Origin of the sequence: Pedobacter sp. SG908 (assembly GCF_011759615.1) — a bacterium.
GTDB classification, from domain to species: domain Bacteria; phylum Bacteroidota; class Bacteroidia; order Sphingobacteriales; family Sphingobacteriaceae; genus Pedobacter; species Pedobacter riviphilus.
In genome coordinates this window covers 1-57,671 of record NZ_JAAOYY010000002.1, presented here as the reverse complement: position 1 = coordinate 57,671, position 57,671 = coordinate 1, and the positions used below count along the sequence as shown (strand labels likewise).

The window sequence follows — 57,671 nt, the reverse complement described above, 5'->3', positions numbered from 1 at the left end:
AAAATAGAAAAGACATTTATCCAGGCTTGGAAGTCGGAATCATATTGAAGAAAGATCAGCGATCTGGAAACATCACTTATGGCGTGGTGAAAGATCTGCTTACTTCATCAGCATTTCATTCCAGAGGGATAAAAGTGAGGCTCGAAGATGGTCAGGTTGGCCGCGTAGCTGAAATAGTTGAAGATTAATAGGGATATAAAACCTTTTTGGCTTATTTACGTATTATATTGTAATCAAATTGCAATTAAAGGCAGAAAAAGTAACAAAATAAATTTTATGACGTCTATATTTGTAACAACAGTAATTTAAAGAATGGCATTAGTAAAATTCATTTTCATCACAATATTGGTACTTTGGCTGATCAGAATGTTGATTAGGTTAATTCTGCCAATGCTGTTTAATAACCTGGCCAGCAAAATGCAAAGTCAGGCTACAGGACAGCAACAACAAAGACGGTCAAAACCTGAAGGCTCTATTTCGATAGATTATATGCCTCCAAAACCCGATCAAAGTAAAACAGATAAACTCGGCGACTTCGTAGACTACGAAGAAGTGAAATAAAACTGAACCCTGAACTTGTTTCAGGGTTTTTTTATTAAAATCAAAAAAGATGCAGTTAGTTTATAAGACATATTACCTTTCAGCTTGAAGTTTGATTACCTTATTTCTTTTCTCAATGAGCTTTAACATATAATTTTTAAGAAATATTTTTTCTACAAGCCAGCCTAATAAGCCAAATGGTGCCTGAAACTCGAAAATATCGGTCATTTCTGTCTGAGAACCCATTATTTTAAACTGGTGTTGATGATGGAGTTTTTTAAAGGGACCTTTAATCATCTCGTCTACAAAAAATGTTGGATATTCCATTTTACTGATCTTATTTGTCATTTCGAACGGAATACCAAAATGCCTGGCCCGCCAGGTAACTGATTCATGTAAATTGATCAAACCAGTCTTTTTTCCAGCTATTGCATTTTCTCCAGATGCTTTCATAGATTGTAAGTGGAGATCGATATTTCTAGATAGATCGAAGCAATGCTCGATTGGCGCATTAATCAATGTTTTTAATATGATTATTGGCATATGTTTATTCCTTTTAGTCTTTTTGCTATCTGACCCTGCTCACCGCATCTTGCCCTTTGCTTTCGTCTTTTTGCTTCGCACTTAGCGCGCTCATCGCCTCATCAATTTTTCCGTATTTAAAATCAAATCCACTATTTAGGAGTACTGCTGGTTTAACCCACCTGCTTTTTAAAATCAGTTCGGTTTCGGTTCCGATTATTTTTGCGCCTATGGCCAGTAGCCAGGCTGGAGCAGGCAAACCAAAGCTGATGCCATGGGCTTTTCTGATGCTGTGCATAAACAGGTGGTTTTTAATTGGCTCGGGTGCGGTACAGTTTATTATGCCTTCAATCTCATTGTGGTTCAGTAACCATTCAATACTGCCTGCGGCATCTAACTCGTGCACCCAGCTTACATACTGTTCGCCATTGCCCTGTTTACCACCCATGCCCAGTTTGACCAGGTTAAGTAAGCGAGGAAACGCACCATCTTTAATACCTAAAACAATACCCATTCTAAGGGCTATTTTTCGGGTATTGGGCGTATTGGTTTCAAAAAAGTTATTTTCCCAGGCTTTGCAAACTTCAATAGAAAAACCCTCACCGATTTCGCCTGTTAACTCATCTTGAGAATGGTCTTCTGCATGACGATATATAGTGGCAGAAGTAATATTGATCCAAAGTTTTGGTGGATTTTCCATTTCCTCAATCGCTTTGCCCAGTAAATGCGTGGGGATCAATCTTGAATCAAAAATTTCTTTTTTGTTTTTTTCGGTGTACCTGCAGTTTACATTTTTACCGCAAAGGTTAACCAAGAGATCAGCACCTTTCAAGCTTTGGCTCCACTCATCTATGGTTTTACCATCCCATACCAACGTTTTAATATTGCCCGTTTTGGCTTGTGGTTTTCTGGCCAGAATGATCACCTCATCAGCCAGACTGCTAAAATATTGCGCCAATACACCGCCCAAATAACCATTTCCTCCGGCCAGTATAATTTTTCCGTATTTCATGATCATTATAAAATTAAGATTAAACCCAAAACAATTAAGCGGTAAAGCGCCCAGGTAATACTCATCAACCAACCTAGCTTTAATAATTTACTTCTACGGATATGCGCTAAAAACATCAGTCCCGCAACCATTAGAAAATACAGCAGAAAAAATAAAGGCAGAAAGCCGACGTATTTTGCCAGAATTATAATAGGCAAGAGCAAAAGTGAACCTGCGAAAGAAATGGTCATCATATTCCCCAAGTAATCCCAAAGCTTTTCTTTTCTATAAAAGCTAATAATTGCGCCTTGGAAAAATAGCTGGCCGCCACAAATTAAGTATTCGCGGTATCTACTACCTAGCGGTACAAAATCGGTAAGCAGATGGGCATAATCTGTTAGTATATAAGCAGTAATAGCCCAGGTTAAAAGTAGAAAAGCAATGCGGTAATGGAGTTTAAAAGTTGGCTGTATTGTGTTTTCTTTAACTGCAGCTGGAATAATCACTTTACGGTTGTAAGAAATAAATGCATAAAATTTACGCATCAGGTAAACAAATGGACTAAACGAAAATAAAGGCTTAAAAAAGGGGATGGCGTTTGCAATAATTTTGAACAAACTCTGGATGCCGTAAGTAACTTCGCCTGTTTCGGTATTAACGAGTGCAATTTCATTGGCAACCCTTTGCTTATCTACCAGCGGGCAAATGTTTTGTGGCATTTCCTGGTAGGCCACACGACCATCTTGAGCCAACATACCTGTTTTTACAAAGGCTTTAGTATAGGCATAACACATTGGGCACTCATTGTCAAATAAAATCACATGGTTCTTAAGCGTTTTCATTTTATTTAAATTTTAATACTTTCAGTAAAAAATGAAAGATGTGGTTAAAAAATTAAGCCGAACTTAAGGGTAAGGCTTTTTTGGGTTTAGCGTTTAGTGGTTAGGGTTTAGCGTTTAGGGTGAATATGTCTTAATACTCGATACTTACTACTTGATACTCGATACTCAATGCTTACTACTCAAATCTAGCTACTCAATACCTCGTACTCACATCTCCCCTCTCAAATCTATTTAAACACTTTCAAAACCGAGCCCCAGAACCAATTCTCTTCTGCTTTAAGCATCGTTTCTAAAGTTTTATCTACGTTGAGGGCAAGTTTGTTAATATCGCTTACCGATTTTTTAAAGGTTTTAAACTCTGGGTCTTTTTCATCACCCGTTACAGTTGACAGTTCATTCAAAACTTTTAAAACAGGCTCTAACTCTCTTTTTTTACGCTCTTTAGCTACCTGACGGGAAATATTCCAAACATCTTTATCGGCAAAAAAGTACTCTTTGCGCTCGCCTGCTTTATGTTGTTTTTCAATTAAGCCCCATCCAATTAAATCGCGGAGTGTCATATTGGCATTTCCCCTTGAGATACTAAGTGCTTCCATAATTTCTTCGGTGGTAAGCGCTTCAGGAGAAATGAGTAATAACGCATGTACCTGGGCCATCGTGCGGTTAATTCCCCATTCGGAGCCTAATTTGCCCCAAGCTTCAATAAATTTTAATTTCGCTGCTGCTAATTCCATAAACAAATATAAGCTTATTTTTAAAGTTTCAATAATTATTGAAACTTTATTTGTTTTAGAAGCTATTTACTTTCTCGTTGTATTTCATCTAGTACCATCTGCCAGTTGCCATCATTGTTATTTACTTTTTTTAACAGTTCAGCCTGTGCCCGATCGAAATAAACAGACAGCTTTAATACGGGCAAAGCCAAATCTGGTTTAAACATCGTCCCAGGAGCAAATCCAGGCTCATTGTTCTTTGCTCGGTCGCGGTCGAATTTAACGGTAGTATGCACATATTCTTCGTGTTGTTTTTCACCATTGATGTATGGGATCAACCATTCTACAGATTTTTTAATCGAAGATCCTTTAGGCGACTCGTAAGTATAAAAATTTGGGCCCTTCGCTCTGTCGATCATAATGGCCAACTTTAGCATGGGTTCAAGATCGTAAATGTGATAATGCATGGCATCACGCTCTTTAAAATCCAAACTTGTTCCGTCAGCATATAGATTGATATTGATGTGGCTTTTTAAATTGTCGATGGTCCACTTAATAAAATCCTGATTGTTTAAGGTGTAACCGATTTCGCCAACTTCTTTTAAGCGGTGTGCATTCCAGTTATTAATGGCAGTGGCTCTCCCCGCTTTCATGCGTTTGCTGTTAATTTCAGCCAAGGCTGTTTCAGTAAGCCATTGTTCAATCTGTTTTTTATCGGTTGTTGAGATATCTTTTTTAATCAGGTCGTAAGCTTCAATGGCTTTATCCAGATTGGTATCGTCAATAGGATCGCCATTTGGTTTATTGATTTTGGCCCATGCGCCAAGAAATTCTACACATTTGTTTAAATATTTTTGGTCACTGGTAATTTTGTATTGTAAAGCCAGCGCAAACATTTTGTTCATATCTGCCAGGGCTAATCTGGTTTTCTCTTTTTTTGGATTACCCTTTAACAATCCTTCGGTTCTGATGGTATCAATTGGGTTGGGTTGTTCGTTTAGATAATTTAATGTCGATTTTTCAAAGCCCAGGTATAGTTTTTTGGTTTCCTCATCATTTTTGATCTGGCTTTTCAGCTTTTTAATTTCATTGGTATTTAAACTTACAATTTGCGAAAACGAAGAAAAAGATAATAAAGCAAGAGCAGTTGTAACGACAAACTTTCTCATAATAAATAGGTTGAATTTTTATTCTTTGCTACAAATCTAATTTTTTATTCAGCATGCATTTAATTTATTACTTTTTTATACCGCCCAATTTTTTATTTTTGACGTTCGTTTAAACTTAAACAAACCTTAATGAATAACTGGTTTAATAAAAATGGCATTCACTTAGCCATTATTGCATTTTTTGTAGTCATCACTTTTGCCTACTTCAGTCCTGTTTTGCAAGGTAAGGCACCACAACAAGGCGATGTTTTACAGGCCAAAGCCATGCAGAAAGAAATTATGGATATTAAGGCTAAAGATGGCAAAGGACCACTTTGGACTAATCAGATGTTTGGCGGTATGCCCGCTTATCAGATCTGGGTACAATATCCGCTTAATATTACCACTTATGGTATTGATGTAATTAAAGGCGTATTTCCTGATCCAGTGGGTACGGTTTTATTATATCTTTTGGGTGCGTATTTATTGTTCTGTGTATTGAAAATAAATCCATGGCTGGCAGCTGCGGGTGCTATTGCCTTTGCATTTACCTCCTATAATTTCATCATTATAGCTGCAGGGCACAGTAATAAAGCTTTGGCCATTGGTTTCTTCGCTCCTATTTTAGCGGCCATCATCCTCATCTTAAGAGGAAGATATTTGGTTGGAGGGAGTTTACTGGCACTGTTTATGGCCTTGGAGATCCGTTCGAACCACATCCAAATGACCTATTATTTATTTATAGCCTTGTTTATTTTAGGCTGTATCGAGCTTTACCATGCCATTAAGGCAAAACAGCTTCAAACATTTGGTAAATCGATCGCTTATATCGTTGCCGGTATTTTCTTATCAGTACTCGTAAACGCGGGTACTTTGTGGACCACTTACGAGTATGGCAAAGAAACCATCCGTGGTAAATCTAATTTAACAACCGATAAAGCTGAACCTGCAAATGGTTTGGATAAAGAGTACGCTTACCAATGGAGCCAGGGTGTTGGCGAGAGTTTCTCTTTCCTGATCCCGAATATTTATGGCGGTGCTAGCAGTATTGATGAAATGATCAAACCTGAAAGCAATACCTATAAAGCTGTAGAGAAAAATCTGCAGGGGGTAGATCCACGTCAGGCCATTGGTTATGTTGCACAGAATTTGGGCACTAACCAGTATTGGGGTAATAAGCCAGGTACATCCGGTCCTTATTATTTTGGAGCAATCATCTGTTTCTTGTTCGTTTTCGGCTTGTTTATAGTAAAACACCGTTGGAAATGGTGGATCTTGGGAACCAGTATTTTGTTGTTGTTTTTATCATTCGGACAAAACCTGCCATTTATCTCAGATATCTTTTTTGATTACCTACCAGGTTACAACAAATTCAGGGCAGTTGAATCGATACTGGCCGTTGTAGGTTTATTGGTGCCGTTGCTGGCTATATTGGCCGTTAAAGAGGCACAAGAAGGTAAATACGATCAAAAATATTTAGTGCAGCGTTTAACCTGGTCGGCGGGTATTACCGGTGGTTTTGCTTTAATTATTGCCGTGATCCCTACAGCGTTCTTCAGCTTTACGCAGGCCAACCAGGCACAGGTTTTAGATGCTTTAACACAAACCTTGCAGAATAACCGCGGTGCGGCGATGCAGATTTTAAATGGCATTGTTGCCGACCGTGTGGCTTTAGCACGTGCTGATGCTTTACGTTCTTTACTGTTCGTAGCCATCGGTTTTGGCATTACCTGGGCCTTCATTACCAAAAAACTGAACATGCAATTGGCTTTTGGTTTATTGGCATTATTTGTTTTAATTGATTTATGGCAGGTAGATCGTAGATATTTAAACAACCAGAATTTTGTAAGCAAATCCGATCTGGACAATCACTATCAGCCAAGAGATGTAGATAATTTTATTGCAGCGGATAAAGATCCAAATTTCAGGGTCTTTGATATGTCATTAGGCGATCCGTTTAAAAGTGCAGAAACTTCATATTTCCATAAGACAGTAGGTGGTTTCCACTCGGCAAGGTTAAAACGTTTTCAGGAGCTGGTAGATAACCAAATGACCAAAAGCATTAATCAGGATGTATTGGATATGTTAAATACCAAGTACATCATTACACAAGATCCTCAAAACGGATCGTATAAAATGCAGCGTAACGCAACGGCTGCTGGTAATGCCTGGTTTGTACAAAGTGTTCAATTTGCCAAAAATGCTGATGAAGAAATGAAGGCCATTAGCAGTTTTGACGCTAAAAAGGAGGCCATTGTTGATGAAAGTTTCAAAAATTCGATCGATACCAAACGTTTGGGAACTGGCCAGGAAGGTTTTATTAAATTAACTAATTATAATCCTGATCACTTAACCTACGAATATTCAACCGCTAAAGATGTAATTGCAGTATTTTCAGAAATATATTATGATAAAGGCTGGAAAATGTATATTGATGGTGTTGAAAAGCCATACTTTAGGGCCGATTACGTTTTACGTGCAGCGCAATTAGAGGCAGGTAACCATAAACTTGAGTTTATTTTCCACCCAACATCGTATTATACTGGAGAGAAAATCTCTTTGGCAGGATCGATCTTGTTGCTTGCCGGATTGGGCTTTGGATTTTATTCAGAAGAAAAGAAGAAAAAGAAATCAGCTAAAGCTTAATATTTCTTTAAATAGATTTATACCCCACAGGATTTTGAGCTTGTGGGGTTTTTTGTTGCCGGTTGCAAATGATTTCTTGCCACGGAAACACAGAAACACGGAATGTCGCCACGGTTTGTCATCCTGAGCGTAGTCGAAGGACCTTTTAACTAGAGAAAATTTAAAATAGGTGATGGAATGGATTTTGCTTAACCGCTAGCCGCGGGGCCTTCTTTCTTTTGATAGCAAAAGAAACAAAACTACCGGCTCGCATTTTTTTTATTAAAGCCAGTGGATAGGCCTGAACTGTGCCTGCCAAAAAATTGACCATGCCGGTTTAAAAGCGGAACGGAAAACAGTGCTTTGGCCTTACGGAATGGCTATGAAGAATGGAAATAGCGCTGTGCTTAAGAATACTATTTTAGGCCTTTTGCTAACAGACACTAATATCTTACTGTATTCCGCTTTGCGGACCATCTCAGCGATGATGACGGTGGGCAATGAACCAATGACTAATGAACTATTGAACCAAACAGCTCCTTCGAATGTCATTTTAACATTCTTTATCAAATGGAATAATAATTTAACAATGTCGTAACATTTGTTTGATATACAGCGTCTTATCTTTGTAATGTAAATCAGATGATATGTTGGAGTCATTCTTTGCCGTATGCTTATTAATTGTTGTACTTTATTTCTTTAGCCCCTTTGAGGTAAAACTCGATGAGGAAGAGGAGTGGTAACACAGCTAATTTATCTCTGAACTGCTTTAATCGAGCGGTAATAAGATTCTTCCCCCCTAAAATTTCCCGTTTATGGATAAAAGAAATGTCGATGTAGTCGTAATATCCGATGTACATTTAGGCACCTACGGTTGCCATGCAAAAGAACTTTTAAAATACCTTAAGAGTATAAAGCCAAAAACGTTGATTTTAAACGGCGATATCATTGATATCTGGCAGTTTAGCAAAAGTTATTGGCCCGAATCGCACATGAAAGTGATCCGTAAACTGATGAAATTCGTGTCGGAAGGTGTTCAGGTTCACTACCTCACGGGAAATCATGATGAAATGCTCCGCAAATTCGATGGCATGGAAATGGGGACTTTCCACCTTCAGAACAAATTAATCTTAGAACTGGATGGTAAAAAAGCATGGTTTTTTCACGGAGATGTTTTTGATGTTACCATGCAGCATTCTAAATGGCTGGCTAAACTTGGCGCAGTTGGCTACGATACGCTGATCCTCATTAATAGTTTTGTAAACTGGGTACTTACAGCATTTGGAAGAGAGAAGATGAGTTTTTCGAAAAAAATCAAAGCTAAGTTTAAAGATGCCGTTAAGTTCATCAACAGTTTTGAACAAACAGCAGCAGAACTGGCTATCGAAAAAGGTTATCAGTATGTCGTTTGTGGTCATATTCATCAGGCTGAACAGCGCGAAATTGCCACTGAAGAGGGAAAAGTAGTTTACCTGAACAGTGGGGATTGGGTAGAAAGTTTAACCGCTTTAGAGTACGAAAACAAAAGCTGGACGGTGTTTAAGTACGAACATCAGCATTTTACGAAGGATGAATTGGATGAAGGAATCCTTTCTGACGCAGAGGATTTAAAAAGTAAACTCGATATAAATATTCTTTTACAGAATATAAAATATGAAATTGCCCAATAATTTTAGATATTCGGGCATAAATGAAGATACTTTACGCAATACAGGGAACAGGTAATGGTCATATCAGTAGGGCGAGGGAAATTATTCCTTTGCTACAAAAATATGGTGAATTGGATATTTTAGTAAGTGGAACGCAAGCCGACGTGAAGCTCAGTCAGCCCGTAAAATACCAATTGCATGGTTTCAGTTTTATCTTTGGGAAAAAAGGTGGTGTAGACCATTTTAAAACATGGTTGAACATGAATCTTTTCCGCTTCAGGAAAGACATGAAGCAGCTGCCGTTGAAAGACTACAACTTAATCGTTAACGATTTTGAACCTGTAAGTGCCTGGGCCTGTAAACTACAGGGCATAGAATGTGTTTCCTTGAGCCATCAGGCAGCGTTTAAATCTAAAAAAGTACCCCGTCCGAGAACTTTAGATTGGGGAAAGCTTATTTTGAGCCGCTATGCACCTACCAAATACCATATTGGCTTTCATTTCGACCGTTACGATACTTTTATTCATACCCCGGTAATCAGGGCGGAGATCCGAAACCTGAAAAGTGAAAACTTAGGCCATTATACCGTCTATCTTCCTGCCATTGACGATAAACGTTTGGTCAAACTTTTTACTCAGCTACCTGATGTTACGTGGCAGGTTTTTTCTAAGCACAGTAAAGTTGCCTACCGGGATGGGAATGTTTTTGTAGAGCCTGTTAACAACGAAAAATTTAATAAAAGCCTGGCTACCTGCGAAGGTTTGTTTACCGGTGGTGGTTTTGAAGGCCCTGCTGAAGCACTTTACTTAAAGAAAAAACTTTTGGTTGCACCTATGCGTTTCCAATTTGAGCAGCAATGTAATGCCTACGCCCTAAAACAGTTTGGTTTACCTGTAATTTGGGGAAGTACCAGAAACTGGTTGCCGATTATTAAAAACTGGGTAGAAAACCCTCAACAGCATGAGTTTAATTTTCCGGATGAAACAGCCCAGATCATTGATGATATGGTGAAGAAATATGCGAGGATTAGTCCTGAGTCTTAAGTCTCCAGTCCAAAGTCAATTTGTCCATGCTTTATCATCCCGAATAGAGTCGAAGGATCTCTACGATGAATTGAGTTACCTGATTGATTTTTAGGCTTATTCTAATCCGTGGCACAGTACTGTGTAATCTAAACCTGACAGGAGCGGGCACCGAACGCAGAGAGGTAAAGCGGATGGCAGGACTATCGGAACAGACATAAACAGGAACCTGCTTTCCTAAAGAAGAACAGAACTCCCCTTATTAGCTTTTCTACTTTTTTTTACCAAATGGTCTTCGACTCCGCTCTCCGTAGGAGTCCTTTGGACAGACTGATAAAACTTTATAAGATAGAGAACTAATACATCCCTGCTTTAGTCTTAGGCTTATTCTAATCCGTGGCACAGTACTGTGTAATCTAAACCTGACAGGAGCGGGCACCGAACGCAGAGAGGTAAAGCGGATGGCAGGACTATCGGAAGCGATACGAACAGGAACTTGCTTTCCTAAGGAAGAACAAAACTCCCCTCATCAGCTTTTCTACTTTTTTATTTGCCAAATGGTCTTCAACTCCGCTCTCCGTAGGAGTCCTTTGGACAGACTGACAAAACTTTATGAGAGAGACGACAATATGCATTCCCTGCTTTAGTCTTAGTTTTATTCTAATCCGTGGCACAGTACTGCGTAATCTAAACCTGGCAGGAGCGGGCACCGAACGCAGAGAGGTAAAGCGGATGGCAGGACTGTCGGAACCGATAAGAACAGGAACCTGCTTTCCTAAAAAAGAACAGAACTCCCGTCATCAGCTTTTCTACTTTTTTATTTACCAAATGGTCTTCAACTCCGCTCTCCGTAGGAGTCCTTTGGACAGACTGACAAAACTTTATGAGAGAGACAACAATATGCATTCCCTGCTTTAGTCTTTCTTCTGCTACTATTAAATTATTTTCTTTACTTTGCCTACTCTTTAAAAAGGCATGATTAATCAGTTTAGAAAGCTAAATCCAATTAACCTCGTATTCTTGCTGGCGTACACGTTCTTTCTGCGTATTGCCATTTTTCATGAAACGCACGATAAGCTGAACTTTGATTTTTTGGAGCCATTTGCCCGATTGCTGATTAATATCAATTTAGACGACGCCTTTACGCCATACACTAATATTTTTATCGCCGCACTTTTGGTTTATGTACAGGCTTTAATTTTCAACCGGGTTGTAAACAATCATAATTTATTGGCCAAACCCAGTTTCCTACCGGGACTGATGTTTATAACAGGAACAAGCCTATTTATGCCTTTTATGATTCTAAGTCCGGCATTATTATGCAACTTTCTGTTGATCTGGATTATAGATAAGTTTTTAAAACTGGGTAAAAGTGCTAACGCTATTACTACTGTTTTCGATATCGGGATGATTATAGGGGTTGGAACATTGATCTACTTTCCGTTTATGGCCATGTTGCTCATGATCTTTTTAGCGCTATTGCTTTTTAGATCGTTTAATTGGCGCGAATGGGTAGCGGGTTTAATTGGTTTTATAACGGTTTTCTTTTTTTTGGCTGTATTTTATTATTGGAAAGATAATTTAAGCTCGTTTTATCAGATATGGAAGCCATTGGGCAATAAGTTTCCCTCAGTGTTTAAAATCAACTATAACGATTACCTGGTGCTCATCCCGGTAACGGTAATTATTATACTGGCGTCACTACAGCTCCGCGAAAATTTCTTTAGGAGTTTTATCAGTACAAGGAAGAGTTTTCAGCTGTTGTTTTTCATGTTTATTGTTTCTGCAGCTAGTTTTTATCTTAAACCCGATTTCAGGACCTGGCATTTTTTGCTCTGTGTACCACCAGGATCGGTACTGTTGGCGTACTATTTTAGTAATGCCAAAAAACGTTGGTTTTACGAAACATTGTTCGTTTTATTTGTGCTTTCGATACAGTATTTTCTGTTTGTTTAACCTTTTTTAACAAATAACTAGAACGAAACTTGACAAAGATTAATAGCTTTGTGCATGATTTTAGAATTAAAGCTTTTTTAGTTTTAATCAAGATGGATAAAAAATGGAGTCACTGGAATTTCTAAGAACATATTATTTGCAGCGGGAGATTTTAAATGCGTAGGTTAAGCATTGATATTGGAAATTCTGCTGTTAAGGTTGCTGTTTTTGCAAATAGAGAAATTGTTCATCATCAGCGTTTCAATAAAATTGGGATACTTGACCTGGCTCAATTGATTGAGAAGTTTTCGCCTGCAAAATCTATCATCAGTAGTGTTAACCAGGAAATTGGGCCACTAGAAGTATTTTTAAAAAAGCATACCGAATATATCCGTTTTTCAACCATGTTAACGAATGGCGTACAAAATAGATATAAAACGCCGGTTACTTTGGGATTAGATCGGTGGGCTGCTATTTTGGGGGCAAATGGCCTGCATCCAGCAAATGCAAGTTTAGTGGTTGATGCGGGTACCTGTATTACCTACGATGTTTTAAGTAGCTCGAAGGAATATTTTGGGGGGAGTATAAGTCCGGGAATTAAAATGCGTTTTAAGGCTGTACATGAATTTACTGGCCGTTTGCCATTGGTGGAGTGGGATGCAAATGAGGCTATTGTGGAAGGTACTGATACACAATCGGCAATAAAAAACGGCGTTTTACAGGGGATAATAAACGAAATTGAAGGCTTTATTGCCCTAAATAATAAAAAAGAAAGTGCTCTGAAGGTAATTATAACAGGAGGGGATGCTAATTTTTTGTATAAACAATTACAAAACAGCATCTTTGCGCCTCAAATTATAAAAGATCCTTACTTAGTATTAAAAGGATTAAATGAAGCTATTGCAGATTAAAATGTACAAAAGAATAAATTATATTGCAGCCATACTCGTTCTAGTTTGTGGTTTAAGTGCTCAGGCACAGGTTACCACTTCATCGCCATATTCAAGATATGGACTTGGAAATATAAAGGGATCTTTGTTACCCCAGCTTAGAGCAATGGGTGGAATTTCTACCGCAGTAGGAAAAGTAACAGGGTTCAATTATATCAATATGCAAAATCCGGCTTCTTATGCTGGAATAACTTTAACTACTATTGATGTGGGAATGAGTGCAGGTTTAACTAATCTTTCGCGGAATAATTTAAGCGAAACGAGTTTTAACTCTACTTTTAGCCATTTGGCATTTGCAGCTCCCGTTACCAGGAGATCAGCCCTGAGCTTTGGTATTTTACCTTATTCAGATCTTGGTTATTCTTACAGAAGCACGACCAAAGTTGATACAACCACTTTGGACCAGCTTTATGAAGGCGAAGGTGGTTTATCAAAAGCTTACTTGGGTTATGGCTATCGTTTTGGCGATCATTTAAGAATTGGCGGTAACTTAGAATATATTTTTGGCAACCTCCAAACGACAAGGGCTACCGAATTTCAATCTGCAGGGGCTTATAACGCTAAACTTCAAAATAAAAACAGCGTTGGTGGTATCAATTATTCTTATGGTATCCAGTACGATTTTAATATCGGCAAGAAAACAATTATGACCTTGGGCTACTCTGGAAGTACCTCTGGAAAGATAAATTCAACACAAACTTCTTTTGCTACGTTATACACAAGAGATCAAAGTGGTAACGAAAACACTGCAGCCGATACGTTAAATATTGTGAATAACGGAAAATCTAACCTTACTTTACCATTAACCCACAATTTTGGTATCGCCATCCAACAAAATGATAAGTGGATGATCGGCGCTGATTTTAGAATGGGCAAATGGTCTGCAACAAGTATCAATAACGTAAACCAAGGTTTGCAAGATAGCTGGGGCGCTTCGTTAGGTGGCCAGTGGACTCCAGATGCATTTTCTTACAACAGTTACATGAAACGTGTAGATTACCGCATAGGTTTTAACTATGATAAAACCTATATCAAGATCGGTAACCAGGATATCAAACAAATGGGGGCATCGCTAGGTTTCGGCTTCCCGCTACCTACTGCTAATGGCGGTACTGCATTTTATAAAATCAATTTTACAACAGAACTCGGACAAAGAGGAACTTTAAACAATAATCTTGTTAAAGAGAAATATATCAACTTCCACTTAGGCTTTACCTTGAATGATACCTGGTTCCGTAAGTACCGCGTAGACTAATGAATTTAAAGACATTTTTATATGGTCTGTTTCTGGTGGTGCCTTTTTTTCTGGCTTCCTGTGGAGACGACGATCTAAAAAATGCCAATTCAGTTTCACCGAATAAAGTTATTTTAAGCAGAGACCGGACCATCGGTGTTGATATTACCTATAGCGATTCGGCCAGAATCAAGGCTAAAGGCTATGCCCCGATACTGGATAAAGTTACACCTAGCAACGGGAGTGCTTATCAGGAAATGATTAAAGGGGTGAACATAGACTTTTATAACCCGAACGGAACTGTAGATGGAAACTTAGTGTGTGATTACGCCATTAGGAGAGACAATGAGCTTAAAACCGAATTCAGGAAAAATGTGGTGGTGAAAAACAGTAAGGGCGATACCTTTTCGTCACAAGAATTAATTTGGGATGAATCGAAGAAGATTTTTTATTCCAACCAGCGGGTATATGTGAAAGGTGTAGATGGTAGTATTGGCGAAGGTATTAACTTTAAGGCCCCACAAGATTTTAGCACTTATGAAATGGATAGTGGAAACGGTGAATTGAATATGAAGGAAGGCGTGGCGCCGTAGACTGATACATGCATTCAATCATCCGCTCATTCTCTAATTCAATCACTCAAAATTCTGTCATTCAATCATTAAAACAGGGCTTGTATTTGCTTAAAAATTAAACACTTGATAAATAAAATTTTGTGTTTTCTTTTTTGAGGCAAATTTGTATCTTGCGCCCTCTTAAAAAAGAACTAAATAAATTTATAATTACAATATGGGATTAATGACATTTTTGCGTAACCGTGCAGGCTATATTCTAGTTTTTGCCATCGGTTTTGCAATTGTTGCATTTTTAGTAGGTGATGCAATTAACGTAGGTAAACCTTTTTGGTCGGCAAATCAAAAAGTTGTAGGATCTATTGATGGTAAGGATATCAATATTGATGAATTCGGACCAAAGGTTGATCAAGGAGTAAACCAAATGAAACAACAATATGGCGGTAGTGCAAATGCACAGATGACTGCTATGGCTGTTGATCAGGCATGGAATGCAGAGTTGGCAAAAGTTTTGTTAACTAAAGAATATGATCGTTTAGGTTTAACCGTTTCGGAAGACGAATTGGTAGATTTATTACAAGGTCAAAACCCTAGCCCCCTTATTAAACAATATTTCTCTAACCCGCAAACAGGACAGTTAGACCGTGCTACCTTGATGAACTTTCTAAAATCGAAAGAACCTCAGGCTTTGCAGCAATCTAATATGTTACAGGAAGAAATTAAAAACCAGGCATTACAAACCAAATATTCTAACTTAATCCGTAACTCGGTTTATGTAACCTCTTTAGAAGCTACAGATGAATATAATAACCGTAACAAACTGGCCAACTTTAAATATGTAAGTTTGGATTATGCTTCAATTCCTGATAAGTCAGTTAAATTAACTGATGCTGATTATTCGGAATATTATGATCAGAACAAAGCACGTTTCAACAATCCACAAGAAACACGTGCTTTCGAATACGTTACTTTCAGTATCAGTCCAACCAAAGCAGATTCATTAGCAATCAAAGCTCAGGTAGATAAAATTGCTGCTGATTTCCAGGTAGCTAAAAACGATTCACTTTTTGCAGCGATCAATTCAGACGTAAAAGTTCCCTTTACTTATATCACAAAAGGTAAATTAGATCCTGCGGTTGATTCAGCTGTATTTTCTTTACCTGCAGGCAGCTTTTATGGTCCTAAATTAAGTGGTAACTCATACAAAATTGTAAAAGTTGTGTCTACCCGTATTTCACCTGATTCAGTAAAAGCAAGCCATATTTTAATCGACCCTGCTAAAGTGGGTGGCGATGATAAGGCCGTTAAATTGGCAGATTCATTAAAAGGATTAATTTTAAAAGGTGGCAATTTTGCCGAACTGGCTAAAAACTATAGTGTAGATGGTTCGAAAGATAAAGGCGGTGAATTGGGTACTTTCGCACGTGGTGCAATGGTTCCTGAATTTGAAAATGCTGCTTTTGATGGTAAAGCAGGAGATATTAAAGTAGTAAAATCTCAGTTTGGCTACCATATTCTTAAAATCGAAAAACAGATCGGTTCTTCTAAAGTAGCTAAATTGGCTTATGTAGAAAAAGCATTGGCAGCCAGTAGCAAAACTCAGGCAGCTGCTTATAAAGCCGCAAGTAATTTCTTAACCGAAGTAAAAGGTAACGATTTTAACAAATTTGCTGCACAAAAAGGATTAAAAGTGGCTGTTGCTGATAAGGTTGCATCAACCCAAGGATTTGCAGCTGGATTGGATAATCCACGTAAATTAATCCAGGATGCTTATGCCGCCGACAAAGGTGATGTATTGCCAGAAATTTATACCATGAGCAATGCTTATGTTGTGGCCCGTTTAACTACAATCAGCCCGAAAGGTATTTTATCGTTAGCTGATGTGAAGAAAGAAATTGAGCCAATGGTAATTAATGCCGTTAAAGCAAAACAATTGAAAGAAAAATTGGCTAACGCCGGTAAGGGAAGTATTGATCAGGTTGCAGCTAAAGTTGCACGTCCGGTTAATCCTGTTCAGAATGTTGTATTTGCTAATCCGGTAATTCCAGGCGTGGCACAAGAAAATGCTTTGGTAGGAAGCGTTTTCGGTTCACAGCCAGGTAAAGTATCTGCTCCTGTTCAGGGTGAACGCGGTGTTTATGTATTTTCAGTTGATGGGTTTACAAACCCTGCACCGATTGCCAATATGTTCAAACAAAAAGAAAGCATGATGTTAAGTTTAGGACAGCGTTCATTGGGATCGGCTTTCCAGGCTCTACAGGAAAATGCCAAGATAAAAGACAATCGTGTGAAATTCTATTAATTAGAAATTCCGTAATTTTGTAACCGTTCCGATGATTAGTCGGAACGGTTTTTTTATTTAAAGCCATGGAAATTCAAGAAAACATCGTTAATAAAGTAGCCAACAGTGGTTTAATTACTTTAAACCTCGAAGATTTTTATCATAAAGGCGAAAGAGTGGTTTATGATATTGTAGATAATCTATTTCATGGTTTAATGCTAAGGGAAAAGGATTTTAGGGAGTTTATTAAAAATCACGATTGGGCACAATACCAGGATAAGAATGTAGCCATTATCTGTTCGGCTGATGCAATTGTACCTACCTGGGCATATATGTTATTGGCCAATAGGCTAAAACCCTACGCTAATGAAGTCGTATTCGGGGATCTAAACACATTAGAAGCTGTTTTATTTACTAAGGCACTGGCTAAAATTAATCCGCAAGATTATGCCAACGAGCGTGTGGTGGTAAAAGGATGTGGAGATATCGATGTCCCTGTTGCAGCTTATGTTGAGGTAACCAACTTACTTACCCCGGTAGTTAAAAGCATTATGTTTGGCGAGCCGTGCTCAACTGTTCCTGTATATAAAAGAAAAGATTAAATTTTGGTTTGCTTTTTGTATATCTTCATAGGAGAAAGAATTTAACCACATTTTTAGGAAACAGTTCTTTCCCAACAACACACAAATGAGTACAAAAGCAATGAAGAAATTATTTATAACCGTCGCGGCTGGCCTATGCAGTCTTTTCACAATGGCTCAAGAACTTCCCCTGAAAAAAGAAGCCGTATTTCAGGAAGGTGAAGTTTTGCAGTATAAATTAAGGTATGGATTTATTACGGCGGCAGAAGCCACTATTAAGGTCGCTAATTCCGATTTAAAGTTTGATAATAAACCTACCTATAAACTTACGGTTGATGCGCAGACTTCGGGTACTTTTGATATATTTTATAAAATAAGAGACCATTACGATTCGTATATTGATAAAACAGATCTTTTGCCTTACTTCTATCAGGAGAATATCCGTGAGGCCAGTTACAGGCGACAGGATAAGGCACGTTTTACTCAAGATGCAAAGAAAGTGGTATCAAACAGGGGAACTTTTACTACACCAACCAATCAGACATTTGATCTGGTATCGGCCTATTATTTTGCCAGAAGCCTTGATATCAGTAAAATCAAAATTGGCGATAAGTTTAAACTGAACTATTTCTTGGGTGATGAAATCTCGGCCTTGGAAGTTGAATATATTGGAAAAGAAACGATAAAAAGTAAATTAGGAAACATCCGTTGTTTAAAATTTAGCCCATCAATAAAACCGGGCAGGATATTTAAAAAAGATAGTCGGTTATACCTTTGGGTAACTGATGATGGAAACCGTGTACCGGTAAAGGCTCAGGTAGAGATATTGGTTGGCGCGGTAACCATGGAATTAAAATCGGCCGATGGGCTGAAATATGCTTTAGCAAAAGAATAATGATGATAGAAGTTGAACAGGTGCTGGTGCACGAAGATGTATTGAAGGAAAACTTTGTTTGTAATTTAAGCAAGTGTAAAGGCATCTGCTGTGTAGAAGGTGATTCCGGGGCACCATTGGATAACGATGAAAAAGCAGTTTTGGAGGAAATTTATCCCCAAATTAAACACCTGTTAAATGAAAAAGGTATTAAAGCCATTGAAGAGCAAGGGGTTTATGTTGTTGATGAAGATGGCGATTTAACCACCCCCTGTGTCGATAAAAATAAAGAATGCGCTTATGTGTTGTTCGAAGGTGGTATTACCAAGTGTGCCATTGAAAAAGCATACGAGCAAGGTATCATAGATTGGCAGAAACCGATTTCCTGCCATTTGTACCCTATCCGGATAACCAAATATCCAGAATTTGAAGTGCTAAATTACGATCGCTGGCATATCTGTCATGATGCCTGTACCTTTGGTCGCGAACTTAAGGTTCCAGTATATAGCTTTTTAAAAGGACCACTGATCCGTAAATATGGAGAAGAATGGTATAAGGAGCTGGAAAGTTCGGTAGCGGCGATGTAATATCCCTTGCAAAATCTTAGTAAGTATGGTGATGATAAAGTTTGTAATAACACTTTATCTATGCTAACTATGCTTGATCTATACTTAGGAAGCATATATCGCATGTGCCAGCGTATACTGGAATCCAGTATTACTTTTGTTGACTATTCAATTCAATTTGAGCAAATATTTCATCGGGTTCATTTACTATATCCTTCTTTTGAAGTGGTATTGTACTATTAAACTTAAGTAATAAGAATCTCTTAAAACTAATTTTCAATTTATAGGTTTATAGTTTAACTTTGTGTTTCTAACTGAATATTTTATGAGCAATATCTCTGATCCGAAACCGGTGAAAAAGGGTAAAAGGATGGACAGTGACCATAATAAATTGGAAGAGTCTTACACACCTGTTTCAAAACACAAATTCGAAGGATGGCCTATTTTGTGGATTTTAATCGCCATATTTTTAATTTCTGCAATTTTATGGTATACAGGAGCTACACCCTACTTAATTAAGTGGATTGCCAATAAATAAAGATGTATTTCAAAAAATAATGAGGCTGATTTTGGCAATATGAATCATTGGCTTTCCGTGAAAAACTCAATGCATTACCACCTTATGGAGAGACGTTAATTTTGATGAAGCAGAAAAAACTGGTTAAAATTTTTCGTCATCGCTGGGAATCTGCTCAGCGGAGAAATAGCAGTACAACATTAATCCAAAGGAAATAATATAAAATGCCGCGATAATTAAAAGGAATGTGCTCATATTAAATAGTTATTTGGTTAGTGTAATTATAACGTTAAGTTATCTTAAATTGTATATGATGATGTATTTATTTTGGGTTAATTACTAACATATTTTAATTTATTGTTGAAAACTAATTTTATAGTTTATCTTTTGAGTAATTATACTTGCCATTTATAGCTTAATAAACACATCGCCTCTTTAAAACGGTATGACAACAACTAGAGCCGTCAAACTGTAGCCTTGGGCGCTAAGACAGGTTTTTATTTCAAGGCACTAGCATAATATTAAAAAGATCCGCGGTACTAAAGTGTCTGAGGGTAAGTTTATAACAGTTTAAAGTTTTGTAAGATGATCTCATCATTTTTATTTAAGTGAGTAGTTAAAAAAACATAATTGCAAACGAGTGAGACTGATGGAGAGATCAAAAGCGATTAAAAACAATAAATATCTACTGATCGAATGAGATGATCGGCTAAAACTTAGAAAATATATAAAACGCTGAGCAGTATCATTGCGAATTCACATTATAAAATTGATACTTAGCCATTCAGATGTTGAGAAAGTCAAAATTAAGTTGTTTTTTGCCTAAATCTAGCTTACTTTAGCAGAATTGAAAATCATTTAATAACTGTGAAAAAAATCTTAATCACTGGTGGTGCGGGCTTTATTGGCTCTCATGTAGTTCGCCGTTTTGTTAACAACTACCCTCAATACGAGATCGTCAACTTAGATAAACTTACTTATGCAGGTAACCTCGCTAACTTAACGGATATTGAAAATAAACCGAATTATAGATTTGTAAAGGAAGATATTGCAGATGCTACTGCGATGTTCGATTTGTTTAAAAACGAAAACTTTGATGCTGTAATTCACCTTGCAGCAGAAAGTCATGTAGACCGTTCTATTTCTGATCCAACGGCTTTCGTCATTACCAATGTTATTGGTACGGTAAATTTATTAAATGCGGCCCGCGAATATTGGAAAGGTGATTACGATAAAAAACGTTTTTACCATGTAAGTACTGATGAGGTTTATGGCGCTTTAGGTGAAACAGGTATGTTTACTGAAACAACCGCTTACGATCCACATAGCCCTTATTCGGCATCAAAAGCGAGCTCTGATCATTTTGTAAGGGCTTACCACGATACTTATGGCATGGATTGTGTCATTTCTAATTGCTCAAACAACTATGGTTCTCATCATTTTCCTGAGAAATTGATCCCATTAGCCATTAATAATATTAAAAATAACAAACCGGTACCTGTATATGGTAAAGGCGAAAACGTACGCGATTGGTTATGGGTAGAAGACCACGCCAGGGCAATCGATGTAATTTTCCACAATTCGAAAACAGGAGATACTTACAACATTGGCGGACATAACGAGTGGAAAAATATTGATCTGATCAATTTGCTTTGCACCATTATGGATCAAAAATTAGGCCGCGAAGCTGGAGAATCGGCCAAACTGATTACCTATGTAACCGACCGCGCAGGGCATGATTTACGCTATGCCATTGATTCTAGTAAATTACAAAATCAATTGGATTGGGTACCCAGCTTACAATTTGAAGAAGGTTTGGCTAAAACAGTAGACTGGTATTTACAAAACGAAGACTGGTTAAACAATGTAACCTCAGGCAATTATCAATCTTATTACGAACAACAGTACAGCAGTAAATAATGGAAATCGAACAAACAGGATTAAAAGACTGTCTGATTATAAAGCCAAGGGTATTTGAAGATCCCAGAGGTTATTTTTTTGAAAGTTTTAATCAAAATACCTTTGAAGAAAAGACAGGTTTATCCGGCAGGTTTGTTCAGGATAACCAGTCTTATTCGTCATATGGTGTAATCCGTGGCCTACATGCCCAAACCGGAGAATTTGCGCAGGCCAAATTGGTCCGTGTAACCAAGGGTGAGGTATTGGATGTTGCGGTAGATGTTCGCCCAAGTTCACCAACTTATGGTAAACACATTGCCGTACGGTTAAGTGCAGAGAATAAATTGCAGTTGTATATTCCCAGAGGCTTTGTACATGGCTTTTCGGTATTGAGCGAAACCGCAGAATTCTTATACAAATGTGATAATTTTTTCAATAAAGCTTCAGAAACTGGCGTAATTTATAATGATGCGGACCTGAACATCGATTGGTTAATTCCAGAAGAAGATCAAGCTATTTCAGATAAAGACCTTCTTTTAAAACCCTTTTCAGCTTTACAGCACATATGAGCAAAATATTAGTAATTGGTGCTGGTGGACAGTTAGGCCAATGTTTAAAAACAGTAGCTGAACGCAGAGGAATTAACGATATTGTTTTTCCGGCCGAGCAGGATGCCAATATCCTGGATGAGTCTGGCTTGAATGATCTGCTCGCTGCAGCGCAACCTGCTTTTGTGATTAACTGTGCCGCTTATACTGCTGTAGATAAAGCAGAGGATGAAGTTGAGCTGGCTAAAGCCATTAACGAAACAGGTGCGGGCTACTTAGCCTCGGCTTGTTTAGCAAATGGGGCAACACTTATACATGTTTCTACCGATTTTGTTTTTGAAGGCAACAAAGTAAAATTGCTAAAAGAAGATGATGAGGCTAAACCCATTAATGTATATGGTGTAACTAAACTAGATGGTGAGCTTGCGGTTACTGCTGTATTGCCTGCCCACTTCATTATGCGAACCAGCTGGTTGTACTCCGAGTACGCCAACAACTTTGTAAAAACCATGCTTAAACTTGGTGCCGAGCGTGATGAACTAAATATCATTGCAGATCAGGTGGGTACGCCAACCTACGCGATTGATCTGGCAAATGCTATTTTTGATATTATAAGTTCTTCATCCGCCGCTTATGGCGTTTACCATTATAGTAATGAAGGCGTAACTTCATGGTTTGATTTTGCTACTGCTATTTTTGATATTAGTAAAACAGCTGTTAAAGTAAATCCTATTCCAGGTTCTGCTTATCCAACTAAAGCTACCCGTCCGGCATTTTCGGTCATGGATAAAACCAAGATTAAAGAAACGTTTAATATTCAAATTCCTTATTGGAGAGATAGCTTGGTGGAGTGTATAAAACAAATTAAAATACAATAAATAGGCATCATTATTTCATTTAGGTCTGTAGTGACCAATGAACCAATGACAGATGAACTAATAACTAGAATATGAAAGGTATAATCTTAGCTGGTGGCAGCGGAACCCGTTTGCATCCCTTAACTTTGGCTTGTAGTAAACAGATGATGCCGGTTTACGATAAACCGATGATCTATTATCCTCTGTCTACGCTGATGTTGGCTGGGATAAAAGAAATTCTGATTATCTCTACCCCACACGATCTGCCAAATTTTGAGAAATTATTGGGCGATGGCACTTCTTTGGGCTGTAAATTTAGTTATGCCGTACAGGCAGAACCGAATGGTTTAGCACAGGCTTTTGTGATTGGTGAAGAATTTATTGGCAAAGATAAAGTTGCTTTGGTATTGGGCGATAATATATTCCATGGCGATGGTATGGCCAAATTATTACAGGCCAGTTCCGACCCTGATGGAGGTGTGGTATTTGCTTACCAGGTTGCTGATCCTGAACGTTACGGTGTGGTAGAATTTGATGAAAATAAAAAGGCCATTTCTATTGAAGAAAAACCTGTTCAACCCAAATCAGACTATGCAGTGCCTGGATTGTATTTTTATGATAATGAGGTAGTAGAAATTGCAAAAAATATTAAACCTTCTCCTCGTGGTGAGTACGAAATTACCGATGTGAACCGAATCTATCTAGAACGAGGTAAATTAAAGGTAGGTGTATTAAGCCGTGGAACAGCCTGGTTAGATACCGGAACTTTTACCTCTTTAATGCAGGCCGGACAGTTTGTGCAGATCATTGAAGAAAGACAAGGCTTAAAAATCGGGTGTATTGAAGAAATTGCTTACCGTATGGGGTTTATCGATGCAGAACAGCTTAAGGCTATCGCTACTCCATTGGTTAAAAGTGGTTATGGTAGTTACCTGTTAAAGCAGATTAAATAAGAAGTTTTAGTATAGTTTAATATACGCGTAATTCTAAATCACCAATTGATGCCATGTATTGATTGGTGATTTTCTTTTATTTGGAATTTTTGTCATCCTGAGCGCAGGGAAGGATCTCTAAAATGCATAGACAATCTTTACCACATAAGAGATATAATTTCATATAAGCACTACTCCCCTAAATCTGTGCCCTTCGCACTTTCTATTTGTGTCCTCTGTGGTTAAAAGAATTAAGCTTTCTACATTTATCTTATATTTGCCCAATTACCGAAAGAAAAAATGAATACAGAAAAGCAGATTGCCATTATTGGTTTAGGTTATGTAGGTTTACCCCTGGCTATCGAATTTGCTAAGAAATATAAAGTAATTGGTTTTGATACGAATGAGGAGCGGGTAGCGGAGTTAAATCAACTACAGGACCGAACAAATGAAGCCAATCTGGAAGATCTGAAAACTGTAATTGCTGCATCGGAGATGGGTTTAACGCTGAGTGCCAATTTAGCAGACCTGGCCACATGTACCATCTATATCGTTACCGTACCCACTCCTATCGACCAGCTCAAACGGCCAGATTTACAACCTTTACTTGCGGCCAGTAAAATGTTAGGTATCGTATTAAAAACAGGTGATATCGTCATTTATGAATCAACTGTTTATCCAGGTTGTACCGAAGAAGATTGTGTGCCTGTTTTAGAAAAAATTTCAGGATTAAAATATAACATCGATTTTTTCTGTGGTTATTCCCCAGAGCGGATTAATCCTGGAGATAAAATTAACACCCTTACCAAAATTAAAAAGGTAACCTCGGGCTCTACGCCTGCAATTGCTGCTGAAATTGATCAACTCTACGCATCTATTATTACGGCAGGTACTCATTTGGCACCAAGCATTAAAGTGGCAGAAGCCTCAAAAGCAATAGAAAATGCGCAGCGGGATGTAAATATCTCTTTTGTAAACGAACTGGCCTTAATTTTTGATCGCATGGGCATTGATACAGCAGATGTGTTGGCTGCTGCTGCAACCAAATGGAATTTCCTAAACTATAAACCCGGCCTGGTTGGCGGCCATTGTATTGGTGTAGATCCATATTACCTGGCGCATAAATCGGAGGCTTTGGGTTATAAACCTGAAGTGATTCTATCTGGCAGAAGGGTGAATGACAATATGGGGATGTTTGTGGCCAATAAGGTGATCAAAATGTTGGTGGCTAGAGACAAAGTGATCAATGGAGCTAGAGCCCTCATCCTGGGCTTTGCTTTTAAAGAAAATTGCCCTGATACCAGAAATACAAGGGTAACTGATATTTACAAGGAGCTGAAAGCTTTTAGTATGGATGTTGATGTATATGATCCATGGGCTAATAGGGATGAAGTGAAAGCGGAGTATGGCATCGAAATGATCGATGATGGTCAGTTTAAACATTATGATGCCGTTATCCTTGCTGTGGCGCACCAGCAGTTTTTAGACATTGATTATCGCAGTATTAAAGAAAAAGGGGCACTCATTTTTGATACCAAATCTTTTATCGACAGGAATTTGGTTGATGCCAGGTTATAAAATCTGTCGATTCTTTACCCTTTGTTTACCTTTTATTTACCCTTTCTGTACACCAAGTTAACCCCAGGGTTACCCCAGGCTTACCTATTCTTTACCTTTTTATTACCTAAAAGGTAAAGAAACAATATAAAAATGGCCGATAAAAGGAAGTCTATAAAACAGGAAATAGCCTTGCTAGTGTGAGCTTGATAAGGAGAATGGGTAACAGGAACAATATAACTTAGCAGCTTTGGTTAAAAAAAAAGGTAATTTTTGATCTTCATTTAATAAAAAAGGACGAATATTTAAAAGAGGGATATTATAAAGCCTTAACTATTTTGAATTACATTTCTGGAGTACTGTTGATAGCGTGAAGGTTATATTTTTGTTAATTTTCTTGTGCAAATTAAGCTGTAGATTCTTTTTAAAGCATCATTTTCGACTATTTGTCTGATTTAATCTACTCTTTATTGGGAAATAGTATGAATTTTATTAAATTTAACACGTTAATTAGAATAGTTTTTTTATTCTATAAATAATACTTTCAACTCGCATATTATTGCAGTGATAATTTCGTTTATAAACGAGTGATTATGATAAGGCGAGTCAATTTGATATTCCATTGCTATAAATATGTTAAGTTTTTTTACAAAAAAGAATAAGGTAACTGATATTTCCTGGCTAGGCATCGATATTCATTCTCATATCCTGCCTGGTATCGATGATGGTTCTCCTGATCTGGCTACCTCCTTACGTTTTGTTAAATCATTACAGGAACTGGGGTTTGATCAGCTGATTGCTACACCACATATCTATCAAGAACTGTATCCAAATACAAATGAAACAATCTTTAATGCAAAAGATTTACTACAACAAGAAATGGATAAAGGCAATGTTTCTTTGAAATTAAGTGCTGGTGCAGAGTACATGGTTGATCAGGATTTTAAAATGGATGGGCCGTTATGTACTTTAGATCAGAAGTATCTGTTGATTGAGATGTCTTATTTAAATGAAAGCCCAGGAATTAGTCAAACCATTTTTGATTTAGAAATTAAAGGATATAAGCCTATTCTAGCCCATCCGGAACGCTATACTTTTTATTTTAAGGATAGAAGCCGATTAAAGCGATTTAAAGAAAAAGGATGTCTTTTACAATTAAATTTACTATCCATATTAGGCTATTATGGTAAAGAGGTTAAACAACTGGCCGAAATTTTGCTTAAAGAAAAGATGTATGATTTTGCTGGGACAGATTTGCATCATGATAAACATCTGAATACATTAATGGAAGCAGTTCATTCAGGTAGGATTTATGACCTAATTGGTAGTTACGAATTTAAAAATCAACAAATATTTTCTTCTGTATTGCTTAGTTAATTTCCAATTAAAATATATTACAACAACCGTGAAAGTTACGAATTCTAGATTAACGGAGGATTATCGTTCGTTACGATTTTCTTGTTTTACAATTAAATGATTAAGTTTGCCACCGGTTTGAAATGATTATTAACGTTTTGAACGGATATATACCTATGAGTAATAAGAATAATGTAATAAAAGGGCTGAGATACTTAATATTCTCTGTAGTGGTAGCCCTTAGCGCATCCTGTGTGAGCAATAAGAAAATAGCTTATTTTCAGGATATTCAATCTATTAAACAAGCTAAATTAGATAGTGCGGCCGTTTTCACTGAGCCAGTAATACAGTCCGACGACATTTTAAGTATTAATATTTTTACGCTCAATCCACAGAGTGGTGCGATAGTGAATCAAGCAGCCAGCAATACTGTTTTAGGTGGAGGCGCTAACACAGCAGTTGCAGCTCAGCAGGTTTCAGGTTTTTTAGTTGATAGAAATGGGGATGTAGAGCTTTCTCTAATAGGAAAAGTTAAAGTAGCTGGTTTAACAACTTATCAAGCACGCGAATTAATTAGAGAAAAAGCTGCTGTTGTTTACAAAGAACCAAATGTTCAATTAAGATTTGCAAATTTCAAGGTGAGTGTTCTTGGTGAAGTTAATTCACCTTCTACGTATACTTTGCCAAATGAAAAAGTAAGTATATTGGATGCGCTTAGTTTAGCCGGCGATCTAACGATTTATGGCAAAAGAGATAATGTATTAATCGTCCGTGATAATAATGGAAAGAAAGAGTTTGTTAGATTGGATCTAAATTCCAGTAAAATATTTAATAGCCCATTCTATTACCTTAAGCAAAATGACGTTGTATATGTAGAACCTAATAAAAGAAAGGTATCTGCCTCAAATTCTGCTCAAATTCAAACTATTAGCGTAATAGCCTCTGTTATTTCAGTAATCGTGCTAGCCATTTCTAATTTTAAATAGATCCCGTATAAATTGTAATGAATAATCTAACCGAAAGAAATATGGTTTCCCGTGTAGAAGAAGAGGATAGCATCAATATTAAAGAAATAATAAACAAATTACTAAATAAGTGGCCTTGGTTTGTTATAAGTATTTTTGTATGTTTATTAATAGCCTTTATTTATGGGAAATATACCGCTCCAACATATCAAATTAGAGCTAAGCTTATCGTTAATGACGATGAAAAGGGTGGCAATCTAGGTAAGCAAGCTAGTTCTTTAATGGATTTAGGAGGGCTTATGGGATCAAAAAATTCTGTTGATAATGAAGCCGAAATTTTAAAAACTCGTTTTTTAATGGAACAGGTTGTTAGGGATATGCAATTAAATGTTGTTTATTCAAAAAAAACTGAGTTTTTTATCCGTGAACTTTATAGATCTCCTATTAACCTAGTTTTCATTAAAAGTGTTGATACAATTAATGCTACTGACTTTAAAGTAATAAAAGTTGCTAAGACTAAACTAAAAATTACTAGCCGTGATTTTGAAAAAACAGTTGCATTTGGTGAGAAATTTAACGTTCCAGGAGTAGGGATAATCCAACTAGTAGAAAATTCCGGGCTTAAAATGGATGAAAGTGAATACTTTATAAAAGTTAGCTCTATTGATACTCGGGTTGCATCACTCATGAAACAGCTTAGTGTTACAGTAAGTAATAAACAAGTTAGCATAATCGACTTGGGTTTATCTTACCCTGTGCCGGCGAAGGGAGAGGATATTCTGAATACACTCATCAATAGATATACCCAATCTAATCTAAGTGATAAAAATGCTGTAGCTGATAGCACTTATCGTTTTATCAAGGAACGTCTAAATGTTATTGCATCAGAATTAGGTGACGTTGAAAATAATGTGGAAAGCTTTAAGCAAAGGAATCAATTAGCAGACATGAGTGAGCAGGGTAAACTTCTCGTGCAGAATACTGGCGAATTTAGTACTGATCTGGCAAAAGCGGAGACTCAAGTAAGCGTGCTAAATGATTTGGAGAAATATCTGACTGATGACAGTAATGTGAAGCGGGTTTTTCCGTCAGCACTAATACCAACTGATATGGTTTTCTCTAATTTAATGAGCCAATATAATGCTCTTTTAATTGAAAGAGAAAAACAACTTTTAAGTGTAACTGAAGAAAGTCCATTCATTCAAAATATCGATACTCAGATAAAGGGATTGAAAAGTGATATACTTTCAAATGTTCGGAGTAGTAAAAATTCAGCAATACTGACTAGAAATAGGCTTAAAAGTCAATTGTTAAAGGCAGAGGGTAAAATTTCAGGAGTTCCGGAAGTTGAAAAAAATTATCTTAAATTAGCTAGAAACCAACAGATCAAGCAAGAGCTATACATTTTTCTAATGCAGAAGGCGGAAGAAACAAATATTTCAAAAACAGCTAATATTTCAATTGCAAAAACCATTGATCCACCAAAATCTGAATTACTTCCAATTGCTCCTAAAAAAAACATAGTTTATACCATTGGGTTAATTATTGGCATTTTGATTCCTATAATATTAATTTTTAGCCAAGCATTATTCAATACAACCGTTACAACTAAGGATGAAATCGGTGGATTTACGCAAGTACCAGTAATTGGCGAAATAAATCATAACGAAAGTGATGATAATTTAATTGTAGCAAATCAAGGAAGATCGGCTATATCTGAGCAATTTAGAGCATTAAGGACCAATCTTTCATTCTATTTAAAGAATAACAACGAAAAGGTTATTCTGCTTACATCTAGTATGAGTGGAGAGGGTAAATCATTTACGGCAATAAATCTTGGTAATATTTTAGCGCTGGCAGGTAAAAAGGTATTGTTAATGGAGTTTGACCTGAGAAAACCTGGTCTTTCGGCAAAATTGGGCATTGATAACTCGGTTGGCTTTAGCAATTATACAATTAGCCCTGAAATCAAAGTTACTGACATTGTAAAGCCCTTAACGATAAATAAGAATATGTTCATCATATCGTCTGGTCCACTACCGCCAAACCCTGCTGAAACATTATTAAGTGAACATACACCTGGGCTGATAGAAGAATTAAAAGCTCAATTTGATTATATTATAATGGATGCCCCTCCTATCGGAATTATAACTGATGCACAATTGCTATCGGTATACGCCGATGTAACACTTTACTTAGTGCGTCAAAAGGTTACACAAAAGGATCAACTTAATATAGTTGAAGAGTTGTTTACAAGTGGTAAAATGAAAAACTTAGGTATAGTTGTGAATGACATCGATACCAAACTTTATGGCTATGGTTATGGCTATGGTACCTACGGGGAAAATAAAAAGCCTAATTCATTAACTAAGCTTAAAAATATATTTAAAAATTCGTAGAAAAAATGAAAGTTGCACTAATTACGGGTATAACAGGACAAGATGGAACATATCTAGCGGAACTGTTGCTAGATAAAGGTTATATGGTTCATGGAATTAAAAGAAGAAGTTCTTTGTTTAATACAGATCGTATTGATCATCTTTATCAAGATCCTCATGATGATAATGTTAGATTTAAACTGCATTATGGAGATTTGACCGATTCAACGAATTTAATCAGACTTGTTCAAGAGATCCAACCAGATGAAATTTATAATTTAGGTGCAATGAGTCATGTAAAAGTGTCTTTTGATTCACCTGAATATGTTGCTAATGTAGACGGAATCGGAACCTTACGGATATTGGAGGCAGTGAGAATCTTAGGCTTGGAAAAAAAGACTAAGGTTTATCAGGCATCCACATCTGAATTATATGGTGGAATGCCAGAAAACAAAAATGATAAAGGATTTTATGATGAAAATTCACCTTTTTATCCACGTTCTCCATATGGTGTAGCAAAGATTTATGGTTTTTGGATTACCAAGAACTATCGCGAAGCTTATAATATGTTTGCTTGTAATGGGATATTATTTAATCATGAAAGTCCATTAAGGGGTGAGACTTTTGTAACTCGTAAAATCACCCGTGCGGTTGCTAAAATAGCTCAAGGTTTACAGAAGAAATTATTTTTAGGCAATCTGGATGCGGAACGTGACTGGGGGCATGCTAAGGACTACGTTGAGGCCATGTGGAGGATATTACAGCAAGATGTTGCTGAAGATTTTGTAATTGCTACTGGCGTAACTACGAGAGTTCGTGAATTTGTGCGTTTGGCCTTTGCTGAAGTTGGGATAACAATTGATTTTACTGGAGAAGGCGTTGAAGAAAAAGGTATCGTATCTGCATGTTCAAATCCTGAATTTCAAGTTGAGATTGGAACAGAGGTTGTAGGAGTTGATCCGGCATATTTCCGCCCTACGGAAGTGGATTTATTGATTGGAGACCCTACCAAATCAAAAACTAAATTAGGATGGGAACCTAAATATGATTTGGCTGCTTTAGTAAAAGAAATGGTGGCAGCTGACGTGGATCATTTCAGGAAAGAATCATTATTGAAATCTCATGGTTACACCATTAAAAATCAATACGAATAATGTCTGAATTGTATTTGCAAGATAAAAATGCAAAGGTCTATATTGCAGGGCATCGAGGAATGGTTGGCTCGGCAATATTTAGAAGATTACAAAAAGAAGGTTTTACTAATCTTGTTTTCCGTACTTCAGCAGAACTTGATTTAAGAGATCAACGTGCCGTAAAGGATTTTTTTGAAGATGAACGGCCTGACTATGTTTTTTTAGCCGCGGCTAAAGTAGGCGGCATTGTTGCTAATAACACTTATCGAGGAGATTTTATTTATGAAAATCTCATGATTCAGAGTAACATTATAGAGTCATCAAGAAGTGTTGATGTAAAAAAATTGATGTTTTTGGGCTCATCATGTATCTATCCAAAAATGGCTCCTCAACCTCTAAAAGAGGAGTATTTGTTAACAGGTGAATTGGAGCCCACTAATGAACCTTATGCGATTGCTAAGATTGCAGGAATTAAGATGTGTGACGCCTATCGCCAGCAATACGGCTGTAACTACATATCTGTGATGCCAACGAATCTTTATGGCTTGAACGATAATTATCATCCAGAGAATTCGCATGTATTACCGGCTTTAATCAGGAGGTTTGATGAAGCTAAAGTTAACAATCTATCATCTGTAAGCATATGGGGTAGTGGCTCTCCAAAAAGAGAGTTTTTATATGCTGATGATCTTGCAGATGCATGTATTCATTTAATGAGAAATTATAATGATGCTGGTTTGGTAAATATAGGCTGTGGTGAAGATTTAAGTATTAAGGAGTTGGCTTTTATGATTAAGGATATCGTTGGCTTTCATGGTGAAATTAATTTTGATATCAGCAAACCAGATGGTACACCAAGAAAGCTAATGGATGTTTCAAAATTGACTAATTTTGGATGGACCTACGCAACCCCTTTAGAAAAGGGGCTAAGATTGGCTTATGCAGATTTTAAAAACAAAAAGAATTAACTAAAATGAAAATTGGGATATTAGGAGCTGGTATTTCCGGCCTGAGTATAGGAAGAATGCTATCTAAGCAACATGATGTTGAATTACTTGAAAGGCATTCAATACATGGTGGAATTGCGAGAACGAAAATTGTTGAAGGGGTGGCATATCATACGGTAGGTGGGCATTGCTTTAACTCTAAATATCCCGATGTGTTGGATTTTGTCTTTAATGAAGTTTTGCCGAAAGAAAATTGGCATCAAGTTCAACGTAATGCAGTAATTAAATTGAAAGGGAAAGAAATTTCTTATCCAATAGAGTATGCGATACAACAGATTCATAACTTTGCGCCTGAATTAGCAATTGATATCACTAGAGATTTTTTAAGCGCAGAAGATAATAATGTTTATGAGAATTTGGAAGACTGGTTTAGAAAGAAATTTGGCAATACATTAGCTGAGGCTTATTTCATCCCTTATAATTCTAAAATCTGGAATAGGCCGCCAAGTGAAATGAGTCCAGCCTGGGTCGATGGAAAATTGCCTATTCCAAATAAGGAGTCATTTTTTAAAGGCCTCATTAGTAATGAAAGTGACAAAATGCCGCATGCAAGTTTTTACTACCCGGATAGTAATAATCAAAATACTTTTATAGACAAGTTGGCAGAGGGACTAACAATTTTAACTGACTTTACTGTAAATACAGTAGAAAAGAAAGCACAAAAATGGCTTATAAACGGGGAGAAAGAGTATGACTTAGTGATAAGTACATTGCCTTTAAACATATTGCCACATTTAATAAAGGGTACTCCTGATGAAGTTTTAGATGCAGCAGATAAATTACGTTATAATAAGGTAACTACCATGTTCTGGGAAACTGAAGAGACAGATAGAACCTGGACTTATATCCCTGAATCGTATAATTTTTTTCATAGATATATTCATATTGGAAGTTTCTTCAAGCCAAAGAAAAATTACTCCATGTCAGAGGTTGTGGGAGAGAAGACCAGGGAAGAGATGATCGAGAATGGTAAAAAAGATAGTTTTTTGAAAAGACCTATTGATTATAACGTTTCAGAACATGCCTATGTAGTTTTTGATGAGAATTATGATTCAGCGACAACTGCTGTTAAAAAATATCTTCAAGATATTGGTCTTCATACTCTTGGTAGATTTGGTGAGTGGCAGTATTACAATATGGATGTTTGTATTAAAAGCAGTTTAGACCTAGCACAAAAAATAAATTTGGCCTAAATGATAAAATGAGTTTAAAAAAGAACGTAATAAGTAATTTTATACTTACTTCATCAACAATATTATTTCCTTTAATTACGTTTCCATATGTAACAAGGGTTCTTTCAAGTAATGGTTTAGGCAGTATATTCTTTATTGATGCATTTTCGCAATATTTCATCATTTTGTCTTCTTTAGGTATACCCTTCTACGGTGTTAGAGAAATTGCAAAACATAAACATGATGTAAAAAGAAATTCTGATCTAGTTGTAGAACTTGTAACATTACAATTTTTCTTGGCGCTTACTTGTTGCTGTATTTTTTTTGCCCTACATTTTTTTATTCCAAAATTGGGCTCTCAAATTAGTTTAATACAGATTGCATGTTTATCAATCTTGTCAAATTCATTTTTGATCGAGTGGTACTATCAAGGAATAGAAAATTTCAGTTACATAACCAAAAGATCATTAATAATCAAAAGCCTTAGCGTAATAGCGATATTGGTACTGGTTAAGCGGCAAGATGATTATGTTCTTTATTTTTTAATTCTTTCATTGCTAGTATTTGCAAATTCATTTCTCAATTTTTACAATTTCTATAAATATTTCTATAAGGGATGGCCTGAGAAATTAAATTTGTCAATTCATCTTAAACCACTATTAGTTCTATTTAGCATAAATGTTTCTATAAGCGTATACACTGTTTTAGATACAGTTATTTTGGGTTTTTTTTCAACACCAGTGGCGGTTAGTTTTTATAATGTACCCTTGAAATTAGTAAAGATGTTTTGGTTGCTAATCGCTGGTATAGGAACAGTATTAATTCCACGGATGTCAGTGCTTCATGCCAATAAAAACAATGAAGCGATTAAGGATCTAATGGCGAAGTCAATTAATGTAATATTCTTAATTGCTTTACCTTTTTCTTTTTTTTGCGTTGTTTTCCCTAAAGAAATTTTAACTATAATTTCAGGTGAAAAATATTTACCAGCTGCCAATGTATTACGAATTCTATCTTTAATTCCTCTAATCATCGGGTTATGCAATGTTTTTGGAACACAATATTTATTACCTATTGGGCAAGAAAGAAAAATACTACACGCCACTATTTTAGGACTTGTTGTGAGTCTTACGTCTAACTTTATATTAATTCCGATTTACAGTTTTACAGGTGCAGCAATTTCTTGTTTGTTAGCAGAACTAACCGTTTGTATATACATATATATATGGGCAAGAAAGAATATAGCTATAACTTTTGACTATAAACTATTGTCTCTAATTATTTTATCTTTACTACCAAGTTTTTTATTGACTCTTGGCCTCAAGAACTACTTATCGTCTCTATCAATGATGGCTTTATCAATTTTTGTATATATAGTTAGTTTTATATTATTCCAGTTACTATTGTTTAGAAATAAGTTTGTTGAGGAAATTGTATCTAATATTTTGAAGTTTAAAAAGTAAATTATTTATGCAAATTAGCTTAGTATCAACAGTATTTAATGAAAGCAGTCGTTTAGAAAAAACTATAGCTGATCTTGAAAGTCAGACTGTAAAACCTTCCGAAATTATCATTACCGATGCTGGATCTTCTGATGGAACTTACGAAAAGCTTTTAGAGTGGAGAGATACCTCAAACATTCCTATTATTATATTACAGAAACATCGCTGTAACGTAGCAGAGGGCCGTAATCTTGCTATTAGAACAGCAAAATATAATATTATTGCAAGTACTGATTTTGGCTGTCGCTTTACTAATCAATGGCTTGAATCAATTACTAATCCTCTTTTAAATCCTGAAATAATGGTTGTAGGTGGAAGCTTTAGTGTTATTGAGGCCGATCAAAACTCACTAGCAGCTAAAGCTGCATATATTAATAATAATGGCTATAATATTAATGTTAAAGCTGCCAATTTTATACCTTCATCTAGATCAATAGCTTACAGACGAGAAGTATTTGATAAGGTAGGGGGATATTGTGAATGGCTAACTTTGGCGGGAGATGACTTTGTATTTGGTTTGGAAGTGAAAGCTTCGGGGTACCAAATTTTAATGGTTGATGAGGCTAATGTTTTTTGGGGACGTCACGTTTTGCCTATAGGCTTTTTGAAAGAAGCTGGAAGATATGGTTTGGGAGAAGGAGAGGCTAAATCAAATGTATCAATGTTATTTAAGCATTTAATATCTCTATCCTTTCAAGTTCTTTTCGTTGTTCTTTTAATTTTTAATATAACATTTTATATCCTTGAAAAGGACGTAAATATTAGTGCTATTATTATCAACTTGATGTTTGCAATAGGATTTAAATCATATATTTCAACTTTTATGAATTGGCTACAATTTAGATCCGAAAAATATAATTTTAAAGTTTTAATATTTGCTTTTTATCAACAACAAATGATTAAATATTACTATATAAAAAGTTATTTAAAAGGTTACTTTAATACTTCAGAAAGAGTGGTTGGTAATTCAATCGAACTTAAAAAGAGACTTAATGGAAACATTAAGTCATAGTTGAGTATTTAATATGGAAAGCAAAGTAATTCTATCAATTGTTTTAATACTTGAAGAGGAAACATCATTAATTTTTAGCCATTTGGTTGAAAGTATACTTATGTCTGAGGAAAAAGTCGAGTTAATTGTGGTAGGTGCTAAAGTTTCTGTAGCTAAGATATTTTCTACGATTGACAAAGTGAAGTATAGTTATATTGACTATGAGGGGACTGATTTCGGGCTTAGTCTAAAACAGGCAATAGAAGTGTCTACAGGGATATATATATATGTTCTGCCAGCCAGCCTACAATTCTATGAAAGAGAATCTATCAAAGATCTTGTGTCCTATCTTTCAATTACAGAATTAGACTTTCTTTATTGCAGACAAAAAATTAGGCTTCCAGACGGAGCTCTTGTTGATAAGGTTTCTTCATATAATACAAATAAGCCATTAGAAGGTATCCCTCCCTTATTTGGCGAAATAATCGTGAACAGAAATTTTATATTAAAAGAGAATTTTCCAATTGGATTTGATAAAAATTATTTATTGGATTATGATTTGTTAGTTCGCTTCTGTAAAAGCGAAACTAATATCAAGTTTTTTGATAAACCTGTAACAGTTACTGATAACAATTTTAAAAAAAGCAAACTTTTTTTAGAAAAAAGAATGAATGTGTTGCGCGTCAATAAAAAACACACACCTGTAGTAACTTTTATATATTTAAAAACGATTGTACTTATTTCTTTAAGTAATTCACCATTATTAGGTCTTTATACCATTTTTAAAGCATTCTTATTTGATTATTTCCCAAACTATTGGGTTAATAAAATCCCTTTCTATTCGTTAAGACATTTTTATTATCGAAAAGTGATAAAAATTAAGTTAGGGAAGCAATCAAGCATTCATTTAAATTGTTTTATTTATGGCAGAAATATTGAGATAGGTAAGGGATGTGTTATTAATCGAGAATGTTTTTTAGACGGTCGAGGAAAATTAAAGATAGGCGACTTTACATCTATCTCCCCTCATGTGCATGTTATTACAGGAGATCATGATATTAATTCTAAAAATTTTGCCTTTAGATCTAAGGATATTATTATTGGTAATTTCGTATGGATTGGATCGAGAGCAACAATTTTACCTGGAGTAGTTATAGGAGAAGGAGCTATTGTTTGCGCTGGTGCTCTCGTAACAAAAGATGTTGCGCCATATACAATGGTTGGTGGTGTACCTGCTAAATTTATAAAGGATAGATCTAAAGATCTTAATTATAACCCAACATGGTTGCCATGGTTTGATTAATTAATACTTCAAAAAGATGATTATAGTAGTTGAGCCACAGATGCAGGGGGAGAAACATGTAATAGTAAATGCTGGTATTTTGGAAATATTGCAAATCACATTTACTGATGATATAATGCATTTATACGCAGATGAATTGCATTCTAAAAGGCTACTTGAAAAGCCATATTTAAGCAAACAAAATTTGGTCTTAAATAGTTACAAATATAAACCCAAAGAGGATAAAAAGACTAACTTAGCCCTAAAGTTTTTCAGACAGGCAAGATTATCCTGTAAAATGTTTAGACAAGCAAAAAAACATGAAGCAAAACTTATTGTCTTTACTTCATGTTTCCCATTTATTGCATTGTTTGTAAATTTTTTAGCGAGTCTATATAAACAAAAAATTATTATTTGCCATCATGGTGATTTGGGCGTGCTACTTTTGGATAAAAATAAGCTTGTTACAAAGATATTTCGTTATTTTATTAAAAAAATGATGGTTAATAGAAATTTAAAGTTTAACATCTCTTTAATTTATGGTAAAAGTATAAAGGATAAATTATTAGCTACAATCCCATCCATCTCTGGCAATTCTTTTATTGTAATCGATCACCCTTATGAATATTCTGGTAATAATCTTTTTAATAAAGCTAAGCGAGAAATTTTAACTTTGTCAAATATTGGTACGGCAACATTAATTAAAAATTCAGAATCTCTTTTTAAATTGGCTCAAATACTTAGAGCTCATATTTCCAATAATGAATTAAAGTTAACTCAAATTGGAAGTGTGGCAACCGAACTTCAACCATTTATAAATGAATTTGTAGATGTTTTAAAAAGAGATGGAAGCTTTATTCCTAATGCTGTTTTTGAAGAATCTTTAGCTAAATCGGACTATTTCATATATTTTTTTAAAACAGGAGGATACTATGAACTTTGCCCAAGTGGTACTTTTTTTGATGCGATAAAATACCTTAAACCAATAATTGCAATAAAAAATAGCTATTTAGAGTACTATTTTGATAAGTTAGGTAATATTGGATATCTATGCGAAAGTATTGATGATATGGCTGAACTAATAAGGTCCATAATTGTAGGAGAGAAAAAACAAGAATATTTTGAACAGTTAGAAAACTTAAAAAAAGCACAAAATCAATTGTCGAACGAAAATATATCGAAAGATTTTAAAAGGCAACTACTTTGTAAGCAATCATAATTCAGATTCAAACTAAATAACTATATATGCCAAGACTTACCGATAATATCATAATGAAATATTTTCAGCCAGTGCTTTTATTTGCTGGTACTTGGTTATTTGTTATTTTCCTGCTGTCTTTAAGGCTAAGTAATTTGCTTGAATCATCCGTAAATGATGCAATAACTTTTTTCTTAATGGTCTTTGCCTGCTTTACTGCAGGGTATTTAGTTGGATTTCTCACTAAGAAAAAAATAAAGGTAGATGTATCTGTTGTAGATATAAGCTTGAAACTAAAAAATCGATATTTTTTATTTATCAAGATCTGGGCATTTCTAACCGTTATAGAAATTATCTTTTCAGGAGGAGTACCTGTGCTTTGGCTACTTTTAAAAAATGGCAAAACATATTTTGATTTTGGTATACAATCTGTTCATGGATTGTTAAATGCATTGGGAATGATGCTTTGTGTTTTGTCATTCTATTTATTTAAAAAATATAAAGACAAAAAGTATTTATATTACATGCTTTTTTTAATTTTTTGGTATGTAATCGTGATAAGTCGTCAAGTTATAATCGTTATGTTAATGGAGATAACTTTTATCTTTTTTATTATGGCAAAAAATAAACTCTCATTAATCAAGACCGTTGCTATTTATGGATTTATAGTTATTTTCCTATTTGGAATAGTTGGAGACATGAGAAGTGGGGCAGATGCATTTTATGAGTTAGCACAACCGAGTGATAATTGGCCTAATTGGTTGCCTTCAGGCTTTCTATGGGTTTACGTTTACCTTACTACACCAATTAATAACTTAATCTTCAATTTTCAATTTGAAGTTCGCGAGTTAAGTTATTTATTTCCCAATACACTATCACTGCTATTACCTAGTTTTATTAGAGATATTGTTTTCGGCCAACAAGATACTGTATCTGGAAATCTTGTTACACCCGCTTTTAATGTTAGTAGTGCATTTATGTCTTCATATATGGATATGGGCAAATATGGATTAGGTATATTCGCTTTTGTGATTGGGTTGATAAGCAATTTAACTTGGTGGGCTACTGGTTCCAAAAGATTTTTTTTCCGGGCCATTACGTTTCAATGTATAATACTCTCAATTTTTTACAATCATTTTTTCTATTTACCTGTAGCATTCCAATATGTTTGGTTTATTTTGTTTTTTATGAATTATAAAAAAATATAATGCAACAGTTTCAAACTCTTAGAAAAATCAGATCGCAGGATAATACATCAGAAATTAAATTCTCGATTGCAACACGCGTCAAAAATGAGTTCAAGTGGATTCAGTTTTTTTTTGACTCATTAAAGGCGCAGACATTCTATCAGTATTTGGATATCGTTTTTTTGGATAGTGGCAGTACAGATGGTACATTGGAGTTCTTAGAAAAAGAAAATTGTAATTTATATAGCATAGCTAGTTCAGAATTTTCCTTTGGAGAGACGTGTAATCTAATGATGGAGCTAACCAAAGGAGATCATGTTTTATTTTTTTCTGGTCATGTTGAATTAGAAAATCAATACTTAGTTGAAGAGGTTCAAAGATTTATTGATAAAATCGGAACTCTTTCGGGATATTTTAGACAAGTACCTAATGAACGGGTTGGATGTTCTATATATGATAAAGTGTTTTTGAAATACAACTTCCCTGCGATTAACAGTATTGAGCCAGAAATAAAAGTAAATAATCATCGATTTTCTAACGCAGCTTCGATTGTTTCCAGATCACATTGGGAGGCAGTTAAATTTAAACCTATTATAGCAAGTGAAGATGCTTTCTGGGCTGATGAGACTGTAGAAAAGTTTAGAAGAATATATTATTTTCATATGTTTAATGTTAAGCATAGTCATAATGAGACATTTGATGATGTAAAGAAAAGAGTAGGTATAAATGTTTTAGCCAGATACCCTAGTGGGGTTAGTTTTCTGCAAAGAAAATTTATTTTTGCCAAAGTATTTTCAGCATTATTTATTAACACTTTTCAGTTGGTTAATTCTTATAAATTTGCCGTAGCTCATTCATCAGCATATAAAATTTAATTTAATGAATGCACATAAAATAGCTTTATTAATTCCTACGTTAAACGCAGGAGAATTATGGAGTCAAGTATTAGACTCAATTAATCTGCAAACGACAAAGGTTGACCGGAAAATAATTCTTGATTCAGGGTCTATTGATAATACTAAATTGAAGGCAAAGTCTTCTGGCTTTGAAATTATTAATATAAACAAGGCAGATTTTGATCATGGATATGCTAGGCAATTGTTGGCTGATGCTGCCCAAGATTGTGATATATTGATTTACCTTACTCAAGACTGCATTTTAAAAGATGATAATTCTTTTAGTGAACTAGTTACCGCTTTTCAAGATCAAAGCGTGGGTATTGCATACGGGAGGCAATTGCCTCATATTGGTGCTAAAGTATTGGAAACACACGCTAGATTATTCAATTATACAAGTGAATCAAGGGTTAAGCAATTAAGTGATAAAAATGAATTGGGTATAAAAACGGCATCTTGCTCTAATTCATACGCTGCCTATAGTAGAAAAGCTTTAAAAGATGTAGGTGGCTTTCCTAGCAATACAATTTTTGCTGAAGACGTAATTGTTGGCGGTCAAATGCTGATTAGTGGATGGAAAATTGCTTATGTAGCGAATGCAGAAGTTTATCATTCTCATGATTATACAACGAAAGAAGAATTTAAGCGATATTTTGATATTGGTGTATTCCATTCAACTAATAGTTGGCTGTTAAAAGAGTTTGGGTCTGCAGGTGGAGAAGGACTTAAATATCTAAAATCTGAGTTAAAATACGTTCTTAAGCATAATCCATTAGTTTTACCAAAAATGGTTATGTCAATTGGGGCAAAGTTCTTGGGCTATAAATTGGGAATGCTACACAAAAAGTTGTCTCCAAGCCAAAGGAGAGCCTTTTCTATGCATAGAAAATATTGGGATAAATTAGAAAAGAAATAAATGAATCATTTAATATTTGGCGGTTCTGGTTTTATAGGAACGCACCTAAAAAGATATATCAGAGAAACACTAAATCTTCCCGATCAGGTAGAGAGTTATGATATCCGAAAGAAGGTAAGTGCTGGGTTTATTGAGCTTGATATCAGAAAGCCAATTTTCTTGGATATTAACGATGCAGAAGAAAATATCATTTATAATTTAGCCGCAGTACACACCACTCCTGGACATCCAGATCATGAATATTTTGAAGCCAATATTTTTGGCGCTCAAAATGTTTGCGATTTTGCTCGTAAGAATAATATTAAAACAATTGTTTTTACTAGTTCAATAGCCCCCTATGGTGCCTCTGAAGATTATAAAACAGAAGAAACTTTACCCATGCCTAATACCCCTTACGGCATTTCTAAGTTAACTGCAGAATATATTCATAAGCTGTGGCAGTCGGAAGATCCAGCAACCCGAAAACTGATAATTGTTAGACCAGGAGTAGTTTTTGGTAAACAAGAGGGCGGTAACTTTACCCGATTGTATAATTCGCTAAAAAAAGGGTTCTTCTTTTATCCCGGAAGAAAGGATACCATAAAGGCTAGTGTATATGTAAAAGACGTGGCCAGGATATTATATGAAGCTGGTCAAAAGGAAAAGCCGGGGCATGTTACCTACAATTTAACTTATTTCCCTGCACCTACTATCGAAGAAATTTGTGTTACTATGGCTAAAGCTACCCAAACTAAAGCACCAAAAGTTTTGGTGCCTGGCTGGGCATTAAAATCAGCAGCTGGTTCAGCCTATTTTGGTGCGAGGGTATTGGGTAAAAATATTAGTGGTATCCATCCGGATCGAGTAAAGAAGTTAATGATTTCTACTAATATCTCTGGAGAAAAGCTTAGTCTATCTCCTTATAAATTACAATTTTCATTAAAAGAGGCACTAGAAGACTGGTATCAGGATTGTGAGAAAACTGGACTTTATTAACATCTAAAATTACATGAACAAAGATACATATGTATTAATTATGGCTGGAGGTGTGGGCTCACGCTTTTGGCCGAAAAGTAGAAATCATTTCCCAAAACAGTTTATTGATATTTTAGGCATTGGTAAATCTTTACTACAGCTCACTTATGAACGTTTTTTAAACATTTGCCCAATTGAGCAAATATTTGTTCTAACTAACGAAACTTATGCTGATTTGGTTGCTGAACAATTACCCGCTGTGTTAAAGCCTAATATTCTTTTGGAACCGAGTCGGAATAATACGGCCCCTTGCATTGCGTACGCGGCTTATAAAATTGGCCAATTAAATCCTAATGCAAATATTGTTGTCGCGCCTTCAGATCATTTAATTTTGAAAGAGAAAGTATTCTTGAATAAAGTGGAGCAGGCCTTGAATTTTAGTTCAAAGAACGATGCGTTGTTAACACTAGGAATTACTCCTACAAGGCCAGACACTGGTTATGGTTATATACAATATCAAGATGTACCAGGTGAAATTAAAAAGGTAAATGCCTTTATGGAGAAGCCCATTCTTGCTAAGGCAGAGGAATACCTGAAAAGTGGCGATTATGTTTGGAATGCGGGAATATTCATCTGGTCAGCAGCTTCTTTAAAGAAAGCATTTGAACAATATGCTCCTGAAATTGCTACATTGTTTGAAAGTGGCTTACCTTTTTATAATAGCCCTGATGAAGCTAGATTTATTTCCGAAAAATACCCTTTAAGCCCTAATATCTCCATCGATTATGCCATTTTAGAAAAGGCTGATAATGTATACACAATTCCTGCCGATATTGGTTGGTCTGATTTGGGTACCTGGGCATCGTTACATGCCATAGGAGAAAAAGATGTTGATAATAATATGGTCAATTTGGAAAAGATTCATTTAAAAGATACTTCGAACTGTATTATTCATTTGCCGAATGATAAAGCTGCCGTAATTAGGGGCTTAGATAATTATATCGTGGTAGATGATGGCGAAGTATTGTTAATTTATCCGAAATCTGACGAACAAGAGATTAAACAGGTGGCTAAGGATATGGTGATTCAACATGGAATACAGTATTCATAGATTCATAGTTAAGGAAATTAAAGATCGTTTGCAAAGTTTACGGAAATTGTAAACTTTTTTGTGTCTACCTACGAGATGAATTTATCGACTATTATTAGAGGCATGAATACTCTTCTTTCTTTAGCTTTTTGTAAATCTTATATTGTGTGATTATTACTGGTTTTTATTTTAGTAATGATTATTTAACTTTGAATTCAGAATTTGGGCATTAATTTTGTTCAGTTTGATTCATTTAAAACAAAAACAATACATAAATGTTTAAGTTTTCCCCTTAAAGCCTATGCAAACACGTTACTTATTTATACTCAAATACATTTTGCCAATAACTGACCTGATTATGGTCAATATTGTGTACTTTTTTGCCTACGAATTTACAGCATACATGGGTAAAGCAGTGAGTTCGGAATTGCAATGGCATTATATTGTAGTATGTAATTTGATCTGGATTGTGAGTACCACCAGTTTTGGACTTTATAGCGAATATGGGTCACGCAGAATAGAGCGGATCTACCGCGGAACCTGGAAAAGTGTAGTTTTACATGCGGTTTTGTTTTCTATTTATCTGTTCTTCTCCAAACAAAATGATTTCTCTAGATCCTTCTTAGTTATTTTTTATGGGATATTGGCCATTTTGTTTCTAGTGAACCGTTTTATTGGTACCTCTTTTCAGTTTTTATTATTTAACCATTTACGAGGTGTTAAATCGGTTGCTATCATGGGTAACAACGCCACTGGTTTACAATTAGCGAGTTATTTCGAAAAGCAGCGCTATATCGAATTTCATGGTTTTATTAATGATGTGCCTGAAGATTATTTAGACCGCAATGGCCAGATTTCGGATATGGTGGGGCGTCAATTCAAGATGGCTGTTGATAAGGGAATTAAAGATATTTATGTAACAATTGCGCCAGAACGGATGGCTGATATGACATTATTAACCGAAGAAGCCGAGCGTCAATGTGTACGCTTAAAGTTTATTCCGGATATTAGCGGCGCCTTATTGTCGCCTTATACGGTAAGTTATCTGGGAAATGAATTCCCTGTGATTTCTTTACGTTCAGAACCTTTAGAGAAAATACACAACCGCTTCAAAAAACGGGTAATTGATGTAATTTTCAGTGGTTTGGTAATTTTATTTGTATTGAGTTGGTTATATCCAATTATCGCCATTTTGATTAAAATGCAAAGTAAAGGGCCTGTTTTGTTTAAACAACTGAGAAGTGGGCGCGACGACGAACCTTTTTGGTGTTTTAAATTTAGGAGCATGCGTATGAACGCTGATAGTGATAAACGACAAGCGAGCAAAAACGATGACCGGATTACGCCAATAGGGAAGTTCTTAAGGAAGTCGAGTTTGGATGAATTGCCTCAGTTTTTTAATGTATTTATGGGGCATATGAGTGTAGTTGGCCCCCGTCCGCATATGTTAAGCCATACCGAACAATACAAAGGTATTGTAGATCAATTTATGGTGCGCCACTTTTTAAAACCAGGTATTACTGGTTGGGCACAGGTAAACGGTTACCGTGGTGAAACCAAAGAAGATTATAAAATGGTGAAACGCGTGGAACATGATATCTGGTACCTAGAAAATTGGAGTGCGATGCTGGATGTGAAGATTATCTTTATGACGGTTATTAATATGGCCAAAGGTGAAGAGAATGCATTTTAATTCAATTATTTAATGAATACAAAACCAACCTTAATTATCCTGGCTGCTGGAATGGCAAGCCGTTATGGAGGAAACAAACAAACAGAATCGTTCGGCCCTAGTGGTGAAACCATTATGGAGTACTCTATTTTTGATGCCCTCAGAGCAGGATTTGGTAAGGTGATTTTTATTATCCGTGAAGAATTTGCTGAAGCATTTGCCACGCAAATTGAACCTAAATTAAGCGGTAAAATTGAAATTGACTATGCTTATCAATCGCTTGAAAGTTTTAGCAAGGATATTGAATTTTCGAAAGAAAGAACAAAACCTTTTGGTACTGCACATGCGCTACTTTGTTGCAAAGGTAAGGTGAGTGAGCCTTTTGCCGTAATTAATGCCGATGACTTTTATGGTTTAGATGCCTTTAATAAAGCCTATACATTTTTAACCCAGGAGATTCAGGATGATTTATTCGCCTGCCTAGGATATGAATTAAAGAATACCGTAAGCGAGTTTGGTGCCGTTACCAGAGGGGAGATTCGAACCAATGCGGTAGATGAAATTGTCTCCATCAATGAAAGGAAAGAGATCATTTTAAAAGAAGGACAAATTTTAAGCCTGGAAAAAGACCAACAACAGATTTTAGCTTCAGACACACAAGTGAGTATGAACTTTTTTTGTTTTACACCTGCTTTTATTGATTGGATGGAGGATAAGTATTATGCATTCTTATCTGCAAATAAGGGTGAGCTTAAGGCGGAGTTTCTTATACCGGAAGTTGCCGATCAATTGATCAAAAGTGGTGATGCCCGTATCAAAGTTATTGCTACGGGTGCCAAGTGGTTTGGTGTTACCTTTAAGGAAGATGCAGCCATGGTACAAGAAGAACTTTTAAAACTTTCTAACGCACAAACTTACCCTGTAGATCTTTGGGATGTTAATGCTGCGATAACATTATTATAATTTAAAGCCCTTAAGGGCTTTTTCTTTTAGTGAAACTTAGAGCGCATCGTTAATTTCATAATTAATAACGTTCTTTGCCGTTTGAATTAAAATTTATCAGATGAAGAAAATCTTATTCCTCCTATTTTTAGTCGTTTCTTTTTATGAGTTAAAGGCTCAGGCTGTTTATCAACCTTACTCTTATCAGTTTTATCAGAAGCTGAGTAGTGAGATTTATAATCCAAATACACGCTTTCATAGTGCTTTAAAGCTTTTCTTTATCGATGATAGCTTGCTGAGGGATAAAAATGCCCTTTTAATGAATGTTGGGGTAGACTCGACGAGAAAATCATGGGCAGCCAGAAAGTTGTTTCAAGAGCATTTATTTGATATTCAAAAAGAAGATTATACAGTTTATGCAGACTTTTTACCAGATTTTCAGATAGGGCGTGATTTTTCGGGAAAGAAAAATACTTATCTAAATACTCGTGGTTACCAGGTTGGGGGTACGATAGGTAAGAAATTTTCTTTTTATACCAGTGGGTTTGAAAATCAAGGTCGGTTCGCCAATTATTATAGAAATTATATTAGTCAAACTGGAGTTGTTCCTGGTCAATCTTATAACCGTGTCGGTGGTAAATATGGTCAAGGTTATAATCCTGATATTAATCCTTTAACCGCAGATTGGTCGTACGTAACCGCTACCGTATCTTATACGCCCATAAAATATTTAAATATTACTGCAGGATATGATAAAAACTTTGTGGGTGATGGTTATCGCTCACTACTGCTATCAGATTATGCTTCGCCTTATCCATTTTTAAAATTAACGGGTAATTTGGGGAATGTACAATATATGGTGATGTGGGCAGCAATGCAAGATCCAAGCGCGCCACAATTATCGTACGAAGCTGGTTTTAGAAAAAAGGGCGGAATATTTCATTATTTAGATTGGAATGTGAATAATCGGTTATCTATTGGCTTCTTCGACTCTATTGTATGGGCGCAAACAGACGATGCCGGAAACAGAAGAGGTTTTGATTGGGGCTATGCGAACCCGATTATTTTCTTAAGGCCAATTGAGGCCTCAAGTGGTTCTCCTGATAATGCCTTATTAGGCTTTACAGGGAAATATAAATTTGCGAAAGAGCTAGTTGCTTATGGGCAATTTTCCTTAGATGAATTTCAAGCAAAGGAATTTTTCTCTTCAGAGGGGAGTTCAAGAAATAAATATGCCTGGCAATTGGGTTTAAGAGGTGCAGATGTATTTCATGTAGCTGGATTAAACTATCTAGTGGAATATAATACGGCAAAGCCTTATACATTTTCATCACGTAAACCAATTATTAACTATGCACAGTATGGCGAACCCCTAGCACATCCTCTTGGCGCAAATTTTAGAGAACTTATTGGCTTATTAAATTACTCTTATAAACGTTTTGATTTTAGCGGGGAATTAATGTATGCTAAATATGGTTTAGATGAAGCCGGACAGAATTATGGTAAAAATATTTTCGAACCTTATACAGATGCAGTAAAAGCAAATGGAAATTATACTACTCAAGGTATCCGTACCGATCTTTTTTATGCTGAAGGGAAAGTAGCTTATGTAGTTAACCCAAAATACAACCTACGCTTAGAACTAGGTGGTGTGGTTAGGAGAGAAAGTAACAACTTAGGTAAAAATACTACGGGATTAATTACTTTCGGTTTACGGAGTTCGTTCAGGAATTTGTATTCTGATTTTTAGCGAGAACTTATACATGATAAAGCCTCAGTTATTTATTTAACTGAGGCTTTTTATGTTTGAAAATAGTATTTATTGAATTCCATTATAAGCAATAGAAAGTACCTCTACCCTGCCATACTATCAGTTGTTCTTTTGATGGCAAATTTCTTAACCGTTTCAATAATAGCATTTTTGTCATAACCGCATTCGGCCCAAAGCTCAGCCTGTTCGCCATGTTCGATAAACCGATCTGGAATACCTAAACGGATTACATTTGCGCTATAACCATGATCGGCCATAAACTCCAATACTGCAGAACCTACTCCTCCAGGTAATGAACCATCTTCTACGGTGATTACATATTTATATTTAGCAAATACTTCATGTAGTAACTGCTCATCCAATGGCTTCACAAAACGTAAATCGTAATGTGCTGGATAAAAACCTTCGCTGTTTAATTCGGCTCGTGCTTCAACGGCAAAGTTACCTACGTGGCCAATAGTTAATAAGGCTACATCCTCTCCATCACAGATCTTACGTCCTTTGCCAATTTCTAATGCTTTGAATGGTCGTTTCCAATCGGGCATTACACCGTTACCGCGAGGGTAACGGATTACGAACGGCCCCATATTTTCTTGTTGAGCGGTAAACATCAGGTTTCGCAATTCTTCTTCATTCATGGGAGAAGAAACGATTAAGTTCGGAATACAGCGCATGTAGGCAATATCATATGCACCATGGTGTGTTGCACCATCGGCTCCTGCTAAGCCCGCTCTATCCAAACAAAACACTACGTTCAATTTTTGAATAGCTACATCATGAATCACCTGATCGTAGGCCCTTTGCATGAAGCTTGAATAGATGTTACAGAACGGAACTAATCCTTGTGCCGCCAAACCAGCCGAGAAAGTCACAGCATGTTGCTCTGCGATACCCACATCGAATGCACGTTTTGGCATCGCTTTCATCATAATATTTAACGATGATCCTGATGGCATAGCAGGTGTAATACCTACAATTTTATCATTCGCCTCAGCCAGCTCGACCATGGTATGTCCGAAAACATCCTGGTATTTTGGTGGTTGTGGCTTATCTGGAATACTTTTTTTGATTTCGCCGGTAATCTTATCGAAAAGACCTGGCGCATGCCACTTGGTCTGGTCTTTTTCTGCCAGCGCAAAACCCTTACCTTTTACGGTAACGCAATGTAAAAGCTTGGGACCAGGAATAGCAGATAAATCTTTTATGGTCTGCGCTAAACGTTTTACATCATGCCCGTCAACAGGACCGAAATACCTAAAGTTTAAAGCTTCAAATAAATTACTTTGTTTAAGTAAAGTGCCTTTGATGCTTTTCTCTATTTTTTTAACATATTTATGTGCGTTAGGGCCAAGCTTAGAAAGCCCTGTAAGTACATGAGAAATATCATCACGGAAACGGTTGTACGATTTTGAAATGGTGATGCTGGTTAAGTATTCCTTAAGCGCACCCACATTCGGATCGATAGACATGCAGTTATCATTTAAGATGACCAGCACATTACTGTTTTCGATCCCTGCATGGTTTAATCCTTCAAAAGCTAAACCAGCTGTCATGGCGCCATCGCCGATAACGGCAACGTGTTGCCGATCGGTTTCGCCTTTTAATTGTGAAGCCACTGCCATACCTAAAGCAGCCGAAATGGAAGTAGAAGAATGTCCTACACCAAAGGTATCGTACTCACTTTCTGAAATTTTTGGGAAACCGCTAATGCCACCGTATACACGGTTGGTATGGAATAAATCCCTACGGCCGGTTAATATTTTATGTCCGTATGCTTGGTGGCCTACATCCCAAACCAACTTATCGTAAGGGGTGTTTAATGCATAGTGTAAGGCTACCGTTAATTCAACAACACCTAAACTGGCGCCAAAATGGCCACCGTTAACACTAACAACATCAATGATATACTGTCGTAATTCCTGGCTTATTTGTTCTAAGTCAGAATCGCTATATTGCTTTAAATCAGCGGGATAGTTGATTTTAGATAATAGGGGGCCAGCTTTTACTTGCATTCGAAATTTATGGTAAAAAACAAGATACAAAGTAAGGCAAATTTGTTTTAATATAGAAGAGAAAAATAGTGGTTTATTCTTGCCGTTTAAGGGGTTAGCGTTTAGTGGGTTAGTGTTTAACGTTTGGCAGGTTAGCGAATGGAGGTTAAGGGTTAGGGTTTAGTGGTTAGATTGTTCGGGACCTGAAAATTTTCATTATGTTTGTCTCTTCACATGCAGGCAGAGAATTTTGAAATAAAACTTCCGGTATTCGAAGGCCCCTTCGATTTGTTGCTGTTCTTTATAGAACGGGACGAACTAAATATCCAGGATGTGGAGATTGCCAAAATCACCAACGATTTTTTGGCCTACATACATAAACTCCTTGCCCTAAATGTAGAAGTGGCCAGCGAATTTATTTTAGTGGCTGCAACCTTGATGCGTATTAAATCTAAAATGCTTTTACCAAGGATTGAGGTTGATGAATCCGGAAATGAAATCGACTCGGAGCAGGACCTTATTGCCCGGCTGATTGCCTATAAACAGTTTAAATCTGCCGCAGAAGAAATGAAGGTTTATGAAGAGGAACGGTTTAAACAAGATCAACGGGGTAATATTGCATATGATCTAACCCTGGCAGCTGCATCCTCAACGCATCAGGATGAACTTTTATCATTGGATCTCTATAAACTTTTAACCGTTTATCACCGGACGATGCAGAAGTATGAGCTGCGGAGCGAAGAGGTTAAACACACCGTAGTTCAATATCCTTATACTATTGAGCAGCAAAAACACTTTATTGCCAATCTGCTTGATATTAATAAACAGATCGATTTTGCTTTGGTGCTTAAAAACTCGGAGAATAAAGTGCATTTCGTTTATAATTTCCTGGCTATTTTAGAAATGTTGCAACAACAAATCGTAGAGATAACCATTGGGAGCGGCTTTAACAACTTTAATGTGAAAGCATTATCTTAAACAGGCGTGAATTAAATTTGAAATCCTTACTTTTGCCAAAAAAATACAAACCTAAATATACAATGACACGCGACAACCAAATTTTTGAACTTATCGATAAAGAATTAAACCGCCAAGAGCATGGTTTAGAGCTTATTGCATCAGAAAACTTTGTAAGCAAGCAGGTAATGGAAGCTGCCGGATCGGTACTAACCAATAAATATGCCGAAGGCTTACCAGGGAAACGTTACTATGGCGGTTGCCAGGTAGTAGATGTGGTAGAGCAAATTGCTATCGATAGGGCAAAAGAGTTGTTCGGTGCAGCGTGGGTAAACGTTCAGCCACACTCTGGCGCACAGGCTAATGCGGCCGTAATGTTAGCTGTTTTGCAACCAGGTGATAAAATATTAGGATTTGACCTTTCACACGGCGGCCACTTAACACATGGTTCTCCAGTAAACTTTTCTGGTAAATTATACCAACCTTTATTTTATGGGGTAGAAAAAGAAACCGGATTAATTGACTATAAAAAATTAGAAGAGGTTGCTTTAGCCGAAAAACCTAAATTAATTATCTGCGGTGCATCTGCTTATTCCCGCGAGTGGGATTACGCTTTTATCCGTGCAGTAGCAGATAAAATCGGTGCTTTGGTTTTAGCTGATATTTCTCACCCTGCAGGTTTAATCGCAAAAGGATTGTTGGCCAACCCACTTCCACATTGCCATATTGTAACCACTACCACCCACAAAACTTTACGTGGCCCACGTGGAGGTATGATTATGATGGGGCAGGATTTCGAAAATCCATGGGGATTGAAAACGCCTAAAGGCGAAACCCGTTTAATGAGTAACCTGCTCGATATGGCGGTTTTCCCTGGTACACAAGGTGGTCCGTTAGAGCATATTATTGCGGCTAAAGCCATTGCTTTTGGCGAAGCTTTAAGCGATGAGTACGGAACGTACATTAAACAAGTTGCAGCTAATGCACAGGCAATGGCCAAAGCATTTGTAGCTAAAGGATATGGCATTATTTCTGGTGGTACAGATAACCACCTGATGCTGATTGATCTTCGGAATAAAAATATTACAGGTAAAGTGGCTGAAAATGCTTTAGAGAAAGCAGAAATTACAGTGAACAAGAATATGGTTCCTTTCGATGATAAATCGCCATTTGTAACTTCGGGTATCCGCGTAGGTACTGCAGCAATTACTACACGCGGTTTAAAAGAAACTGAAATGGAGAAGATTGTAGACTTAATCGATCAGGTTTTAACTAATCCGGAAGATGAAGCTAACCTAAATAGTGTAAAAGCTGAAGTGATTAAACTGGTAAGCGCTTTCCCACTTTATAAATAAAATTATACACCAACCCTGTTGGGGGTGCAATAGAATGAGCAGTTACATTAATTTGTAGCTGCTTTTTTTGTGAAGTAAGTTTTTTGCCTTAATGCTGTAAAACAAACGTTTGTTTTATATATTTGACCAATAAAATGATGTAACTTATGTGTGGAATAGTAGGCTATATTGGCTACAGAGAAGCCTGGCCAATTGTATTAAAAGGTCTTAAAAGATTGGAGTACCGCGGGTATGACAGTGCTGGTATTGCGGTAATGAATAATAGTGGTCAGCACATCTACAAAAAGGCAGGAAAAGTAGCTGTTTTAGAAGAATACGCTGAAGACAAAGATAGGTCTGGTACAATTGGTATGGGGCATACCCGATGGGCAACTCATGGCGTACCTTCCGATCGAAATTCTCATCCACACACCTCGAATAATGGTAAGTTATCTATTATACACAATGGAATTATAGAAAATTATGCCACCTTAAAGGAAGAATTAACCAGTCGTGGCCACGAGTTTAAAAGCGATACCGATACAGAGGTATTAATCCATCTGATTGAGGAAATCCAGGAAATTGAAAATATTGATCTTTTAGAAGCAGTTCGTCTGGCTTTGCAGGAGGTAAACGGTGCCTACGCCATCGTGATCATGGATAAAGAACACCCTGATCGTTTAATTGCTGCAAGGAAAGGGAGTCCGATGGTAATTGGCGTTGGCGTAGGGGAATATTTTATCGCTTCTGATGCTACACCCATTATAGAATATACTAAAAATGTAATTTATCTCAAGGATGGTGAAATCGCCCAGATTACCAAAAATGATCTTTTAGTTAAGCAATTGGATAACATCGTTCAAACCCCTTTAATTCAAGAGTTACAGCTAAAGCTAGAGATGTTGGAGAAAGGTGGCTTTGATCACTTTATGTTGAAAGAGATTTATGAGCAGCCACGTTCGATTAAGGATTGTATGCGTGGGCGTATTTATCCTGAACAGGGGAAAGTTCAGCTTGGCGGTATAAAGGAATTTGCAGAGAAATTAAAAAATATAGACCGGATCATTATTGTGGCCTGCGGAACATCGTGGCATGCAGGTTTGGTTGGCGAATACCTGATTGAAGAATATGCCCGTATTCCTGTTGAAGTGGAGTATGCTTCAGAATTCAGGTACAGAAATCCGATTATTACTGAAAAAGATGTGGTAATTGCCATTTCGCAGTCTGGGGAAACTGCCGATACCATGGCGGCTATAGAAATGGCTAAAGAACGTGGTGCAACTATTTTTGGAATTTGTAATGTGGCCGGTGCCTCTATCCCACGTTTAACTCATGCTGGCGTTTATACCCATGCCGGACCAGAAATTGGTGTAGCCTCAACAAAAGCATTTACCGCACAGGTAACGGTTTTAACCTTGATGGCCTTTTATATGGCGCAACAAAAAGGAACCATTACCACTTCAAAATTGATTGAGCTTTTAACCGAACTGGATCATATCCCTGAAAAAATCCAGATTGCTTTAGAATCGAACGATTTGATCAAAGAAGTTGCAGAAAAGATCAAAGATTCTACTAACTGCTTGTTTTTAGGTAGAGGTAGTGGTTTTCCTGTGGCCTTAGAAGGTGCCTTAAAGCTTAAAGAAATTTCTTATATCCATGCAGAAGGTTATCCTGCAGCAGAAATGAAACATGGGCCTATCGCTTTAATTGATGAAGAAATGCCAGTGGTTTTTATTGCTACTCAAAATTCATCGTACGAGAAAGTGATTAGTAACATACAGGAAGTAAAAGCCAGAAAAGGAAAGGTAATTGCCATTGTAACCGAAGGCGATACTGAGGTTAAGAAAATGGCCGATTACTGTATAGAAATTCCTGATGCCAATGAAGCTTTTTTGCCACTTATAGCAACCATCCCGCTTCAGTTATTGTCGTACCATATTGCAGTAATGCGTGGGTGTAATGTAGACCAGCCTAGAAACCTGGCTAAATCGGTAACAGTAGAATAAGAATAATTTACAACAAACAAATAGATAAAGCAGTTGCATTAACTTGTAGCTGCTTTTTTTGTTATAGGAGTATTTAAATACTGACTTTGTTAACTAAGCCCGATTGAACGGATGCCGTTTTGACCCATATATTTTTGATATCGAGAAGTTAAAACGGCAGGAGGAAAAGCGGGGCTGCAGGCTGCCATTAGCACCAACGCTAACTTTCAAAAAAATAAATATTGTAGGTGATAGAGGTAATAGGCGATAATGGCCTAAAAGAATCGAGTGGCAATCCTATAATCTTGTTAAAAAGTAAAGGGCCGATATTCTTAGAAGAAATATCGACCCTTACCATCTAAATTAACGCTCTCGAATATATAAACGATATTTTTTGCTAAATTGTTTTAGGGAAATAAAAAAAAGTTGTTATTTTTCGTAACTGCCTAAGGTTGAGGGAGAAATTCTTGTGTTGCCTTTTATATCTTTGTTAAGATAACCCGTAAAATAAGGATCGTTGCTTAAATCGGCACCTTTCTTTCTGGCCGGACTGCTCGCCGAGAGCTCAAAATTTTCCATTTCCTTGTCGATGAAGGATGGATCAATATTCAAAATATTGCCGTTACCGTTATAAGTACTGTTGGTAGATCGGATTAAATTACTCCATAAATTGAGTTGCACTATTGCAGCAGTTTTCTTTTGGATATCCAGTTCGTTGGTTAGACTGCCCCAAATGATATTATTGGTTAAATCTATCTGCAGGTTATTATAAGCATCTGTAGATAAATAATCTGAAAAGCTAAGTGAAGCAGTTTTACGTGGAAAATTTAAGTTATATCCCGCAAAGGTATTCTGTTTCAAGTTGTAATTACCCCCTCCTACTGCATATATTAAATAATTCCCGCAGTTATACATCATATTATTAAATGCAAGCAGCTCTGAGTGGTAGCCAATATATGCCGCTACCTGCATGTTTTTAATAATGCTATTGCTTAAAATTAATTTAGGGTTGTTGTTAGTGGATAAAGAATCGGAGGTAATGCCAACAGATGCATTTTTAATGATCGCATTTTTAATCAGCCCATATCCGGTGCGTTTTAGAAAAATCCCTTTCCATTGTCCAGGTTCATCACTATATATTCTTTCAAGCCTGTCGCTACAAAATAATACAGGTTCCGTAAAGCTGCCATTAACCATCAGGTTTCCTTCTATGTTTAAATTGGCATCCTTATGGAAATAAATTTTGGCCCCAGGCTGGATAGTTAATGAAGCTCCACCCTTAACGGTTAACGATCCATTAATAATATAGGGCAAAGTTTTTGTCCAGGTCGTATTTGTATTAATTGTAGATTCATTAACAAATACAGCGTTCTGCCCGTAAGCTAAAAGCTGAATCACCTGTTTATTCCCGTTTGTATTTAATATGATAGAATCCTGAACCAGAAAGGGTAGGCTGGTTGAATTTGGATTGATCGAAACTTTAACGAAAAGATTTATAGAATCCTGGCCGTTTATGATGAGGTCATTTTTGTTCTGCGTTTGCTCGCCGTTAATATTAATACTAAAAGCCGAAGCGCTGCCGCCTGATAATCTGATTTCGGAAACTTTTACTGCATCATTATTTTTGTTGGCAATCTTTATTTTTTTGGTTATTGAGCCCACGGAAGTAAAAATCGTATCAAATAATATCTCTTTATTAGAAATGTTTAGCTTAGCATTTGGATCTGTGGTGATGCGTTCCCCTTTCCGACAAGCCGCGAGGAATAAGATTAAAAGCACTAAGCCAATATTTAAACGCATAAATCAAACTTAGAAAAATGTTTGGCTACTTACAATAGCAATAAACCATATAATCGTCGTTATTCTGCAAAGGCAAGCGCTGCAATGCTTACTTTTGCTGCCCCAGTAGCTAAGAGTGCATTGGCACAGGCTTCAAGTGTTGCCCCAGTGGTAATTACATCGTCAACCAGTAAAATATGTTTGCCGATGATATCTTCAGGAGAATTTACCTGAAAAACGTCTTTCATATTTTCATAACGATTATACCTGCTTTTTTTAGTTTGGCTTTCGGTAGCAGTATTCCGGATAAGATGATTTTCGCTGATATCGATTCCCATCTGCGCTGCAATCCCTTCAGCAATAAAGGTACTTTGGTTATATCCCCTGGCCTTAAATTTTTTGCGATGTAAAGGAACTGGAATAACGATATCAACACCTTGGTAAAGAATTGCAGGTTTTAACCGTTCTCCCAGCATATTGCCTAATAGTACCCCAACATCGGTTCTGCCGTTATATTTTAAGTTGTGTATTAAGTTTTGAACCTTCGCCCCTTTTCTAAAATATAACATGGCCATGGCAGCATTAAGTGGTAAGCGCCCCCATAATTGCTTGGCAACCCTATTATCTGCATATTGATGATAATCGGTAAAAGGAAGATCGTATAAACATTTTATACAGATCAACTGTTCGTGGCGAAACAAAGAATTGCCACATGCATTGCATAAATTTGGGAATAGCAGTCCAAATAAATCAGAAGTCCATTGTTTAACCAGAAGCATCTAACTAATTTATAAAATATTTTTGACTTCCGAAGTTTCAATAAGCATAGGCGTTGGAAAATTTCGGAAGTCTATTCAGGCCACAGGTTATTCTTGCACTATATAATATAGTAGTGCTTTTGTTTTTTAGGAAAATCAAGTTTCGTGCTGCTATATAGGTTTGTTCCCGCTTTCCATTTCAAGTCCTCGCTGCGCTGCGGGCTTTCCATTACAATCGGGTTTATGTTGCAGGGGCAGTGCGGGGCACACCGTCACGGCGCCAAAAAGATAAAAGTAGCCTTTCAGCCCTTAATGACCTTAATTGCTTAATGGTAAAAAACGCCGGGTTTACCCCTAAAAACCACGTTTAGATAACTGGGCTGCCTTATTGTTTTACGTTGCTCCTAATTATTTTGGCCTGTAATCCACCAGGTTAGCTAATAATCCGCTTTAATTCCGGGTAAACCCTTTGCGGTAGCATTAATTTTTTCTACTTTTGCATCCCGCTTCGGAGGAGAGGGCAGCAGACTGAAAAGCGTACAATAGGGATAGATAGGGCGGTATTTATTTTAAAATAAATATTGCGGATGAGGAAAATATTGCTACCTTTGCAGCCCGGTCCGGAAGGAGGGGGAGCTGGATAACATCAGCGTACTGAAAAGCAAACGGGAAAAAAAGAGGCTTAAAAAATAAAATTTATTTTATTTGGAAGTTTAAAAAAGATCCTTACCTTTGCACTCCCAACCGAAAGGGATGGGGAAAAGATCGGAACGGCGGACGCCGGAAAGATAGAAAAAAAAGATTGAAACGGATTGAAACACAGGCTGGACGAACAAGACCGGCCGGAACTGAAACCGAAGATATATAAGCGATCGGCCGTGAGGTTTACCAGATCGATAAGTTCTTAAAAGAGATGTCAATGTAGCGTAGCGAGGTAATGGAGTACCGATCAAAGTACATGATTACGTAGCTTTATTTTAAAGGTGGTGTCTAACAGACAACATAAAAAAAAGAAGACTATTTTTAACAATAGTTAAAACTGGTCAGCATCTTACAACACATTTTACAATGGAGAGTTTGATCCTGGCTCAGGATGAACG

48 protein-coding genes (1 of these 48 running past the window's edge) are annotated in these 57,671 nt (G+C 36.5%); 40 read left to right on the top strand and 8 right to left on the bottom strand.

Features of this window, described 5'->3' with window-relative positions:
• Both FHT21_RS15205 and FHT21_RS15200 read left to right on the top strand, forming a co-directional pair.
• Window positions 1-188, top strand: partial view of a YwbE family protein gene (locus FHT21_RS15205; protein WP_090497912.1) — the 3' portion only. Its footprint begins 10 nt before the window's first position; 188 of the gene's 198 nt are visible here — the last part of the coding sequence; its start codon lies beyond the left edge, outside the window; the stop codon is at window positions 186-188.
• A gap of 124 nt (window positions 189-312) precedes the next feature.
• Complete coding sequence (locus tag FHT21_RS15200) at window positions 313-561, top strand: DUF4834 family protein (RefSeq protein WP_029278588.1); 249 nt, start codon at window positions 313-315, stop codon at window positions 559-561.
• A gap of 72 nt (window positions 562-633) precedes the next feature.
• Here the strand turns inward: FHT21_RS15200 and FHT21_RS15195 are convergent, their stop codons facing one another.
• The 5 genes from FHT21_RS15195 to FHT21_RS15175 form a co-directional block, all read right to left on the bottom strand.
• Window positions 634-1,083 carry an SRPBCC family protein gene (locus FHT21_RS15195; protein ID WP_167295639.1) on the bottom strand — a complete coding sequence of 150 codons (450 nt, stop codon included), beginning with the start codon at window positions 1,081-1,083 and terminating at the stop codon, window positions 634-636.
• A 25-nt stretch (window positions 1,084-1,108) separates the two neighbouring features.
• Complete coding sequence (locus FHT21_RS15190; protein WP_167295638.1) at window positions 1,109-2,074, bottom strand: TIGR01777 family oxidoreductase; 966 nt, start codon at window positions 2,072-2,074, stop codon at window positions 1,109-1,111.
• 5 nt (window positions 2,075-2,079) lie between these two features.
• Window positions 2,080-2,895, bottom strand: a complete 816-nt coding sequence (locus tag FHT21_RS15185) for a DUF393 domain-containing protein (RefSeq protein ID WP_167295637.1) — start codon at window positions 2,893-2,895, stop codon at window positions 2,080-2,082.
• 227 nt (window positions 2,896-3,122) lie between these two features.
• Window positions 3,123-3,629 (bottom strand): MarR family transcriptional regulator, encoded by a 507-nt coding sequence (locus tag FHT21_RS15180; RefSeq protein WP_167295636.1) that lies wholly within the window; start codon window positions 3,627-3,629, stop codon window positions 3,123-3,125.
• A 62-nt stretch (window positions 3,630-3,691) separates the two neighbouring features.
• A complete protein-coding gene (locus FHT21_RS15175; protein ID WP_167295635.1) occupies window positions 3,692-4,777 on the bottom strand; it encodes an alginate lyase family protein in 1,086 nt (361 codons plus the stop codon).
• 129 nt (window positions 4,778-4,906) lie between these two features.
• Between FHT21_RS15175 and FHT21_RS15170 the strand changes: the two genes are divergently transcribed.
• From FHT21_RS15170 to FHT21_RS15000, 35 genes are all read left to right on the top strand, one after another.
• Window positions 4,907-7,402, top strand: coding sequence for a YfhO family protein (locus FHT21_RS15170; RefSeq protein ID WP_167295634.1), 2,496 nt, complete (start codon window positions 4,907-4,909; stop codon window positions 7,400-7,402).
• 794 nt (window positions 7,403-8,196) lie between these two features.
• The gene (locus FHT21_RS15165; protein WP_167295633.1) at window positions 8,197-9,051 is read left to right on the top strand and encodes a UDP-2,3-diacylglucosamine diphosphatase; all 855 of its coding nucleotides are present in this window, start codon (window positions 8,197-8,199) and stop codon (window positions 9,049-9,051) included.
• 20 nt (window positions 9,052-9,071) lie between these two features.
• Complete coding sequence (locus FHT21_RS15160) at window positions 9,072-10,073, top strand: glycosyltransferase family protein (protein ID WP_167295632.1); 1,002 nt, start codon at window positions 9,072-9,074, stop codon at window positions 10,071-10,073.
• Between the two features lie 954 nt (window positions 10,074-11,027).
• Window positions 11,028-12,008 (top strand): DUF6427 family protein, encoded by a 981-nt coding sequence (locus FHT21_RS15155; RefSeq protein WP_167295631.1) that lies wholly within the window; start codon window positions 11,028-11,030, stop codon window positions 12,006-12,008.
• 155 nt (window positions 12,009-12,163) lie between these two features.
• Window positions 12,164-12,898 carry a type III pantothenate kinase gene (locus FHT21_RS15150; RefSeq protein ID WP_167295630.1) on the top strand — a complete coding sequence of 245 codons (735 nt, stop codon included), beginning with the start codon at window positions 12,164-12,166 and terminating at the stop codon, window positions 12,896-12,898.
• A gap of 1 nt (window position 12,899) precedes the next feature.
• A complete protein-coding gene (locus tag FHT21_RS15145; protein ID WP_243854034.1) occupies window positions 12,900-14,192 on the top strand; it encodes an outer membrane protein transport protein in 1,293 nt (430 codons plus the stop codon).
• The gene (locus FHT21_RS15140; RefSeq protein ID WP_167295628.1) at window positions 14,192-14,764 is read left to right on the top strand and encodes a hypothetical protein; all 573 of its coding nucleotides are present in this window, start codon (window positions 14,192-14,194) and stop codon (window positions 14,762-14,764) included. Before FHT21_RS15145 ends, FHT21_RS15140 begins: the two co-directional genes overlap by 1 nt.
• Window positions 14,765-14,960: 196 nt before the next feature.
• Window positions 14,961-17,045, top strand: a complete 2,085-nt coding sequence (locus FHT21_RS15135; RefSeq protein WP_167295627.1) for a SurA N-terminal domain-containing protein — start codon at window positions 14,961-14,963, stop codon at window positions 17,043-17,045.
• 65 nt (window positions 17,046-17,110) lie between these two features.
• A complete protein-coding gene (locus FHT21_RS15130; RefSeq protein WP_167295626.1) occupies window positions 17,111-17,626 on the top strand; it encodes a DUF2480 family protein in 516 nt (171 codons plus the stop codon).
• 100 nt (window positions 17,627-17,726) lie between these two features.
• On the top strand, window positions 17,727-18,500 hold the full coding sequence (locus FHT21_RS15125; RefSeq protein ID WP_167296601.1) for a DUF3108 domain-containing protein: 774 nt from the start codon (window positions 17,727-17,729) through the stop codon (window positions 18,498-18,500).
• A gap of 2 nt (window positions 18,501-18,502) precedes the next feature.
• Window positions 18,503-19,066 carry a DUF3109 family protein gene (locus tag FHT21_RS15120; RefSeq protein ID WP_167296600.1) on the top strand — a complete coding sequence of 188 codons (564 nt, stop codon included), beginning with the start codon at window positions 18,503-18,505 and terminating at the stop codon, window positions 19,064-19,066.
• 304 nt (window positions 19,067-19,370) lie between these two features.
• Complete coding sequence (locus FHT21_RS15115) at window positions 19,371-19,583, top strand: hypothetical protein (RefSeq protein ID WP_167295625.1); 213 nt, start codon at window positions 19,371-19,373, stop codon at window positions 19,581-19,583.
• Between the two features lie 846 nt (window positions 19,584-20,429).
• Window positions 20,430-21,482: a dTDP-glucose 4,6-dehydratase gene (gene rfbB, locus FHT21_RS15110; protein WP_167295624.1), complete on the top strand. Its 1,053-nt coding sequence runs from the start codon at window positions 20,430-20,432 to the stop codon at window positions 21,480-21,482.
• Entirely contained in the window at window positions 21,482-22,030 is a 549-nt protein-coding gene (gene rfbC, locus FHT21_RS15105) for a dTDP-4-dehydrorhamnose 3,5-epimerase (RefSeq protein ID WP_167295623.1), read from the top strand. The genes rfbB and rfbC overlap by 1 nt, the downstream gene beginning before the upstream one ends.
• On the top strand, window positions 22,027-22,887 hold the full coding sequence (gene rfbD / locus FHT21_RS15100) for a dTDP-4-dehydrorhamnose reductase (protein ID WP_167295622.1): 861 nt from the start codon (window positions 22,027-22,029) through the stop codon (window positions 22,885-22,887). The genes rfbC and rfbD overlap by 4 nt, the downstream gene beginning before the upstream one ends.
• 71 nt (window positions 22,888-22,958) lie before the next feature.
• Window positions 22,959-23,819, top strand: a complete 861-nt coding sequence (gene rfbA, locus FHT21_RS15095) for a glucose-1-phosphate thymidylyltransferase RfbA (RefSeq protein WP_167295621.1) — start codon at window positions 22,959-22,961, stop codon at window positions 23,817-23,819.
• A gap of 279 nt (window positions 23,820-24,098) precedes the next feature.
• On the top strand, window positions 24,099-25,376 hold the full coding sequence (locus tag FHT21_RS15090) for a nucleotide sugar dehydrogenase (protein ID WP_167295620.1): 1,278 nt from the start codon (window positions 24,099-24,101) through the stop codon (window positions 25,374-25,376).
• Window positions 25,377-25,988: 612 nt separating this feature from the next.
• Window positions 25,989-26,732, top strand: coding sequence for a CpsB/CapC family capsule biosynthesis tyrosine phosphatase (locus tag FHT21_RS15085; protein ID WP_167295619.1), 744 nt, complete (start codon window positions 25,989-25,991; stop codon window positions 26,730-26,732).
• A gap of 155 nt (window positions 26,733-26,887) precedes the next feature.
• Window positions 26,888-27,697 (top strand): polysaccharide biosynthesis/export family protein, encoded by an 810-nt coding sequence (locus FHT21_RS15080; RefSeq protein ID WP_167295618.1) that lies wholly within the window; start codon window positions 26,888-26,890, stop codon window positions 27,695-27,697.
• A gap of 17 nt (window positions 27,698-27,714) precedes the next feature.
• Window positions 27,715-30,075 (top strand): tyrosine-protein kinase, encoded by a 2,361-nt coding sequence (locus FHT21_RS15075; RefSeq protein ID WP_243854033.1) that lies wholly within the window; start codon window positions 27,715-27,717, stop codon window positions 30,073-30,075.
• A 5-nt stretch (window positions 30,076-30,080) separates the two neighbouring features.
• Window positions 30,081-31,208 (top strand): GDP-mannose 4,6-dehydratase, encoded by a 1,128-nt coding sequence (gene gmd / locus FHT21_RS15070; protein ID WP_167295617.1) that lies wholly within the window; start codon window positions 30,081-30,083, stop codon window positions 31,206-31,208.
• On the top strand, window positions 31,208-32,155 hold the full coding sequence (locus FHT21_RS15065; RefSeq protein ID WP_167295616.1) for a GDP-L-fucose synthase: 948 nt from the start codon (window positions 31,208-31,210) through the stop codon (window positions 32,153-32,155). Before gmd ends, FHT21_RS15065 begins: the two co-directional genes overlap by 1 nt.
• Before the next feature lie 5 nt (window positions 32,156-32,160).
• The gene (locus FHT21_RS15060) at window positions 32,161-33,387 is read left to right on the top strand and encodes an NAD(P)-binding protein (protein ID WP_167295615.1); all 1,227 of its coding nucleotides are present in this window, start codon (window positions 32,161-32,163) and stop codon (window positions 33,385-33,387) included.
• A gap of 8 nt (window positions 33,388-33,395) precedes the next feature.
• Window positions 33,396-34,829, top strand: coding sequence for a flippase (locus FHT21_RS15055; RefSeq protein ID WP_167295614.1), 1,434 nt, complete (start codon window positions 33,396-33,398; stop codon window positions 34,827-34,829).
• Between the two features lie 7 nt (window positions 34,830-34,836).
• Window positions 34,837-35,880, top strand: a complete 1,044-nt coding sequence (locus tag FHT21_RS15050) for a glycosyltransferase (protein ID WP_167295613.1) — start codon at window positions 34,837-34,839, stop codon at window positions 35,878-35,880.
• A gap of 13 nt (window positions 35,881-35,893) precedes the next feature.
• Window positions 35,894-37,162 (top strand): acyltransferase, encoded by a 1,269-nt coding sequence (locus FHT21_RS24870; RefSeq protein ID WP_208398965.1) that lies wholly within the window; start codon window positions 35,894-35,896, stop codon window positions 37,160-37,162.
• 16 nt (window positions 37,163-37,178) lie between these two features.
• A complete protein-coding gene (locus FHT21_RS15040) occupies window positions 37,179-38,360 on the top strand; it encodes a hypothetical protein (protein ID WP_167295612.1) in 1,182 nt (393 codons plus the stop codon).
• Window positions 38,361-38,386: 26 nt separating this feature from the next.
• Window positions 38,387-39,547, top strand: a complete 1,161-nt coding sequence (locus FHT21_RS15035; RefSeq protein WP_167295611.1) for an O-antigen polymerase — start codon at window positions 38,387-38,389, stop codon at window positions 39,545-39,547.
• Window positions 39,547-40,401, top strand: a complete 855-nt coding sequence (locus FHT21_RS15030) for a glycosyltransferase family A protein (protein WP_167295610.1) — start codon at window positions 39,547-39,549, stop codon at window positions 40,399-40,401. The genes FHT21_RS15035 and FHT21_RS15030 overlap by 1 nt, the downstream gene beginning before the upstream one ends.
• A 4-nt stretch (window positions 40,402-40,405) precedes the next feature.
• Window positions 40,406-41,338, top strand: a complete 933-nt coding sequence (locus FHT21_RS15025) for a glycosyltransferase (RefSeq protein ID WP_167295609.1) — start codon at window positions 40,406-40,408, stop codon at window positions 41,336-41,338.
• Entirely contained in the window at window positions 41,339-42,313 is a 975-nt protein-coding gene (locus tag FHT21_RS15020; protein WP_167295608.1) for an NAD(P)-dependent oxidoreductase, read from the top strand.
• 13 nt (window positions 42,314-42,326) lie between these two features.
• Window positions 42,327-43,403: a mannose-1-phosphate guanylyltransferase gene (locus FHT21_RS15015; RefSeq protein ID WP_167295607.1), complete on the top strand. Its 1,077-nt coding sequence runs from the start codon at window positions 42,327-42,329 to the stop codon at window positions 43,401-43,403.
• Between the two features lie 280 nt (window positions 43,404-43,683).
• A complete protein-coding gene (locus tag FHT21_RS15010; protein WP_167295606.1) occupies window positions 43,684-45,075 on the top strand; it encodes an undecaprenyl-phosphate glucose phosphotransferase in 1,392 nt (463 codons plus the stop codon).
• Between the two features lie 12 nt (window positions 45,076-45,087).
• Window positions 45,088-46,017 (top strand): sugar phosphate nucleotidyltransferase, encoded by a 930-nt coding sequence (locus tag FHT21_RS15005; protein ID WP_167295605.1) that lies wholly within the window; start codon window positions 45,088-45,090, stop codon window positions 46,015-46,017.
• A gap of 100 nt (window positions 46,018-46,117) precedes the next feature.
• A complete protein-coding gene (locus tag FHT21_RS15000; protein WP_167295604.1) occupies window positions 46,118-47,746 on the top strand; it encodes a gliding motility protein RemB in 1,629 nt (542 codons plus the stop codon).
• 104 nt (window positions 47,747-47,850) lie between these two features.
• On the opposite strand, the gene dxs is transcribed toward FHT21_RS15000, so the two are convergent.
• A complete protein-coding gene (gene dxs, locus FHT21_RS14995) occupies window positions 47,851-49,779 on the bottom strand; it encodes a 1-deoxy-D-xylulose-5-phosphate synthase (protein WP_167295603.1) in 1,929 nt (642 codons plus the stop codon).
• Between the two features lie 213 nt (window positions 49,780-49,992).
• Between dxs and FHT21_RS14990 the strand changes: the two genes are divergently transcribed.
• From FHT21_RS14990 to glmS, 3 genes are all read left to right on the top strand, one after another.
• Window positions 49,993-50,736 (top strand): segregation/condensation protein A, encoded by a 744-nt coding sequence (locus FHT21_RS14990; RefSeq protein ID WP_167295602.1) that lies wholly within the window; start codon window positions 49,993-49,995, stop codon window positions 50,734-50,736.
• 62 nt (window positions 50,737-50,798) lie between these two features.
• Window positions 50,799-52,070 carry a serine hydroxymethyltransferase gene (gene glyA, locus FHT21_RS14985; RefSeq protein WP_167295601.1) on the top strand — a complete coding sequence of 424 codons (1,272 nt, stop codon included), beginning with the start codon at window positions 50,799-50,801 and terminating at the stop codon, window positions 52,068-52,070.
• Window positions 52,071-52,216: 146 nt separating this feature from the next.
• Window positions 52,217-54,055 (top strand): glutamine--fructose-6-phosphate transaminase (isomerizing), encoded by a 1,839-nt coding sequence (gene glmS / locus FHT21_RS14980; RefSeq protein ID WP_167295600.1) that lies wholly within the window; start codon window positions 52,217-52,219, stop codon window positions 54,053-54,055.
• 408 nt (window positions 54,056-54,463) lie between these two features.
• Here the strand turns inward: glmS and FHT21_RS14975 are convergent, their stop codons facing one another.
• Both FHT21_RS14975 and FHT21_RS14970 read right to left on the bottom strand, forming a co-directional pair.
• Entirely contained in the window at window positions 54,464-55,834 is a 1,371-nt protein-coding gene (locus FHT21_RS14975; RefSeq protein ID WP_167295599.1) for a hypothetical protein, read from the bottom strand.
• A 59-nt stretch (window positions 55,835-55,893) separates the two neighbouring features.
• On the bottom strand, window positions 55,894-56,592 hold the full coding sequence (locus FHT21_RS14970; RefSeq protein WP_167295598.1) for a ComF family protein: 699 nt from the start codon (window positions 56,590-56,592) through the stop codon (window positions 55,894-55,896).
• Window positions 56,593-57,671 lie beyond the last annotated feature (1,079 nt).

Coding starts and splice junctions, on each gene's coding strand:
- FHT21_RS15200 (WP_029278588.1), top strand. CDS start 313: ATGGCATTAGTAAAATTCATTTTCATCACAATATTGGTACTTTGGCTG.
- FHT21_RS15195 (WP_167295639.1), bottom strand. CDS start 1,083: ATGCCAATAATCATATTAAAAACATTGATTAATGCGCCAATCGAGCAT.
- FHT21_RS15190 (WP_167295638.1), bottom strand. CDS start 2,074: ATGAAATACGGAAAAATTATACTGGCCGGAGGAAATGGTTATTTGGGC.
- FHT21_RS15185 (WP_167295637.1), bottom strand. CDS start 2,895: ATGAAAACGCTTAAGAACCATGTGATTTTATTTGACAATGAGTGCCCA.
- FHT21_RS15180 (WP_167295636.1), bottom strand. CDS start 3,629: ATGGAATTAGCAGCAGCGAAATTAAAATTTATTGAAGCTTGGGGCAAA.
- FHT21_RS15175 (WP_167295635.1), bottom strand. CDS start 4,777: ATGAGAAAGTTTGTCGTTACAACTGCTCTTGCTTTATTATCTTTTTCT.
- FHT21_RS15170 (WP_167295634.1), top strand. CDS start 4,907: ATGAATAACTGGTTTAATAAAAATGGCATTCACTTAGCCATTATTGCA.
- FHT21_RS15165 (WP_167295633.1), top strand. CDS start 8,197: ATGGATAAAAGAAATGTCGATGTAGTCGTAATATCCGATGTACATTTA.
- FHT21_RS15160 (WP_167295632.1), top strand. CDS start 9,072: ATGAAGATACTTTACGCAATACAGGGAACAGGTAATGGTCATATCAGT.
- FHT21_RS15155 (WP_167295631.1), top strand. CDS start 11,028: ATGATTAATCAGTTTAGAAAGCTAAATCCAATTAACCTCGTATTCTTG.
- FHT21_RS15150 (WP_167295630.1), top strand. CDS start 12,164: ATGCGTAGGTTAAGCATTGATATTGGAAATTCTGCTGTTAAGGTTGCT.
- FHT21_RS15145 (WP_243854034.1), top strand. CDS start 12,900: ATGTACAAAAGAATAAATTATATTGCAGCCATACTCGTTCTAGTTTGT.
- FHT21_RS15140 (WP_167295628.1), top strand. CDS start 14,192: ATGAATTTAAAGACATTTTTATATGGTCTGTTTCTGGTGGTGCCTTTT.
- FHT21_RS15135 (WP_167295627.1), top strand. CDS start 14,961: ATGGGATTAATGACATTTTTGCGTAACCGTGCAGGCTATATTCTAGTT.
- FHT21_RS15130 (WP_167295626.1), top strand. CDS start 17,111: ATGGAAATTCAAGAAAACATCGTTAATAAAGTAGCCAACAGTGGTTTA.
- FHT21_RS15125 (WP_167296601.1), top strand. CDS start 17,727: ATGAAGAAATTATTTATAACCGTCGCGGCTGGCCTATGCAGTCTTTTC.
- FHT21_RS15120 (WP_167296600.1), top strand. CDS start 18,503: ATGATAGAAGTTGAACAGGTGCTGGTGCACGAAGATGTATTGAAGGAA.
- FHT21_RS15115 (WP_167295625.1), top strand. CDS start 19,371: ATGAGCAATATCTCTGATCCGAAACCGGTGAAAAAGGGTAAAAGGATG.
- rfbC (WP_167295623.1), top strand. CDS start 21,482: ATGGAAATCGAACAAACAGGATTAAAAGACTGTCTGATTATAAAGCCA.
- rfbD (WP_167295622.1), top strand. CDS start 22,027: ATGAGCAAAATATTAGTAATTGGTGCTGGTGGACAGTTAGGCCAATGT.
- rfbA (WP_167295621.1), top strand. CDS start 22,959: ATGAAAGGTATAATCTTAGCTGGTGGCAGCGGAACCCGTTTGCATCCC.
- FHT21_RS15090 (WP_167295620.1), top strand. CDS start 24,099: ATGAATACAGAAAAGCAGATTGCCATTATTGGTTTAGGTTATGTAGGT.
- FHT21_RS15085 (WP_167295619.1), top strand. CDS start 25,989: ATGTTAAGTTTTTTTACAAAAAAGAATAAGGTAACTGATATTTCCTGG.
- FHT21_RS15080 (WP_167295618.1), top strand. CDS start 26,888: ATGAGTAATAAGAATAATGTAATAAAAGGGCTGAGATACTTAATATTC.
- FHT21_RS15075 (WP_243854033.1), top strand. CDS start 27,715: ATGAATAATCTAACCGAAAGAAATATGGTTTCCCGTGTAGAAGAAGAG.
- gmd (WP_167295617.1), top strand. CDS start 30,081: ATGAAAGTTGCACTAATTACGGGTATAACAGGACAAGATGGAACATAT.
- FHT21_RS15065 (WP_167295616.1), top strand. CDS start 31,208: ATGTCTGAATTGTATTTGCAAGATAAAAATGCAAAGGTCTATATTGCA.
- FHT21_RS15060 (WP_167295615.1), top strand. CDS start 32,161: ATGAAAATTGGGATATTAGGAGCTGGTATTTCCGGCCTGAGTATAGGA.
- FHT21_RS15055 (WP_167295614.1), top strand. CDS start 33,396: ATGAGTTTAAAAAAGAACGTAATAAGTAATTTTATACTTACTTCATCA.
- FHT21_RS15050 (WP_167295613.1), top strand. CDS start 34,837: ATGCAAATTAGCTTAGTATCAACAGTATTTAATGAAAGCAGTCGTTTA.
- FHT21_RS24870 (WP_208398965.1), top strand. CDS start 35,894: ATGGAAAGCAAAGTAATTCTATCAATTGTTTTAATACTTGAAGAGGAA.
- FHT21_RS15040 (WP_167295612.1), top strand. CDS start 37,179: ATGATTATAGTAGTTGAGCCACAGATGCAGGGGGAGAAACATGTAATA.
- FHT21_RS15035 (WP_167295611.1), top strand. CDS start 38,387: ATGCCAAGACTTACCGATAATATCATAATGAAATATTTTCAGCCAGTG.
- FHT21_RS15030 (WP_167295610.1), top strand. CDS start 39,547: ATGCAACAGTTTCAAACTCTTAGAAAAATCAGATCGCAGGATAATACA.
- FHT21_RS15025 (WP_167295609.1), top strand. CDS start 40,406: ATGAATGCACATAAAATAGCTTTATTAATTCCTACGTTAAACGCAGGA.
- FHT21_RS15020 (WP_167295608.1), top strand. CDS start 41,339: ATGAATCATTTAATATTTGGCGGTTCTGGTTTTATAGGAACGCACCTA.
- FHT21_RS15015 (WP_167295607.1), top strand. CDS start 42,327: ATGAACAAAGATACATATGTATTAATTATGGCTGGAGGTGTGGGCTCA.
- FHT21_RS15010 (WP_167295606.1), top strand. CDS start 43,684: ATGCAAACACGTTACTTATTTATACTCAAATACATTTTGCCAATAACT.
- FHT21_RS15005 (WP_167295605.1), top strand. CDS start 45,088: ATGAATACAAAACCAACCTTAATTATCCTGGCTGCTGGAATGGCAAGC.
- FHT21_RS15000 (WP_167295604.1), top strand. CDS start 46,118: ATGAAGAAAATCTTATTCCTCCTATTTTTAGTCGTTTCTTTTTATGAG.
- dxs (WP_167295603.1), bottom strand. CDS start 49,779: ATGCAAGTAAAAGCTGGCCCCCTATTATCTAAAATCAACTATCCCGCT.
- FHT21_RS14990 (WP_167295602.1), top strand. CDS start 49,993: ATGCAGGCAGAGAATTTTGAAATAAAACTTCCGGTATTCGAAGGCCCC.
- glyA (WP_167295601.1), top strand. CDS start 50,799: ATGACACGCGACAACCAAATTTTTGAACTTATCGATAAAGAATTAAAC.
- glmS (WP_167295600.1), top strand. CDS start 52,217: ATGTGTGGAATAGTAGGCTATATTGGCTACAGAGAAGCCTGGCCAATT.
- FHT21_RS14975 (WP_167295599.1), bottom strand. CDS start 55,834: ATGCGTTTAAATATTGGCTTAGTGCTTTTAATCTTATTCCTCGCGGCT.
- FHT21_RS14970 (WP_167295598.1), bottom strand. CDS start 56,592: ATGCTTCTGGTTAAACAATGGACTTCTGATTTATTTGGACTGCTATTC.